Source organism: Nocardia sp. NPDC004718 (assembly GCF_053601535.1).
Genome location: NZ_JBSGCA010000007.1, coordinates 152,064 through 198,991, shown reverse-complemented (window position 1 = coordinate 198,991; position 46,928 = coordinate 152,064). Strand labels below are relative to the sequence as shown.

38 protein-coding genes and 1 riboswitch are annotated in these 46,928 nt (G+C 68.4%); of the genes, 18 read left to right on the top strand and 20 right to left on the bottom strand.

Annotated elements, in window-relative coordinates:
- The first annotated feature begins 157 nt into the window (after window positions 1-157).
- The 5 genes from ACWEH3_RS08280 to ACWEH3_RS08260 all read left to right on the top strand — a co-directional run bounded on the left by ACWEH3_RS08280 (window position 158) and on the right by ACWEH3_RS08260 (window position 5,595).
- Window positions 158-2,947 (top strand): FAD-binding and (Fe-S)-binding domain-containing protein, encoded by a 2,790-nt coding sequence (locus ACWEH3_RS08280; RefSeq protein WP_450019141.1) that lies wholly within the window; start codon window positions 158-160, stop codon window positions 2,945-2,947.
- Between the two features lie 344 nt (window positions 2,948-3,291).
- A complete protein-coding gene (locus ACWEH3_RS08275; RefSeq protein ID WP_450019139.1) occupies window positions 3,292-4,233 on the top strand; it encodes a DNA-3-methyladenine glycosylase family protein in 942 nt (313 codons plus the stop codon).
- A gap of 206 nt (window positions 4,234-4,439) precedes the next feature.
- On the top strand, window positions 4,440-4,910 hold the full coding sequence (locus ACWEH3_RS08270; RefSeq protein ID WP_450019135.1) for a DNA-directed RNA polymerase subunit beta: 471 nt from the start codon (window positions 4,440-4,442) through the stop codon (window positions 4,908-4,910).
- A gap of 173 nt (window positions 4,911-5,083) precedes the next feature.
- Window positions 5,084-5,308 carry a DUF397 domain-containing protein gene (locus tag ACWEH3_RS08265; protein ID WP_355071076.1) on the top strand — a complete coding sequence of 75 codons (225 nt, stop codon included), beginning with the start codon at window positions 5,084-5,086 and terminating at the stop codon, window positions 5,306-5,308.
- Window positions 5,309-5,397: 89 nt separating this feature from the next.
- A complete protein-coding gene (locus ACWEH3_RS08260; protein WP_450019134.1) occupies window positions 5,398-5,595 on the top strand; it encodes a hypothetical protein in 198 nt (65 codons plus the stop codon).
- A gap of 47 nt (window positions 5,596-5,642) precedes the next feature.
- Here the strand turns inward: ACWEH3_RS08260 and ACWEH3_RS08255 are convergent, their stop codons facing one another.
- The 7 genes from ACWEH3_RS08255 to ACWEH3_RS08225 form a co-directional block, all read right to left on the bottom strand.
- On the bottom strand, window positions 5,643-6,389 hold the full coding sequence (locus ACWEH3_RS08255) for a succinate dehydrogenase/fumarate reductase iron-sulfur subunit (protein WP_357888224.1): 747 nt from the start codon (window positions 6,387-6,389) through the stop codon (window positions 5,643-5,645).
- A gap of 2 nt (window positions 6,390-6,391) precedes the next feature.
- The gene (locus tag ACWEH3_RS08250) at window positions 6,392-8,332 is read right to left on the bottom strand and encodes a fumarate reductase/succinate dehydrogenase flavoprotein subunit (protein WP_450019133.1); all 1,941 of its coding nucleotides are present in this window, start codon (window positions 8,330-8,332) and stop codon (window positions 6,392-6,394) included.
- A gap of 25 nt (window positions 8,333-8,357) precedes the next feature.
- On the bottom strand, window positions 8,358-9,188 hold the full coding sequence (locus ACWEH3_RS08245) for a hypothetical protein (protein WP_450019132.1): 831 nt from the start codon (window positions 9,186-9,188) through the stop codon (window positions 8,358-8,360).
- A gap of 770 nt (window positions 9,189-9,958) precedes the next feature.
- On the bottom strand, window positions 9,959-10,246 hold the full coding sequence (locus tag ACWEH3_RS08240; RefSeq protein WP_450019130.1) for a hypothetical protein: 288 nt from the start codon (window positions 10,244-10,246) through the stop codon (window positions 9,959-9,961).
- Between the two features lie 191 nt (window positions 10,247-10,437).
- Window positions 10,438-11,400 (bottom strand): alpha/beta fold hydrolase, encoded by a 963-nt coding sequence (locus ACWEH3_RS08235; RefSeq protein ID WP_450019128.1) that lies wholly within the window; start codon window positions 11,398-11,400, stop codon window positions 10,438-10,440.
- A gap of 331 nt (window positions 11,401-11,731) precedes the next feature.
- Window positions 11,732-13,687, bottom strand: a complete 1,956-nt coding sequence (locus tag ACWEH3_RS08230) for an acyl-CoA dehydrogenase family protein (protein ID WP_450019126.1) — start codon at window positions 13,685-13,687, stop codon at window positions 11,732-11,734.
- Between the two features lie 159 nt (window positions 13,688-13,846).
- On the bottom strand, window positions 13,847-15,028 hold the full coding sequence (locus tag ACWEH3_RS08225; RefSeq protein ID WP_355071089.1) for an ATP-binding protein: 1,182 nt from the start codon (window positions 15,026-15,028) through the stop codon (window positions 13,847-13,849).
- A gap of 168 nt (window positions 15,029-15,196) precedes the next feature.
- Between ACWEH3_RS08225 and ACWEH3_RS08220 the strand changes: the two genes are divergently transcribed.
- The 3 genes from ACWEH3_RS08220 to ACWEH3_RS08210 all read left to right on the top strand — a co-directional run bounded on the left by ACWEH3_RS08220 (window position 15,197) and on the right by ACWEH3_RS08210 (window position 16,926).
- A complete protein-coding gene (locus ACWEH3_RS08220; RefSeq protein WP_355071090.1) occupies window positions 15,197-15,454 on the top strand; it encodes a hypothetical protein in 258 nt (85 codons plus the stop codon).
- A 220-nt stretch (window positions 15,455-15,674) separates the two neighbouring features.
- Window positions 15,675-15,839: riboswitch (cyclic di-AMP (ydaO/yuaA leader) on the top strand.
- Window positions 15,840-15,921: 82 nt separating this feature from the next.
- On the top strand, window positions 15,922-16,518 hold the full coding sequence (locus tag ACWEH3_RS08215; RefSeq protein WP_450019124.1) for a C40 family peptidase: 597 nt from the start codon (window positions 15,922-15,924) through the stop codon (window positions 16,516-16,518).
- 3 nt (window positions 16,519-16,521) lie between these two features.
- Entirely contained in the window at window positions 16,522-16,926 is a 405-nt protein-coding gene (locus ACWEH3_RS08210; RefSeq protein ID WP_450019122.1) for an RNA-binding S4 domain-containing protein, read from the top strand.
- A 21-nt stretch (window positions 16,927-16,947) separates the two neighbouring features.
- On the opposite strand, the gene ACWEH3_RS08205 is transcribed toward ACWEH3_RS08210, so the two are convergent.
- The 3 genes from ACWEH3_RS08205 to ACWEH3_RS08195 are packed head-to-tail and all read right to left on the bottom strand — an operon-like array spanning window position 16,948 to window position 24,169.
- Window positions 16,948-18,810: a fatty acyl-AMP ligase gene (locus ACWEH3_RS08205; RefSeq protein WP_450019120.1), complete on the bottom strand. Its 1,863-nt coding sequence runs from the start codon at window positions 18,808-18,810 to the stop codon at window positions 16,948-16,950.
- Complete coding sequence (locus ACWEH3_RS08200; protein WP_450019118.1) at window positions 18,807-23,876, bottom strand: SDR family NAD(P)-dependent oxidoreductase; 5,070 nt, start codon at window positions 23,874-23,876, stop codon at window positions 18,807-18,809. The genes ACWEH3_RS08205 and ACWEH3_RS08200 overlap by 4 nt, the downstream gene beginning before the upstream one ends.
- Window positions 23,873-24,169, bottom strand: a complete 297-nt coding sequence (locus ACWEH3_RS08195; RefSeq protein ID WP_051021465.1) for an acyl carrier protein — start codon at window positions 24,167-24,169, stop codon at window positions 23,873-23,875. The genes ACWEH3_RS08200 and ACWEH3_RS08195 overlap by 4 nt, the downstream gene beginning before the upstream one ends.
- 150 nt (window positions 24,170-24,319) lie before the next feature.
- Here ACWEH3_RS08195 and ACWEH3_RS08190 point away from each other — a divergent pair, with 150 nt between their 5' ends.
- Window positions 24,320-25,291, top strand: coding sequence for an MBL fold metallo-hydrolase (locus ACWEH3_RS08190; RefSeq protein ID WP_450019115.1), 972 nt, complete (start codon window positions 24,320-24,322; stop codon window positions 25,289-25,291).
- Between the two features lie 6 nt (window positions 25,292-25,297).
- Here ACWEH3_RS08190 and ACWEH3_RS08185 read toward each other — a convergent pair whose 3' ends face one another.
- A complete protein-coding gene (locus tag ACWEH3_RS08185) occupies window positions 25,298-26,275 on the bottom strand; it encodes an NAD(P)H-dependent flavin oxidoreductase (RefSeq protein WP_450019113.1) in 978 nt (325 codons plus the stop codon).
- 342 nt (window positions 26,276-26,617) lie between these two features.
- On the opposite strand from ACWEH3_RS08185, the gene fadD5 reads away from it, so the two are divergent.
- Together fadD5 and ACWEH3_RS08175 are read left to right on the top strand one after the other, a co-directional pair.
- Complete coding sequence (fadD5, locus tag ACWEH3_RS08180) at window positions 26,618-28,189, top strand: fatty-acid--CoA ligase FadD5 (RefSeq protein ID WP_450019111.1); 1,572 nt, start codon at window positions 26,618-26,620, stop codon at window positions 28,187-28,189.
- Between the two features lie 69 nt (window positions 28,190-28,258).
- A complete protein-coding gene (locus tag ACWEH3_RS08175; protein ID WP_450019109.1) occupies window positions 28,259-28,861 on the top strand; it encodes a cysteine hydrolase in 603 nt (200 codons plus the stop codon).
- A 70-nt stretch (window positions 28,862-28,931) separates the two neighbouring features.
- On the opposite strand, the gene ACWEH3_RS08170 is transcribed toward ACWEH3_RS08175, so the two are convergent.
- Window positions 28,932-29,504: a TetR/AcrR family transcriptional regulator gene (locus tag ACWEH3_RS08170; protein ID WP_450019107.1), complete on the bottom strand. Its 573-nt coding sequence runs from the start codon at window positions 29,502-29,504 to the stop codon at window positions 28,932-28,934.
- A 98-nt stretch (window positions 29,505-29,602) separates the two neighbouring features.
- On the opposite strand from ACWEH3_RS08170, the gene ACWEH3_RS08165 reads away from it, so the two are divergent.
- Window positions 29,603-30,301 carry a class I SAM-dependent methyltransferase gene (locus ACWEH3_RS08165; protein WP_450019105.1) on the top strand — a complete coding sequence of 233 codons (699 nt, stop codon included), beginning with the start codon at window positions 29,603-29,605 and terminating at the stop codon, window positions 30,299-30,301.
- Here ACWEH3_RS08165 and ACWEH3_RS08160 read toward each other — a convergent pair.
- Entirely contained in the window at window positions 30,298-32,670 is a 2,373-nt protein-coding gene (locus ACWEH3_RS08160) for a lysylphosphatidylglycerol synthase domain-containing protein (RefSeq protein ID WP_450019103.1), read from the bottom strand. The genes ACWEH3_RS08165 and ACWEH3_RS08160 overlap by 4 nt on opposite strands.
- Window positions 32,671-33,014: 344 nt before the next feature.
- Between ACWEH3_RS08160 and ACWEH3_RS08155 the strand changes: the two genes are divergently transcribed.
- Window positions 33,015-33,914 carry a polysaccharide deacetylase family protein gene (locus tag ACWEH3_RS08155; RefSeq protein WP_450019101.1) on the top strand — a complete coding sequence of 300 codons (900 nt, stop codon included), beginning with the start codon at window positions 33,015-33,017 and terminating at the stop codon, window positions 33,912-33,914.
- 21 nt (window positions 33,915-33,935) lie between these two features.
- Window positions 33,936-34,805 (top strand): SDR family NAD(P)-dependent oxidoreductase, encoded by an 870-nt coding sequence (locus ACWEH3_RS08150; RefSeq protein WP_450019099.1) that lies wholly within the window; start codon window positions 33,936-33,938, stop codon window positions 34,803-34,805.
- An 8-nt stretch (window positions 34,806-34,813) separates the two neighbouring features.
- Here ACWEH3_RS08150 and ACWEH3_RS08145 read toward each other — a convergent pair whose 3' ends face one another.
- Together ACWEH3_RS08145 and ACWEH3_RS08140 are read right to left on the bottom strand one after the other, a co-directional pair.
- Window positions 34,814-35,578, bottom strand: a complete 765-nt coding sequence (locus ACWEH3_RS08145) for an SDR family NAD(P)-dependent oxidoreductase (RefSeq protein ID WP_450019097.1) — start codon at window positions 35,576-35,578, stop codon at window positions 34,814-34,816.
- Entirely contained in the window at window positions 35,565-36,359 is a 795-nt protein-coding gene (locus tag ACWEH3_RS08140) for a 2OG-Fe(II) oxygenase family protein (RefSeq protein ID WP_450019095.1), read from the bottom strand. Before ACWEH3_RS08140 ends, ACWEH3_RS08145 begins: the two co-directional genes overlap by 14 nt.
- Window positions 36,360-36,443: 84 nt before the next feature.
- On the opposite strand from ACWEH3_RS08140, the gene ACWEH3_RS08135 reads away from it, so the two are divergent.
- A complete protein-coding gene (locus ACWEH3_RS08135) occupies window positions 36,444-37,043 on the top strand; it encodes a DUF459 domain-containing protein (RefSeq protein ID WP_450019093.1) in 600 nt (199 codons plus the stop codon).
- 121 nt (window positions 37,044-37,164) lie between these two features.
- On the opposite strand, the gene ACWEH3_RS08130 is transcribed toward ACWEH3_RS08135, so the two are convergent.
- Window positions 37,165-38,655: an ABC1 kinase family protein gene (locus ACWEH3_RS08130; RefSeq protein WP_450019091.1), complete on the bottom strand. Its 1,491-nt coding sequence runs from the start codon at window positions 38,653-38,655 to the stop codon at window positions 37,165-37,167.
- 105 nt (window positions 38,656-38,760) lie between these two features.
- Between ACWEH3_RS08130 and ACWEH3_RS08125 the strand changes: the two genes are divergently transcribed.
- A complete protein-coding gene (locus ACWEH3_RS08125) occupies window positions 38,761-39,537 on the top strand; it encodes a GntR family transcriptional regulator (protein ID WP_450019089.1) in 777 nt (258 codons plus the stop codon).
- A gap of 390 nt (window positions 39,538-39,927) precedes the next feature.
- On the opposite strand, the gene ACWEH3_RS08120 is transcribed toward ACWEH3_RS08125, so the two are convergent.
- From ACWEH3_RS08120 to ACWEH3_RS08105, 4 genes are all read right to left on the bottom strand, one after another.
- A complete protein-coding gene (locus ACWEH3_RS08120; RefSeq protein WP_450019087.1) occupies window positions 39,928-41,052 on the bottom strand; it encodes an NAD(P)H-dependent flavin oxidoreductase in 1,125 nt (374 codons plus the stop codon).
- Window positions 41,053-41,270: 218 nt separating this feature from the next.
- Window positions 41,271-42,614, bottom strand: coding sequence for a WS/DGAT/MGAT family O-acyltransferase (locus ACWEH3_RS08115; protein WP_450019085.1), 1,344 nt, complete (start codon window positions 42,612-42,614; stop codon window positions 41,271-41,273).
- Window positions 42,615-42,748: 134 nt separating this feature from the next.
- Window positions 42,749-43,414, bottom strand: a complete 666-nt coding sequence (locus ACWEH3_RS08110) for a class I SAM-dependent DNA methyltransferase (RefSeq protein ID WP_450019083.1) — start codon at window positions 43,412-43,414, stop codon at window positions 42,749-42,751.
- 108 nt (window positions 43,415-43,522) lie between these two features.
- Window positions 43,523-44,434, bottom strand: coding sequence for a DMT family transporter (locus ACWEH3_RS08105; RefSeq protein ID WP_450019081.1), 912 nt, complete (start codon window positions 44,432-44,434; stop codon window positions 43,523-43,525).
- A gap of 248 nt (window positions 44,435-44,682) precedes the next feature.
- On the opposite strand from ACWEH3_RS08105, the gene ACWEH3_RS08100 reads away from it, so the two are divergent.
- Window positions 44,683-45,903: a phthiocerol/phthiodiolone dimycocerosyl transferase family protein gene (locus tag ACWEH3_RS08100; RefSeq protein ID WP_450019079.1), complete on the top strand. Its 1,221-nt coding sequence runs from the start codon at window positions 44,683-44,685 to the stop codon at window positions 45,901-45,903.
- Window positions 45,904-46,097: 194 nt separating this feature from the next.
- Window positions 46,098-46,841: an SDR family oxidoreductase gene (locus ACWEH3_RS08095; protein WP_450019077.1), complete on the top strand. Its 744-nt coding sequence runs from the start codon at window positions 46,098-46,100 to the stop codon at window positions 46,839-46,841.
- The last annotated feature ends 87 nt before the right edge of the window (window positions 46,842-46,928 follow it).

The window sequence follows — 46,928 nt, the reverse complement described above, 5'->3', positions numbered from 1 at the left end:
CGCGGCCGCCGCGTAGGCGACGAAGGAGCAAGCGGCGGTCGCGCAAACGCGAGCCACAAGAGGGCCGCGAACACGCCGCGCCGAAGGCGTGGCCAAACAACACAGCCCGCGAACCCCCAGCGCCGCAGGCGCTGGAAAAATCAACACCGTGAACCGTATGGCGGCGCTGCGCGGCAGGATCGCGGGTGAGGTCGACGCCTCCGAGCGGCGGCGGGCGGAGTATTCCTCGGACGCGTCGAACTATCGGGTTCTCCCGGCGGCGGTCGTCTTTCCGCGGACCGACGAGGACGTCGCGGTCACCTTGGAGTTCGCCCGAGCCGAGGGCCTGCCGGTGACCGCGCGTGGCGCGGGGACGTCGGTGGCGGGCAATGCGATCGGTCCTGGGCTGGTGCTCGACTTCAGCAGGTATATGAACCGGATCGTGGCGATCGATGCGGCCGCGCGCGTGGCCACCGTGCAGCCGGGCGTGGTGCTGTCGGAGTTGCAGCGCGCGGCGCGTCCGCACGGCCTGCGCTTCGGACCGGATCCTTCGACACAGAATCGCTGCACGCTCGGCGGCATGATCGGCAACAACGCGTGCGGACCGCGTGCCGTCGCGTGGGGCCGCACCTCCGATACGGTGCGCGAACTGCGCATCCTGGACGGCACCTGCACCGAACGCACACTGGCCGCCGACCTGTCCGCGGTGCCGGGTCTCGCGGAATTCAGCCGGGCAAACCTCGCGGTGCTGCGTACCGATCTCGGGCGCTTCGACCGCCAGGCGTCCGGATACGGTTTGGAGCATCTGCTGCCCGAGCGCGGCGCGTCGGCGGCGAAGGCGTTCGTCGGCAGCGAGGGCACCTGCGGTCTGCTGCTGGACGCGACCGTCGAGCTGGTCGAGCTGCCCGCGGCCACCGTGCTCACGGTGCTCGGCTACCCGGACATCGCCACCGCGGCCGACGATGTGGCCGCCGTGCTGGCCTGCGCGCCGATCGCGGTCGAGGGCATCGACGCGCGGCTGGTCGACGTGGTCCGGGCGCATCGGGGAAGGGTGCCCGACCTGCCGCGCGGTGGCGGTTGGCTGTTCGTGGAGACCGCGGGCGCGACGCAGGCCGACGCGCTGGCCGTCGCACAGCGGCTGTGCCGGACGGCGGGCGCGATGGACAGCAGGATCGTCACCGATCCCGGTACCGCCGCGCAGCTGTGGCGGATCAGGGCCGACGGCGCGGGGCTGGCCGGTCGCACGCCGGACGGGCAGCCGGCCTGGCCGGGCTGGGAGGACGCGGCCGTCCCACCGGAACGGCTCGGCGCCTACCTCCGCGATTTCGCCGCGCTGACGCGCGAGCACGGTGTCGACGGGCTGCTGTACGGGCACATCGGCGACGGCTGCATCCACGTCCGCCTCGATCTTCCGATCGCCGACGCGCCGCACCGCTTCCGTGCCTTTCTCTTCGACGCGGCGGAGCTGGTCGTCCGGCACGGCGGTTCGCTGTCCGGCGAGCACGGCGACGGCCGGGCTCGCTCCGAGTTGCTCTCGGCGATGTACTCCCCCGCGGTGCTCGATGTCTTCGCCGGATACAAGGCCTTGTTCGACCCCGGCGACATCTTGAATCCGGGCGTGCTCGTCGCGCCGCGTCCGATCGATGCCGACCTGCGGCTGGCCGGACTCGGTGACGTCGGCACGTCGAACGGTTACCCGTTCGGAGAAGACGACGGCGATATGAGCGTCGCGGTGCACCGCTGCGTCGGCGTCGGCAAATGCCGGGCCGACGGCGGTTTCATGTGCCCGTCCTACCAGGCCACCCGGGACGAGAAGGACAGCACACGCGGGCGGGCGAGGGTGCTGCAAGAGGTGGTGCGCGGCGCGCTGCCCTGGTCGTCGGCGGCCGTCGCCGAGTCGCTCGATCTGTGCCTGTCCTGCCGGGCGTGCCGGTCGGACTGCCCGGCGGGCGTGGACATGGCCACCTACAAGTCGGAGACGCTGCATCGCCGCTACCGCCACCGGCTCCGGCCGATCGATCACTATTCGCTGGGCTGGTTGCCTCGATGGCTGTCCGTTGCGAGCCGGATGCCGCGTGTCGTCAACGCGCTGGCGGGCCGTACCGCGCTGCGTCGAGCCGGCCTGCGGGCGGCGGGCATCGACCCGCGTCGTGAGGTGCCGCGCCTGGCCGCGCGTACCTTCCGCCGCATCTGGCGCGATCTGGACGAAGGCGCGCGCCTGGCCGAGTCCGCCTACGCGCCCGAGGTGCGGGCCGAAAGCGGTGTCTCCGGCGAGGTGATGCTGTGGATCGATACCTTCACCGACGTGTTCGACCCGGAGATCGCCTTGGCCGCGGCGCGGCTGCTGGCCGCTTTGGGCTACCGCGTCCGGATCCCCGAGCACCGCGTCTGCTGCGGACTCACCTGGATCAGCACCGGTCAGCTCGACGGTGCCCGCGCTCGGTTGCGGGCCACCTTGACCGCGTTGCAGGAGCACGTGGAGGCGGGTGGCGTGGTCGTGGGACTGGAACCGTCCTGCACCGCGGTTCTGCGCGCGGACCTCACGGAATTGTTGCCGGACGATCCCAGATCCGCCCCGACCGCCGCCGCGGTGCGCACCTTGGCCGAATTCCTCGCCGATCAGCCCACCTGGCGCCCGCCGCAGCGCACCGGCCGATCGGTGGTGGTTCAACCGCATTGTCACCAGCACGCGATTCTCGGATTCGATGCCGATCGCCATTTATTGGCCAGTATGGGCGTGACGGTGACGGAAATCACCGGGTGCTGCGGTCTGGCGGGAAATTTCGGAATGCAGTCGGGCCATTACGACATTTCGGTCGCGGTGGCCGAGAACGGCATGCTTCCCGCGCTGCGCGCCGCGGGAGACGACGCGATCCTCCTCGCCGATGGCTTTTCCTGCCGCACTCAGGCCGCGTCCCTCGCTGGGCGCCAGGCGCGGCATATCGCGCAATTCCTTCTGGGCGAGTGATTTTCGGGCGCCCGCGGGACAGGCCGGGCGGGCGCCGCGCGGTTCAGCTGCCGAACGGCAGGGTGCCCGGCGGAATCTGGTAGCCCGAGCTGCCCGCGGAAACTCCACCCCAGGCGTTGAGCAGCCAGTTGAGCAGATTGGTGATCATCGAAGAACCTCCGTCATTGCTACTGCCAGACATTTGCCGAACGAAAACAATATCGCCGTGAATCTCATGCCGTTACATCTGATTGCGAAACCATAATCATGCGCGATAGGTATGAAAGGCTTTAGGTGTGGCTCAGATAATAATCCGAGTGTCCCGGTGGAGGGGGACGCGGGCGCCGCGCGCCGCACCGGGCAGAATGTCTCGGGTGCGCAGCCTGACGGTCGAGCCGGGAGCCAGCCGGACCGTGACCACGGATCGGCCTATCGATCTGGCGTGCACGCTCGCTCCCCTCGGTCGCGGCACCGGCGATCCGTGCCACCGGGTGACCGGCGACGGCGCGCACTGGCACGCCTCCCGTCTGCCGACCGGGCCGGTCACCTACCGCATGGCCCAGTCCGATCCGCGCACTGTGCAGGCCCGCGCCTGGGGGCCGGGCGCGGCGGAATTCCTCGTGGGTCTCGAGCACATGCTCTGCCTGGACGAGGATGTCTCGGCGTTTCTCCCGGATCATCCGAAACTCGTCGACGCCCATCGCCGTTTTCCCGGGCTGCGCATGCTGCGCACGGGCTTGGTCTTCGAGGCCCTGGTGCCGTCGGTGCTGGAGCAGAAGGTGCATACCGTCTCCGCGTGGGCGTCGTGGCGGAAATTGGTGCGGCAGTACGGCGAACCGGCGCCCGGTCCCGCACCGGAGGGAATGCGGCTGCCGCCGGACGCGGACACGTGGCGGCGGCTTCCCTCCTGGGTCTACCACCGGGCCAATGTCGGACCGCAACGCGCGCAGACCATCGTGCGCGCGGCTCGGATCGCCGAATCGCTGGAGCGGGCGGCCCTGGTCGATCCGGTCGAGGCGGCACGAATGTTGTGCAGTGTCCCCGGTATCGGGGTATGGACGGCCGCGGAGATCGCGCAGCGGGCTTTCGGCGACGCGGACGCGCTGTCGGTCGGCGATTATCACCTGTCCGCCGCGGTCGGCTGGACTCTGCTCGGCCGTCCCATGGATGACGATGCGATGGTCGAATACCTGGAGCCGCTGCGCCCGCACCGTTATCGAGCGATCCGCCTGCTGGAAATCAGCGGCCACTTCTACAAGCCGAAGTTCGGCCCCCGCACCCCGCTGACCGATCACACCTGGCACTGAGTTCACAGCAGCCCCTCGGCGCGTTCACTTTTCCGCAGTTTTGCCCATTCTTTATCAGTCGGTTCCGGCCGGAGAAAAGCGAAACTAGAGGTAGTCGCGCCACACTCGGCCATCGCCGCATTCTCATCGGTACGCGAGCGGCAGCCGGAGGCGTTCCGTATGGCGCGCACCTCATCGTCGAACCACACAACTGCAGGGGGTTGTCAGTGGAGCAGAAGCCACTTGGGGATACACCACGAGCCAGATGCCTGTTCTACCGGCGGGAATGCGATCTGCCCGCCGTTGTGGATCCGCCCGAACTCGGCCGGATCGTGATGCGCGCCGGGTCGGTGTGGGCGTTGACCATGCCGAGCAGTCTGGGCCAGGCGGTCAAGGCGCACATGCAGAGCAAGCGCGTGCGGCTGGGCCCGATCCTGGCGCACCCGCGCTCGAATCGATGGACCTTCCTGATCGCGCCGGACCTGCCGGAAAACGATACGCGCCTGTTCGCGGAGTTGTTCCGGCTCAACGTCTCGGTCTGCCGCACGGGGTCGACGATCGCGTTGCCGTCCCCGACGGCGTCGGTCGGCGCGATTCGGTCTTGGATTGTGCCGCCACGGAACAGGTTTCGCCCGTCCGGCCGGGTGGTCGTCGCGGCCATTCATGCGTGGGCGGAGCCCGCACCACGCCGCCGCTGAGCGCCGGCGGCGAATCACATGGCCGACCGGAGTACCGGCCCGTTTTTCGTGGGTTGTTCGCCCGACAGCGCCGATCGGCGGCGGTACTATCGGGCGCGCGTGAGTGCGCCAGCGGTGGTGCTGGGTTCTCGGTCCGTACACACGTCTCCCACGGCAGATAGCGAAGGAGTCTCGTGAGCATTCAAGGCAACACGAACATCGACCTGTCCGGCGCCACGTGGCGGAGGGCCGGGGAAGGGGCGGGCAACGACAGCGTCGAAGTGGCGCTGCTCGCCGACGGACACGTGGGGATGCGCAACGGGAACGATCCCGAGGGGCCGGTGCTGATCTTCACGCCCGCGGAGTGGGCCGCCTTCACCGCCGGTGTGCAGGACGGAGAGTTCGACCGGCCGCGATAAGGCACGGCCGCCTTTGTAGATCACGGAATGACACATTTTCGGCAACGAAAAGACGTTTGTCGAGACGGAACACGGGTAATCCATCATCCGTGGACCGAGGGCTCAAGAGTTCCCATCCCCGGTACCGGAAATTGCGGCCGGACGATTGGGTGGAATGGCTGATCGTCGCGCTGTTGTTCGCGGTGTCGGCGGTCGGAGTCTTCGTCCTAACCAGCTCGCTGCTGTCGGCGCTGTTCGTCGGCCTGCTGGTGTGGGTCGTGGCCCTCGGCGTCGTGACCATGTTGTAAGGGTGCGCCGACCGGCCGGGGATCGCCCCGGCCGGTTGTCCGGCGTCCTATCGGCGGAACAGCTTGTTGCCCAGCCAGACCAACGGGTCGTACTTGCGGTCGGCTACCCGTTCCTTCATCGGGATCAACGCGTTGTCGGTGATCTTGATGTGCTCGGGGCAGACCTCGGTACAGCATTTGGTGATGTTGCACAGACCGAGCCCTTGCTCGTCCTGGGCGAGTTCGGTGCGGTCGCCCACATCCAGCGGATGCATCTCCAATTCACTGATCCGCATCAAATAGCGCGGCCCGGCGAACGCTTTCTTGTTCTCTTCGTGGTCACGCACCACGTGACAGGTGTTCTGGCACAGGAAGCACTCGATGCACTTGCGGAATTCCTGCGAACGTTCGACGTCGACCTGCTTCATCCGGTACTCGCCCGGTTTGAGATCGGCGGGGGGCGTGAAAGACGGTATCTCCCGCGCCTTTTCGTAATTGAACGACACGTCCGTCACGAGGTCCTTGATCACGGGGAAGGTGCGCATCGGCGTCACCGTGATCACTTCGTCCTGGGTGAAGGTGGACATCCGGGTCATGCACAGCAGGCGCGGCCGCCCGTTCACTTCGGCCGAACAGGAACCGCACTTGCCCGCCTTGCAGTTCCAGCGCACGGCCAAATCGGGCGCCTGGGTGGCCTGTAGCCGGTGGATGATGTCGAGTACGACCTCGCCCTCGTTCACCAGCACGGTGAAATCCTGCAGTTCTCCGCCGTCGAGATCGCCGCGCCATACGCGGAATTTGGCGTCGTAACCCATCGTTACGCCTCTCGCTCCGTCGATTGCCCGGCCGCGGCCGGGTGCCCGGCGAGTTCATCCGGGGTGTAGTACTTCTCGAGCTCGCCGAGATCGAAGAGGGCGAGCAGGTCCGATCGCATCGGGATCTGATCCTTGCGCGTCACGGTGACGCCGGGGATCGGGTCGCCGGCCGTGCCCGGATCCACCGCGCAGACCAGCAGTTTGTTCCGCCAGTCGGGGTCCATCGACGGGTGGTCGTCCCGGGTGTGCCCGCCGCGGCTCTCGGTCCGCAGCAGCGCCGCGTGCGCCACGCATTCGCTGACCAGCAGCATGTTCTGCAGGTCGAGCGCGAGATGCCAGCCGGGGTTGAACTGGCGGTGGCCCTCGACGGTCACCTGGCGGAACCGGGCACGCAACTCGCCGAGTTTGTCGATCGCCTCGCGCACCTCGTGTTCCTTGCGGATGATGCCGACCAGGTCGTTCATCGTCTGCTGCAAATCGGTGTGCAAGGTGTAGGGGTTCTCGCCTTTGCCGTCGGCGGGCGGATCGAACGGCGCCACGGCGGCCTTCGCGGCGTTCGTGACATCGTCGTCCGCGACCGAGGGCCGCTCGCCGAGCTGTTCCACATAGGCCGCGGCCCCGAGCCCGGCCCGGCGGCCGAACACCAGCAGGTCGGACAGCGAGTTGCCACCGAGGCGGTTGGACCCGTGCATGCCGCCGGAACACTCACCCGCGGCGAACAGACCGGGCACCGTGGCCGCACCGGTGTCCGGATCGACCTCGACTCCGCCCATCACGTAGTGACAGGTCGGCCCGACCTCCATCGGCTCCTTCGTGATGTCGACATCCGCCAGCTCTTTGAACTGATGGTGCATCGAAGGCAGTCGTCGCACGATCTCCTCGGCGGGCATCCGGGAAGCGATATCGAGATAGACGCCGCCGTGCTCGGTGCCGCGCCCGGCCTTGACCTCCTCGTTGATGGCGCGCGCGACCTCGTCACGCGGCAGCAGGTCCGGTGTGCGGCGAGCGGAGTCGTTGTCGCGCAGCCACTGGTCGGCCTCTTCCTCGGTCTCGGCGTACTGCCCCTTGAAGACCGGCGGAATGTAGTCGAACATGAACCGCTTGCCCTCGGTGTTCTTCAGCACCCCGCCGTCGCCGCGCACGCCCTCGGTGACCAGGATGCCCTTCACGCTGGGCGGCCAGACCATGCCGGTGGGGTGGAACTGCAGGAACTCCATGTTGATCAGCGTCGCGCCCGCGCGCAGCGCCAGCGCGTGCCCGTCGCCGGTGTACTCCCAGGAGTTCGAGGTCACCTTGTACGACTTGCCGATGCCGCCGGTCGCCAGGACCACAGCGGGGGTCTCGAACAGGATGAAGCGGCCGGATTCGCGCCAGTAACCGAACGCGCCGGAGATGCGGTCGCCGTCCTTGAGCAATTCGGTGATGGTGCATTCGGCGAAGACTTTGATGCGCTTCTCGTAGTCACCGGTCTCCGCGAAATCCTCCTGTTGCAGCGACACGATTTTCTGCTGCATGGTGCGGATGATCTCGAGGCCGGTCCGGTCGCCGACATGCGCGAGCCGCGGGTAGGTGTGGCCGCCGAAATTGCGCTGGCTGATGCGGCCGTCCGCCGTCCGGTCGAACAGCGCCCCGTAGGTCTCCAGTTCCCACACTCGATCGGGCGCTTCCTGAGCGTGCAATTCGGCCATGCGCCAGTTGTTCAGGAACTTGCCGCCGCGCATCGTGTCCCGGAAATGGACCTGCCAATTGTCCTTCTCGTTCGCGTTGCCCATCGACGCCGCGCAGCCGCCTTCGGCCATCACGGTGTGCGCTTTGCCGAACAGCGACTTGCACACCACCGCGACGGACAGGCCGTGCTCCCTGGCTTCGATGACCGCCCGCAATCCGGCGCCGCCCGCTCCGATCACGACGACGTCGTACTTGTGCCGTTCCACTTCTGCCATGCAGAGAAACTCCTCGATGAGGCGGTCAGTCGATGAACCGCAGGTCCGAAATCGTTTGGCTGGCAACCAACATGACGTAGAAGTCGGTCAGCACGAGCGTGCCGAGAGTGGTCCAGGCCAGCGCCATGTGCCGGGTGTTCAGCTTGGAGACCTGAGTCCAGAACCAGTAGCGCACCGGATGCGCGGAGAAGTTCTTGAGCCGTCCACCCGCGATGTGCCTGCACGAGTGGCACGACAGCGTGTAGGCCCACAGCAGGATCACGTTGACCAGCAGCACGATATTGCCGAGGCCGAAACCGAAGCCGCCGGTCTTGCCGTGGAAGGCGACGATGGCGTCGTAGGTGTTGATCACCGAAACCACCAGGGCCACATAGAAGAAGTAGCGATGCGCGTTCTGGATGATCAGCGGCAGCCTGGTCTCACCGGTGTACTTGGCGTGCGGCTCGGCCACAGCGCAGGCGGGCGGGGAGAACCACACCGCCCGGTAGTAGGCCTTGCGGTAGTAGTAGCAGGTCAGGCGGAAACCGAGCAGGAAGGGCAGCACCACGAAGCCCAGCGGCAGGATCGCGGGCAGATCCCCGAAAGGGGTGCCGAAATGGCTGGAGCCCTCGACGCAGGAAGTGCTCAGGCACGGTGAATAGAACGGGGTCAGATAGTGATAGTCCGGGACCCAATATGCCGTGCGCACATACGATCTGATCGTCGCGTAGATGACGAACGCGGCTAGCCCGAGCACCGTGACGAGTGGGGGGATCCACCATCGGTCGGTGCGCAACGTGCGATCCGAGATTCGGGCCCTTGTTCTGCTGAATACGCCGGTGCCCGCTTCGGGGGCGGCGGTCGGTGCGGCACTCACAGGCGGATGCCTCGCTGATCTTGTGTGCGGGTGGTCATCGTTACCTCCGCAATCGAATGTGATGCTGAGCACCATACGACACGTGCGCTATTGATCGAACGGGGTCTCGACAAACATGCCCCGCCGTCAACCATATGATTTGCGCCACATCAGGCACGCCTCATGCTCGTCTACGCGGGTTCCGGGCCAACCGGACTTTTCGAAGTCACCTTCCGCGAAACAAGATTCGAGCAGGCAAAAACCGGATGCCGGAATTGCCTCTTCAACCGTCGTGTGAAGACATTGATCGTCGGCCATATCCGATCGGAATCAACCAGTTGACCTGCTCGGATGCACGCGGCAACGCCAGGGTGCGACCGGGTCGCCGTGCAGGCAGCTCCACGCGCCGCGCGGCCGCGCCGGGTGTCGGCCTCGGTGGTGTGCCCGCCGTGGTGAGCGAACGCCCGGTGCGGGAACCGACACGAGTGGAAGTCTGGGCGCCGGTGCGCGGGAGAACGACTCGATCGTCGCGCGGGGCAAGGTGAGCACCTTCATCGCGCTCGGTATCCGGGCGGGGTGAGCAGCTTGCGCACCATGGCGGGTCGCTGCACGAACTGGGTCGTGCGGGGGACCGACACGGCTCAGACGGCCATCGCGCGCGGTGCGATCACGGTGTCGCCGTGCGCCAGGTTGCCGGGACCGCGCGCAGACCGGTCGCACGGGTGCGGCCGCCACGGCGGGTATCGGGCAGGGAGTGCCGCGATGGGCGGCTCGCGCCGCCCACCCCGGAACTACTTCGTCCGCGGACGGGAGTGGAAGCCGAGCCCCTCGTCCTGTGCGCCCATCCAAGCGGCCTCGTCGGACTTGCTGTCCGGCACATAGATGACGTCCTGGGCGGTCCGCCGCACCTCGGGCGGCGGTGACTGCTCGAGTTCGTCGGCGTCGATGGCGAGGCGCTCGAGGTCGTTCTCCAACCGCAGCACCGTGCTGGCGTCGCCGTACTGGGTGCGGAGTACGCCGATGGATTGCCGGAGTTGGCCGACCGCGTAGCGTAGTTCCGCGAATTCGCTGCGAGTCATCGATACCTCCTGAATTCCCTGGCGGACATGCGAACTCGGTGCCGTGATGCGCGGTTGCCCGTTTGCCTTGCGCCGCGCTGTACCGAGCCGTGTGACCCACCACACAACGTGATCTACAACACAGTACCGAAAGAATCCGATCCTGGCTCGCGCGAGGTCGAAATCCGATGGTTGCCTCTCGATTGCCGAGCTCAGCCCGCTGCGGCGTACCCGGCACCCGATGGTGCCGCGGCGAACGCGCGCTCGGCGAGTCCGGCGATGGACAGCGCGACTTCTTCGGCCCGCTCGAGCAGCACGCTGTGCCCGGCGCCTTCGAGCCGGACCAGTTCTGAACCGCCGAGCTGGGAGGCCAGTGCCACCGAGTGCGCGAACGGGAAGATGAGGTCCGCCGAGCCCGCCAGCACCAGCGTGGGGATCGCGCCGAGCCGGTGCAGAGTCGCCGTCTCGTCGAAGGTGATCAGCGAGTGCAGGAATCCGGCCATGGTCAGTAGCGGCGTGTCGTTCAGCATGGCCGTGGCCAGCGCGGCGATCCGCGGGTTCACCTTCCGCGTGCCGAATTCGGCCTCGCGCAGGATCGGCGTGAACAGGCGGCGGGTCAGGCGCCTCGACGCCTGCATCACCCTCGGGGCGTGCGTGACGGCGGCTTGCAGCGAGTTCACTGCCCGCCGGTTCAACAGGCGCGCCAGCCCCACCTCAGTGATCCCGGCGGCAGCGGCCGCGAGCAACCCGACACCTGCGATCCGCGTGCCGATGGCTTGCGGGTAGAGCCGGGCGTAGGCGAGCACGACCATCGCGCCCATCGAGTGGCCGACCAGGATCACCGGACCCGTCGGCGCGACCGTCCGCAACACGGTGTCCAGGTCCTGCCCGAGCTGTTCGATGGTGTAGGTCGACGGATGCGCCACCCCGGATTCGCCATGGCCGCGATGGTCGTAGAACACCATCCTGGTGTCGTCTCCCCACTGCCGCAGGAGGTGCTCGCGCAGGTAGGTCCAGGATTCGGTGCGCAGGCAGTGGCCGTGCACGAAGACTACGGTCGCGAGGGCGTCGTCGGCGCCGAAGACGCGGACCGCGAGAGGAACGCCGTCTTCGGCCGGCACTGTGACGTGGTGGCCGTCGTGATCGGCGGTGCGGCGGGCGATGGTCGTGGACATGGCACCCTCCTGTGGGCGCGGCGCATGTTCGGCGCCTCTTGCCCAGATGTCGCACTGGATTTCCGCCCCGTTAACCCCCTACACCTGCCGTTACGCACACGTTGTCCAACCGAGGCTGCCGGTCGATCGAGCAGCTGGGCTCCGCCCGCACAGAAAAATCTACGAAATAGTAGTGAGAAAACTAGATAGCTTTAGATTGCCCTGATCGCTATGTGCGGCACGCTCGCGAGCAAAATCTGCCGTTCTCTAGGGGAATTCCGATAATGGCGAATAGTTCGCGAGCGACCGCCCGCCGCACGCTCGGGTGGGCGTGCGGCGGGTCCGCTACCGCTCAGGCTTCGGCGCGGGGACGCGTGGACGGCAGGAATGGATGCAGGAGGTTCTCCTCGGTGGACGGACCCATCTGCCACTCCGCGATCCACGGGCCGGTTCCCTCGCTCGGGTCGAGCACGCCGCCCTCCAGCCATTCGTAGCGGCCGTCGAGCACGCCGCGGGTGAGGGTGCGGTCGTCGTCGTCGGTGTTGTCCCACAGCGCGTCGAACAACTCGCGCACGCGCAGCCGCGACTGCCTGCAGAAGGTGTCCGCCAGTTCTTCGGCCGCCTTGCCCTCCGGCGCGTCGGCGGCGCGCAACGCGTGGGCTCGCACGCAGGCCGCCGACATCGCGAACAGCTCGGCGCCGATGTCGACGATCCGGCCGAGGAAGTTCTGCCGGTACTCCAGGCCCGCCTGCCACCGGCCCATCGCGTACATCAGGGACCTGGCCTGCTTGCGCGCACTGCGCTCGACGAATCGCAGATGCCGGGCCAGCACGCCGAACTCGGTATACGCCGCGGGTACCGTCCCCGCGCCGACCGCGAGCTGCGGGAACCACTTGGCGTAGAAACCAGTCGCGCCGACCGCGGCCTTCGCCTTGTCCTTGAACTCGGCCTTGCGGTCGACCAGAGCGCCGGCGGCCGCCATGTGCGCGTCGGCCATCTCCCTGGCGATCAGCAACCGCATGATCTCGCTGGAGCCTTCGAAGATGCGGTTGATCCGCAGATCGCGCACCAGCTGCTCGGCGGGGACGGCCCGCTCGCCCCGCGCGGCGAGCGAGGCGGCCGTCTCGTAGCCGCGGCCGCCGCGGATCTGCACGAGTTCGTCGGCGATCCGGCAGCTCATCTCACTGGCCCACAGCTTGGCCAGCGCCGCTTCGATCCGGATGTCGTTGCGGCCCTCGTCGGACATGGTGGCCGACAGATCGAGCGCCGCTTCCAGCGCGAACGTCGTCGCCGCGATGAACGCGATCTTCTGACCGACGGCCGCGTGCTCGCCGACCGGCCTGCCCCACTGCACCCGCTGAGTGCTCCACTCCCGCGCGATCTTCAGCGACCACTTGGCGGCGGCGGTGCACAACGCGGGGATGGCGAGCCTGCCCGCGTTCAGGGTGGTGAGCGCGATCTTGAGGCCGTCGCCCTCCCGGCCGATCAGGTTGCGCTTTGGCACCCGGACGTCGTGCATCCGGGTCAAGCCGTTCTCGATGCCGCGCAAGCCCATGAACGAGTTGCGCCGCTCGACGGTGATGCCCGGTGAGTCGGCTTCGACCACGAACGCCGAGATGCCACCGCGGTGCCCCTCGCTCTTGGGCACGCGTGCCATCACCACCAGCAACTCGGCGACCACGCCGTTGGTCGTCCACAGCTTCACGCCGTTGAGCAGGTAGGCCTCGCCGTCCTCGGTCGGCGTCGCGGTACTGGCCATCCTGGCCGGATCGGAGCCGACGTCGGGCTCGGTGAGCAGGAACGCGCTGACCGCCCCGGCCGCGCAGCGGGGCAGGAACTCGGCCTTCTGCTCGTCGGTGCCCGCCAGCTTCAGCGGTTCGGGCACCCCGATCGACTGATGTGCGGACAGCAGCACGCCGAGGCTCGGGTGCGCCGAACCGACCAGCATCAACGCTCGGTTGTAGCCGAACTGGGAAAGTCCCTGGCCGCCGAACGATTGTGGGATCTTCAAGCCGAAGCATCCGAGTTCGGCCAGGCCCTTGACGTACTCGTCCGGGATCCGGCTCTCCGCTTCGATCACCGATCCGTCGATGGACTCGCACAGCGTCCGCAGCCGGGACAGGAACGCCTCGGTCCGCTCGGCGTCCTCGGGGCTGGGCTCCGGATACGGGTGGATCAGGTCGAGCCGGAACCGCCCCAGGAACATTTCCTTGGCGAAGGACGGCTTGGCCCAGCTCGTTTCGCGGGATTCCTCGACCAGTGCGCGGGCCTGTTCTTCGGTGGCGTCGACTTTCGCGGCTGTCGCCATGGTGTCCTCCCTCGGACGTGATCAGGATCACATTCGAGTGTAGGAGGGTTTGTTACCCATCGGTAGGCCTGCTGGTCGAGATAAATCTACGAATATCTATTGATCTTGAAAGACAGGCGAATAGTTGGCAATCAATCGCTGCGCGGGGCAGGCGGCCGCTCAGACCGAGCGCAGATAGCGGCCGAAGTGCGGCACCGTGAATCCGATCGTGCCGCGCTCGGCGGAATAGATGAGACCTTTCTTGATCAGGCCGTCCCGGGCGGGCGAGAGGGAAGCCGGTTTGCGGCCGAGTTCGTTGGCCACCGCCGCGGTCGCCACCGGGCCGTCGTCGCCGGACAGGTCGGCCATGGCGCGCATGTATTCCCGCTCCGCAGGGGTAGCCCGCTCGTAACGGGAACCGAAGAATCCGACCGCCAACTCTTCCTCGGCGGCGGGCGATGCCACCTCCACATCTTCGGCCGTGATCGGGCTCTCCGGCGCCTGATCCCATGCGGCCTTGCCGTACGCCTGCACGAAATACGGGTAGCCATCGGCCTTACTGTACAACGAGTCCAATGCCTCGTCGGTGAATTTCACATCCTCGCGCTGGGCGGGCGCGATCAGCGCTTGGTCGGCGGATTCCCGGTCCAGGCGGTCGATACGGTGATAGCTGAATAGTCGCTCCGAGTAGCTCTTCGAGGCGGACAGCACCGCGGGCAGGTGCGGCAGGCCCGCACCGACCACGATCAGCGGTGCGGCGTCCTGGCTCAGTTCGTGGCACGCGCCGCAGATCGCGGAGATGTCGGCGGGTCCCAGATCCTGCATCTCGTCGATGAAGATCGCGATGCCGACGCCGATGTCACCGGCCAGCGCAGCCGCCTCGACCAGCAGCTCCACCAGATCGATCTCGATGTCGCCGGAGTCGGCCCGGCCGCTCACCGCGGGCACGTCGATGCCGGGCTGCCAGCGCTCCCGCATGCCCTTGTCCGCGGTGGACCGCAGCGCGAAAGCCTTGAGGATGCCGAGGAAGTCGTCCACCCGTTCCGGATTGCGGTGCGCCGTCGCGATCGCCCGCGCCGCCATGTGCAGCGCCGAGGACAGCGGGCGGCGCAATTCCTGGTCCGGGCGCGCCTCGATCTTGCCGGTGCCCCAGCCGCGCGAGATGGCGGCCGAGCGAAGCTGGTTGAGCAACACCGTCTTTCCGACGCCGCGCAAGCCGGTGAGCATGACGCTGCGTTCCGGCCTGCCGCGCGCGACACGTTCGAGCACGATGTCGAAAGCTGTGAGTTGCTTGTCGCGCCCGGCCAATTCGGGCGGGCGCTGTCCCGCCCCAGGGGCATACGGATTCCGCACGGGGTCCATGCCCCGACACCGTAGCGCGTTTCGTCCGGATAATCTGGGCACATCTATGGCGTGTTCTAGAAAGCCTTAGCGTTTCGTATTGCACTATTGCTCTCGCCGCCGGCTCTCTAGGCTGGTTGCGGTTCGCCAGAACGGTCGCGCGGCACGGCAGCGCGGGAAGGGAGGGGCATGTCCGACGAACCACCTCTCGCCGGCCTCGCCGAGGTAGTCGGGTCCTGGAACGTACCGGCGGGCGCCACGGTGGCCCAGCGCATCCGGTCCAACATCCTCGTCGCGATCGAGCGGGGCTACGACGATCCTCAGCTGGTCGCCGATCTCGCGGTCGGCCCGCTGGTCATGGCGCTCGGCAAGCTCGAGGTCGAGCTGGCCGAGGCGCGCCGCAGGATCGACGAGCTCGAGCGCGCGGTGCACGGAACGCGCCCCTGAACCCGAGTGGTCGGATGGATCGGCGTTGTCCTTCGGTGACCTCGCGCCGCTCGGCGAGATCAGTCCGTGACCTTCGCTTGGGCGGCCATTTTCCGCCGATCCAGGTGGGCTCCTGTCGTGATTGAAAAGGAGCAGCTCTGTGGGGTGGACAACATCGCGTCGGCACCGTAATCTCTTCGTGACTTAGTGGAACCAGTCGCTTCGTAAGAGAAACGGCGCCACTAGTTACCGCCTTAACGGCTGACGGGGCCAACCGGTCTCGGCTGTCGTACCGGGGACCCACAGGTTCGTCTGGGGTGAATCCTCGAGGCCGATTCAGGTCGCGAGGTAGGGCCGCTCTCCCGGCCCGAGCCCGTCAGCTAACCCGGTCGGCGGGAGAGCAGCAAGATCGGAGACGTAGCTCGGTGGGTAAACACAGCTTGCAACGGGATTCTCGGGTTCCGAATTCCGTCAAGGGTGCGATTGTCATGGGTGCGGTGGCCGCGACCGGCGCCATGCCCGCGATTCCGGCCATGGCCGCGACCATCAATGTTCCCGGTGTCGGCAATTTCGATGTTCCGCAGGAATGGGAACAGCCGGTCCAGCAGCTCAATCAGCAGATCCAGCAGGCGCTCGCGACCGTTCCCTCCGCCCCTGCCCAGGCGCCGCAAGAAGTCGCCCCTCAGGCTCCCAATTTCGCGCCCATGCTGCCGGGCCTGTTCGGCCAGCAGCAGAGCAACTCCCCGGGTGACATCGCCCTCGACGCCGCCAGGACCAAGGTCGGCGCCCAGTACTCCTGGGGCGCGGCGGGTCCCCGCTCCTTCGACTGCTCCGGTCTCGTCCAGTGGGCGTACCGTCAGGCGGGCATCGAACTTCCCCGCACCAGCTTCGAGCAGTCGCACGTCGGCGCTCCGGTCGCTTACAACGAGCTGAAGCCGGGTGACATCGTCATCACCAACGGCGGCGGTCACGCTGGCATCTACGCGGGCGACAACAAGCTCCTGAACGCTGTGCAGACGGGTACGCCGGTGTCCTACACGCCGCTGCGCCCCGACATGGTGGTCACCGCACGCCGTATCGTCTGACGAGTGGCCCGCGCCGAATCCGGCATCCAGAACACCGCCACCCAGGCCCGCGTTGATTCGTGGACCTGGGCGGTGCGTCTGTTCAAGACCAGATCCGCCGCTGCGGAGGCATGTCGTGGCGGGCACGTCCGGGTGAACGGCGCGACAGTCAAGCCCGCACAGCCCGTGCGTCCCGGTGACGAGGTCCGCGTCCGCGCGGGCGGTATCGAACGCATTGTCATCGTGGAGCGGATCGTCACCAAGCGCGTCGGCGCTCCGATCGCCGCGCAGTGCTTGATCGATCGCAGTCCGCCTCCTCCCCCGCGCGAAATCCTGGCGAGCATGCCCCGCCGTGACCGCGGTGCCGGGCGGCCCACCAAGCGTGAGCGTCGCGAGACCGACCGTCTCATGGGCCGAGAAGAGCACTGAACGAAAGCCGGCGACCGCTGATCAGATCATGGCCACCGGGCTGAGGTGACCCGCCAGATAGCGTGCCCTGCACTCGCCGCGGCGGAGCTTTCCGCTGCTGGTCTTGGGGATTCGTCCCGGCTCGAGGAGCAGTACCGCACCGGGCATCACCTCGTGGGTGGACGCGACCGCGGTGCGGATGCGCCGGGCCAGGGCGAAGAGTTCGATCGGCTCGCGTCCCTCGACCGTGCCGAGTTCGGCGGCAACGACCAGGTCTTCGCGCAGCCCGTCGTCGTGCCCGAACGCCGTCACGTGACCCGGCCTGACCTCGGGTGCGCATGCCTGCACCGTCGCCTCGATGTCGGCGGGATAGTGATTGCGTCCGTCGACCACGATGACGTCCTTGCGGCGGCCCGCGATGTAGAGCTGGCCCTCGTACTGGAAGCCGAGGTCGCCGGTGCGCAGCCAGCCCGCAGTGCTTCCCGGCACCGCGGCGCCGAATATCTCCGCCGTGGCATCCGGTCTCCCGAAATATCCGTCGCACACATTGTCTCCGGCCACCCAGATCTCGCCGACGCGTCCAGTGGGCAGCACGGTTCCGAGCACCGGATCGACGATCCGCAGCTGTTGTCCAGCGGGTGCGCCGCACCCGACCAGCGGCACACCGTCCACGGATCCCGCCGCATCCTCGGACAGCGCGACCGCGCGGCCTTCGGACAGTGCGGCGCGGTCGAAACGGTGCCATACCGGGTTCTCGCGCTGGTCGCAGACGGTGACCGTCAGGGTGGCCTCGGCCAAGCCGAAGCCGGGAGTGTGCGCGTGATGGCGAAAACCGTAAGGGGCGAAGGTTTCGGTGAACTCCTGCAAGGCGTCGGCGCGGACCGGCTCCGAGCCGTTGAGCACGATCTCGAGTCCGGACAGGTCCAGCCCGGCGCGCTCGGCGAGGGTGGTGCCCGACACCGCGAGTTTCAAGCCGAAATTGGGACACCCCGTGGTACCGGCGCGGTAGTCGGCGATCGCGCGCAGCCAGCGGACGGGGCGCTTCACGAACTCGGCAGGCGCCAGCGTGATGCCGTGCACGCCCAGGAAGAGTGGCAGCGAAAGGCCGAGGATCAGACCCATGTCGTGGAAGAACGGCAGCCAGGTCACGACGGGCCGATCGTCCGCGACCGACACGGCGTGCCCGAGTTGCGTCAACGCCGTGGCGAGATTGTCGTGCGTGACCCGGACGCCCGCGGGAGACTTCGTCGATCCGGAGGTGTACTGCAAATAGGCCAGCTCGTCGCACACCGGATCGATCACCGGTGCGGCCGACGGCGTGGCGGGACGAACGCCGGGTGCGACGAAGCGTGTCTCGAATGATCCCGCGCGGCGTGCCGTCGGGTCGGCCACGCTCGCCGACGCCATCGCGGTAGGCGCGCCGGACCTGATTCCCTCGGCTGAACCCCATTCCGGCACAGCCGGATTCGCGGGCAAGGTGAGTACTCGGCCCAATGCGGTGCCCAAGATCGGCGCGGTGATCTCGTCGTGAGCGGAGAGCAGGCTGAGCGAGGGCCTGGCATCGGCCAGGACGGCGTGCAGGCGTTCGCGGTTGCGTGCGCCCGCGGCCGGGAACAGCGGCACCGCGACCCGATTGCTGTACAGGCAGGCGAGAAACGCCACCGCGTAGTCGATGCCGTGGGCGCAGAGGATGCCCACGCGATTGCCGGGGGCGCTTTCCTGCCGCAGTCGTGCGGCCAGCGCGCCCGCCGCGGCATGCAGGCGCGCGTAGGTCAGCGTGACGGGCTTGCGTTCCTGGACGCGGAACCGCAGCTCGGTGAAGGCGGGCTCGTCCGGGCGGGTGGCGGCCCACGCGGCCACCGAAGTCGCGAGACCATTCCCCGCCGCGTGGTCGACGCGGCTCACGAGGTCTCTCCGGTGTTCGCGGCGACCCGATCCAGCAGGGCGGCGCCGAGGGCGGTGATAGTGGGGTGCTTGAACAACTCCGCGGTCGCGATTCGGACGCGCAGCCGGGCTTCCAGGTTTCGGCGCATCTCGATCGCGAGCAACGAACTGAGTCCGAGTTCGTTGAAGTCGGCCCCGGCGTCGATGTGCTCGGCGGGCAGATCGAGCGTGCTCGCCAGGACGCGGCGGATGGTCGTGGTCAGCGGTTCGGCGGGCTCGGGCGTGCGCTCACTCGCCTCGGCGCGGGCGGGCGCGGGGCCGGGACGGCCGTCGGGCACGAGCAGATTCGTCAAACGGATCGCGATCGGGGAGGTGTCGGTCGTCGGCGTGTGCTCCAGCGCCAGGAGGTATGGGCCGTCGTAGCGCAGGACCCGGGACAGTACGGCGCTTCCGCCCGGCAAGTCGAACGCGCCGATGCCCGCCCGACGCAAATGGCTCGCGCCGCCTGCCGCCGCGGTGAGGCCGGAATCCCACAGCCCCCAGCCGATGCTCAGGATCCGTCTGCCCGGATCACGCTGCGCGAGTGCGTCCATCGCGGCGTTGGCGGCAGCGTACGCGGCCTGCCCCGGTGCACCGAGGGCGCCGGTAGCCGAGGAGAACAGCAATACGAAGTCGGTGGCGTCGGTGGCGGTGAGCTCGATCAGATTGCCCGCCGCGGTGGATTTGGGGAGGAACGTCCTGGTCAGCTGGCCCGCGGTGATCGCGTCGAACCCGGCGTCCTCAAGCACGCCCGCCGCGTGCACGACACCGCGGATCATCGAGTCGGAGGCCCGGATGTCGCTGAGCGCGTTGGCCAGGTCATCCCGGTCGGCGGCGTCGCAGCGCACCACGACGATGCGGTCCTCCAAGCCGTCGAGCAGCGCGGGCACCGGGCGAGGCGCCCTGGTCAGCACCACCACGTCGCGCGCGCCCGCGTCGAGCAACCAGCGCACGGCGACCGAGCCGAGCGTGCCCAGTCCGCCGGTGACGACGTATGTTCCGTTCGCGTCGACGCCGACGGCAGGCACGGCGCGTGGTCGCGCGGGCGTGAAGCGACGCACCGTGGTCTCGCCCGCCGACAGGCGCAGCTCGTCGGGAACGGCGCTGTCGGTGGTCGCCACCAGGCGGGTGAGCAGCGGGAGGTTCCTGGGATCGGGGTCGGCCCAGACCAGGCGCACCGTACGACCCGTCTCCAGTTGCAGCGAGCGCACCAGTCCGGCGATCGCCGCGGGGACGACCGAGGCCGCCACGGCGGGCTCATCGGGCCGCGGGCGTGGGCGGCCCGAATCCTCGTGCGGCAGTATCACCGTCACGGACGCGGTGGCGTCGTGAGCGGAGATCAGTTGCAGCAGTTCGAGGACACGACCGGCCGCCGCGGCGCTCTTGCCCGCGCTCACGCCGAAACCGGTGGGCCAGACGGCCACTACGGCGTGGTCACCGCTGCGCCCGGCCAGTACCGCGCTGACGAGTGAGCTCGCGTCGTCCGGTTCTCGCGCGATCCGTTCGGTGGGCAGCTCGGCGTCCAGCGCGCGAGCGAGTCGGACAGCGAGGTCGGAGGCGCCGACCACCACCGCGCGCCGCACGAGGGTCGCGGGTGCGTCATCGAGCCCGAGTGAACCGGGATCGCGCGACTCCCAGGTCTCCTGACGGAAGGGCGCGTTTCGCGTTTCGTGTTCGGCGGGCGCCGTGCGAAGGGTGCCGAGCCCCTCCTCGTCGGTGGAGTCGGCATAGCGAATGTGCACACCGGAGAAGGCGAGACAGGGCACCCCGTGCTGGTCGGTCGCGATGACGTCGCCGACCAATCCGGTGTCGGCGCGCTCGCGGACCAGCGCGTGCACCTCGAGCACGTGGCGATTCGGTTCATTTGACAGCCAGGCCGAGTCGATGCCGATGGGCAGTGGAATCGACGTACCGGGCAATTCGTCGAACACCGCCGCGGCGAGCACGTGCAGGCAGCCGTCCAGCGTCGCGGTGCGATGCAATTCGGCGGCGTCGAACAGGCCCAGCGCCCGTCCGGTGCCCGCGGCGATGCCGCGCAGCGTGCGGAATCGCGGACCGTACTCCAGCCGTCTGCGGCGCAATTCCTGGTAGAAGACGCCGGTGGTGATGACGCGCATGTGATGTCTTGCGGCCCGGTTTGCGTCGACCACCCGCATCCATGCGACGATATCCGCGGGTGTGGGGTCACCGGCGGGCCGGGCCGAAGCCAGCGTTCCGGTGCCCGTGACCTCCGCCCGTACGCTTTCCTCCGCTCCCGGCCCGCGATAGACGACCGCGGGCAGGGCGCTGGGATCGGTCCTCTCGTGTACGGCGAAGTCGGCCAGCGCGGCCGCCCCCGTCGTGTCCTCGGCGAGCCGCAGCAGCCGCCGCAGCCAGAAGACGGCGGGCACGATGTTGTCGCCCTGTACCACGTGATGGGTCAGATCCTCGGCGGCGAAGGCGGATTCGGGGACGTGCGCGCTCGCGGGTCCGGCCAGCAGGAGCGGGAATTTCCGCTTGCGCCACTGCCGCGGTACGGGAGTGCCGAAGGGGCCGAGCGCGGACCAGTCGACCGGCCGCCCCTCCAGGTACAGCCCGGCCACGCCGGTGAGGAAGCCGCTCGCCTCGTCATCACGCAGCGCCACCGCATGCGTGCCGTCGCGGAAGTCCGGGTACTCCCGCACCGCCGCGAGCAGCACCGGCTGCGGGCCGATCTCCACCACGGTGGCGATGCCGTCTTCGGCCGCGCGCTCGAGCGCGGCCGCCAATTCCACCGTGCCCGCGGCATTCTCCGTCCAGTAGTCGCGGTCCATGGCGGCGGTGGTGATTTTCGCGCCGCGCCGCGCCGTCGAATACACCGGCAGGCGCGGCGTCAGGGGCGTGATCTCGGTCAACGCCGCGACGAAAGGCGCGAGCACGGTGGTGACCTGCGGGCTGTGCGCGGCGAAGTCGACCGCGAGCCTGCGCGCGAACATATTGCGGCGCGTGGCCCGCCGCACCAGCGTGTCGATATAGCGCGGGGTGCCGGACACGACTACCGACCTCGGGCCGTTGATCGCGGCGACGGCCACTTCCGATCGCATCGGCTCCACGAGTTTGGCCGCCTCCCCCGGGGCCGCCTCCAGCACTGCCATCGCGCCGCGCCCGTCCAGATGCGCCAGCGTCGCGCTGCGCAGCACCACCACGCGCGCCGCGTCCGCGAGGGTCAGCGCGCCGCTCACCGCCGCCGCCGCGATCTCGCCGAGACTGTGGCCGGCCACCGCATCAGGGCGGATTCCCCATGCCGCCAGCAATTTCACCAGCGCCACCTGGAAGGCGAACAACGCGGGCTGCACCAGATCGGTGGCCTGCGCCGCACCCGCGGAGGTGAAACCGTGACGCGGCGTCCAGACCCGCGGCCCGCCCGCCGTCACGATCGCGTCGGTCGCCTCGGCGAGTGCGGCGGCGAAGACCGGATATCGCGCCGCCAGCGCACGGCCCATCTTCGGATGCTGGCCGCCTTGCCCGGAGAACAGGAACAACAGCCCGCCACGGCGGCGGTTCGCCACGGGGCCCAGCGCCGCGTCGGTGTCGCCGTGGCCGAGCGTGCGCAACCGGTGCACCGCGTCGGCGTGATCGTGCGCGAGGATCGCGGCCCGGGTCGGCTCCGGCACCGCTCGCGCCGCCGCTGCGACCGATTCGGGCAAGGAGGGCCCTGTTCGGTCGAATTCATCGGCCAGCCGCAGCGCGCGGTCGCGCAGTTCCTCCTCGTCACGTGCGGTGAGCGGCAGCAGTATCGGGAAGTGCGCATCGTGTTCGGGTCGCGCTCGCGTGGCGCCGCGGAGCACGAGATGCGCGATCGTGCCGCCGAATCCGAACGAGCTGATGCCCGCCACGCGTTCCGTCGCGTCCACCCGGCTCCAGTCCACCGGCTCGGTGGGCACGCGCAGGCCGCGTTCGGCCAAGTGCAGCAGCGGATGCTCGGTGTGCACGTTGATCGTCGGGGCGATCACCCCGTGGTGGATGGACAGCGCGGTCTTCACCATCCCGGTGATTCCGGCGGCGGCCTCCAGATGCCCGATGTTGGACTTCACCGAACCGATCCAGATCGGGTCGTCCGTGCCGTCACCGAGCGCGGCGGCGAGCGCGCCGACCTCCACCGCGTCACCCAAAGGCGTTCCGGTGCCGTGGCATTCGATGTACCCCGCGCTGCTGGGCGGGCGCCCGGCTCGCGACCACGCGGCCCGCAACGTCTCCTGCTGTGCGCGGCCGTTCGGCGCGTACAGGCCGTTGGAGCGCCCGTCCGATCCGACGGCGGTTCCGACGATCTCCGCGTACACCCGGTTGCCCTCGCGTACCGCGTCCGCGCTGCGCTGCAGAATCACCACGGCGCAGCCGTCGCCGCGGGTGTAACCGTCCGCGGCGACGTCGAACGGCGTCGAGCGTCCGCCGGGCGACAGGAAGCCGCCCTCGGCCAGGTAGTTCGAGGTGTGTTCCAGCAAGACGAGATTGACGCCGCCCACGATGGCGAACGGGACGGCGCCGTCGGCGAGCAGCCGGACCGCGAGGTCGACCGCGGCGAGCGAGGACGAGCATGCGCTGTCGAGTACCAGACTCGGCCCGTGCAGGTCGAGCACGTACGACAACCGGTTGGCGATGATGCTGAGCGCCGACCCGGTCACCGCGTAGGGCGCGTCGTGACCCGCCCGGCCGAGCACCGCGATGCCGTGGTCATACCCCGACGCGCCGAAGACGACGGCCGCGCCGGAACCCCGCGTGCGATAGCCGATCCCGGCGTCGTCGAGCGCCTCGACCGCGACTTCCAGCGCGAGCCGCTGCTGCGGATCCATCAGCGCGGCCTCGCGGTCGGAGATGGTGAACCAGTCGTTGTCGAAGGACTCGACATCCGCGAGGTACCCGCCGCGCCGCGAGCCCAGCCGCCCGGCGGGCGGGGCGGACGTGGCGTCCCGGCCCTCGAGCAACAGCTGCCAGAACTCGGCGACGCTCGCCGCCCCGGGCAGTCGGCAGCCGATGCCGATGATGGAGACGGGTGGATGCGAGCCGACGGAATCAGTAGCCGCGCTGCTCATCGCATCGCGAGATACTCGACAAGCTGTTCGATGTCCGGATGGTCGTAGATCGCGGTGAGCGGAACTTCGACTCCCATGGCGTCCTCGAGGTGGGCGGTCAGCCTCGCGAGCTGAGTGGAACCGAGGCCGAGATCGGTAAAGGGTGAGTTGGTCGACACCGAGGCGGCGTCGACGCCTAGTAGATCCGCTACGGCAAGGACGGCGGCGCAAGTGAGCGCGGTGCGTCGGCTATTGCCGAGCGAACCGTCGTGTTCCGGTGCACCACTGTGCCCGTCCGGAAGACCGGGCCGCATCGCGTCCTCCCTCCCCGTCTCCCCGGCTGCTGTTACCGCTCGAGAACGGTACCCCCGCGATTATGCCGCAGAAACCGCCCGGAGCAACGTCGCATATCCGCTGCCTGCCCGGCTCTTTCGCGAACCGGCGTGATCACATACGGTGGCACCGTGACCGAACCGGACAGCGGTGCCGCCACCCGTGCCGAGCGCACGCCGACTCTGCCCACCCTGCTGCGCTGCTGCGCCGCGCTGGCGGCCACGCCGGGCCGGTTGTTGCGGCCGCGCCGCCCCGACACCGCCCTGCTGGCGAACCTCGAAGCGCTGCCGCCGCCCGCCGCGAGCGCCACGGTCCGGCTGACCGTACTCATCCAGGCCACCATGTCGGCGCCGACCACGATCGTGGCCGAGGGCGTGCGCAGCCTGCGGGAGATGCGGCTGTCGATGGCGGCGTTCCTGGTCGAGCATCCGAAGGCGCGGTTCCTGGTCGACCCGGCCCTGTGTGCGGGCGTGCACGAACGCGTGCTGCCCGAATTGCCGTTCCCGGTGCCGCTGCTCGTCGCGCCGGACAAACCGGTGCTCGGGTTGTCCGACGCGCTCGCCGCGCACGATGTCGCGGGCGAGGACATCGATTTCGTGGTGCCGACCCATCTGCACTGGGATCACGTCTCGGGCCTGCTGGAGCTGCCCGCCTCGGTCGAGATCCGATTGCCGGGAGTCGAGTACGACTGGGCGATGGGTGGCGCGCACGCACCGGCCGGTGTGGCGCGCGGACCGCTGCGTGGGCGCAGTTTCGACCGCTTCGAGCTGGACGGACCGCCCGTGCTGACCTTCCCGCGCAGCAAGGACCTGTTCGGTGACGGCTCGGTGCTGCTGGTCGATCTCGCGGGCCACACGCCGGGCAGCATTGGCGTGCTGCTCGCGGTGGACGACGGCAGCCGCGTGCTGTTCGCCGGCGACGCCGTCTGGAGCAAGTTGCAGGTGGAGCTGCTGCGGGAGAAGGCGCCGATGCCCGGCAAGCTGTTCGACGCCGACCGGGACGCCGCCTTCACCACGATCCATCGCCTGCACGCGCTGCCCGACGGCATCGAACTCGTCGCGAGCCACGACTACGCGGCCGTCACCGCCCGCGCGGCCGAGTAACCGCCGTCAGCCGACCACCACGGTTTCGGCCAGACGGGCCGTGATCAGCTCCTCGGCCTCGGTGACCATCCGCCCGATCAGCTCGGCGCAGGTCGGGATGTCGTGGATCAGGCCCTGGCACAGGCCGACCGACCAGATGCCCGCGTCCAGATCGCCTTCCTCGAACACCCGGCGGCCGCGCGCGCCCGCCACCAGGTCTCGCACGTCGTCGAAGGTGCCGCCGGACTTCTCGATCTCGACGACCTTGCGGCTGATCTCGTTGTCCGCCACCCGCGCAGTGTTGCGCATGGTGCGGAAGATGAGCTGGGTGTCGCGCTCGGAGTTCGCGACGATCTTCTCCTTGACCTTCTGATCGATCGAGGACTCCTGCGTGCACAAGAACCGGGTGCCCATGTTGACGCCGTCCGCGCCGAGGGCGAGCGCGGCGACCAGGCCGCGGGCGTCGGCGATGCCGCCGGAGGCGATCATCGGGATGCTCAGCTCCCGTGCGGCGGCCGGGATGAGCACCAGGCCGGGGACGTCGTCCTCACCGGGGTGGCCCGCGCATTCGAAGCCATCGATGCTCACTCCGTCCACGCCGATCCGCTCGGCCTTCAGCGCGTGCCGCACGCTGGTGCACTTGTGCAGCACCTTGATGCCCGCGTCCTTGTAGTAGGGCAGGAACGGTTCGGGGTTGCTGCCTGCCGTTTCGACGATCTCGACGCCGCTGTCGATGATCGCCCGCATGTATTCCGCGTACGGCGGCGGATTGATCGACGGCAGGATGGTGACGTTCACGCCGAACGGCTTGTCGGTGAGTTCCCTGGTGCGCGCGATCTCGCGGCGCAGGTCGTCCGGGGTCGGCTGGGTCAGCGCCGTGATGAAGCCGAGCCCGCCCGCGTTGGCGACGGCCGCGACGAGTTCGGCCCGCCCGACCCACATCATGCCGCCCTGCACGATCGGGTGTTGCACCCCGAACTTCTCGGTGAACCTGGTTCGCAGCATTGCGCTTCTCCTATGTCTCGCGCGGGCGTGCCGGTTCGCCCGTTCGGGTCGATGGTGACACGAGAATCGGCCCGTCTTCAACTCACAAGTGAGCCGTGGTTCGCATATTTGGTGATCTTCACCGCTGCCGTTTCCACTTCGCAACCGCTCGGCAGGAGGTCAAATATACTGCTAGAAGACTTCAAGCCGGACCGGGCCCCACATCCGGGCCGATTAACCCGGATTCATTCCGCAATCTCTTGCCGGGCGTTTAAGTTAGTTGCTATTCTGCACGCGATTCAGCCCGTCGCCGCCGTCGGACAACCCGGCGGGCCGATGACGGTCCGAGAGGAGTTCGTGGCAATGACCACCGGGGCAGCAGCGCTCGACGAGCCGATCAGGTCGCGGCGTAATCACTGGAACAACCAGATCGCCGTGCACGCGCAGATGCGCCCGGACGCGGTCGCGATCCGGTTCCGTGGCGTGGACACGACCTGGCGGCAGTTGCACGAGCGGTCGCTGAAGTTCGCCGACGGACTGGCGCGCCGTGGCGTCGGGTTCGGCGACCGGGTGCTGATCCTGGCGCTGAATTACCCGGAATACCTCGAGGCCGTGTTCGGCATCAACGCGCTGGGCGCGATCGCGGTCCCGGTCAACTTCCGGCTCACGCCGCCGGAGGTCGCCTATATCGTCGGCGACAGCGGGGCCAAGGCGGTCGTCACCGATACCGTGCTGCGGCCGCTGGCCGCCGCCGTGCGAGCGCAGGCGCCCGCCCTGGAGACCCTGGTGGTGATCGGCGGCGCGTCCGAGGACGGCGTCATCGGCTACGACGACCTGATCGCCGAATCGGGTGAGCCGCACACCCCGCCGGACATCCCCGAGGACACCCCCAGCCTGATCATGTACACCTCGGGCACCACCGGCAGCCCGAAGGGCGCGGTGCTGACCCACGCGAATATGAACGCGCAGGCGCTGACCTGCATCCGAGCGCTGGCGCTGGAACCGGACTCGATCGGGCTGTGCACCTCGCCGCTGTTCCACATCGCCGGTCTCGGTAGCCTCGCGCCCGCCTTCCTGCTCGGCTCGAAGACGGTGCTGCATCCGCTCGGCGCCTTCGACGCCGGTGAGTTCCTGGACGCGCTGGAGCGCGAGCAGGCCACCTCCGCGTTCTGCGTGCCCGCGCAGTGGCAGCTGGTCTGCGACCATCCGACGGTGAAGGATCGCAAGCTCGCGCTCGAGGTCCTCAGCTGGGGCGCCGCGCCCGCCTCCGACACCGTGCTGCGCGCGATGGCCGAGTGCTTCCCGAACTCGTTCAACGTCGCGGTGTTCGGCCAGACGGAGATGTCGCCGATCACCTGCGTGCTGGAGGGCAAGGACGCCATCCGCAAGCTCGGCTCGGTCGGCAAGGTGATCCCCACCATCCAGGCGCGCATCGTCGACGACGAGATGAACGACGTCGCGCCCGGCGAAGTGGGCGAGATCGTCTATCGCGGCCTCACGCTCATGCAGGGCTACTGGAACAAGCCGGAAGCCACCGCCGAGGCCTTCGCGGGCGGCTGGTTCCACTCCGGCGACCTGGTCCGCCAGGACGAAGAGGGCTTCGTCTACGTCGTGGACCGCAAGAAGGACATGATCATCTCCGGTGGCGAGAACATCTACTGCGCCGAGGTGGAGAACGTCCTGTTCGCGCACCCGAAGATCCGGGAGGCCGCGGTGGTGGGCCGCACGCACGAGAAGTGGGGTGAGGTGCCGGTCGCGGTGGTCGCCCTGCACAACCCGGACGACGAGCTGACCTTGACCGAGTTGGAGCCGTTCCTCAACGAGAACCTCGCGCGCTACAAGCACCCCAAGGAGCTGGTGCTGCTTGCCGAGCTGCCGCGCAATGCGAGCGGCAAAGTGGTCAAAGTCCAGTTGCGCAAGGACTATTCGTCCTGAGCGTGCGGTGCGTTTCGGTTTCACGTGAATCGGACAATGCGCGCGGGCGCGAATGCGTAAGGTCGTCGCATGGCGATCCGACGCATCCGCGCCGCCGTGCTGGCGCTGCACTGGCAGGTGAATGTCATTCGGCCGGAGGGGTTCTTCGGTCCCATGCTGGCCGCGCCCGTGGCGGCTTCGGGCGTCGTGGCACGGGCGACGGACTTTCACGCCGCGGCGCTCGCGGCGCGGCTGCCGGTCGTCTTCACCCGGTTCACCATTCCGATCGGCGAGGGTGAACTGGTGCGCAACACCGGATTCATGCGCTCGGTCGGCGCGGCGCAGACCGAGTTCCGGCCGGAATCACCGGGCGCCGCGATCATTCCGGAGATGGCGGCGCAGCCGACGGAAGTCTTCGACAATCAGAAACTCTCCGGCCTGGCGGGGAGCAAACTGCCGGAATGGTTGGCCGATCAAGGGATCGAGACGCTCTTCGTCACTGGCGTCGCCACCAACCTGACCGTCGAGCAGACCGCACGGCACGGCACCGATCTCGGCTTCACCGTGTACCCGGTAGCCGACTGCGTGACCGCCGCCACCCCCGAAGCGCACGGCGCCGCCCTGGCCAACCTCGAACTCGTCACCGCGGGCAGTGTGCGCGCCGCGGATGCGCTGGAACTGATCAGCGGCTGAGCCGTTTTCACGATCGCCACCGGTGGCCGCCCCGGCGCACACCGACAAGGTGGTCGGCAGGGAGGGGCGGTCACGCACTCCGTCCGGCCAACCCTGCACCGATGAGGCGGACCACCTGCTGGTATGCCTCATCGGCCGAGAGCGGTGGGTGTCCTTCCGCGATCGCGCCGAGCAGGCCGACGACACCCCAGGACAGGAACGTCACGGTGGTCGCGAACTCGTCTTCCGGCATCGCCAGCCGGTCGCGCAGTCGCTCGGCGAGGATCTGCGCGACCATCACCCGCGTGGTGCGCAGTAGCACGGTGCCGCTCTTGCGGCCGAGCAGCGCCCGGTAGATCTCCGGGTGACGGGCGGCCAGCTCGAACAGCGTGCGCACCGGCGCGAGCGGTTCGGGAGCGTCCGCGTCGGTCTCCGCCGCGGTCATGGCCGCGCGCAGGTAGTCGGTGCTGCTGCGCAGCAGCAGATCGTCTTTGTCCCGGTAGTGGGTGTAGAACGTCGACCGCCCGACGTCCGCGCGCTCGAGGATGTCGCGGACGGTGATCCGGTCGTAGGCGCCTTCGACCATGAGCTCGATCAGCGCCCGATGCAGCGAGGCCCTGGTGCGCCGGACCCGGCGATCGGCGCTGTCCTGTTCTTCCGGCACGGTGCCTCCCGGACAAATGTCTCGTACGCGTCCGGTTACGGACGGTTTCCGTGGCATTGATCCTGGTCGGCGCGGCCATATCGGCAGATCCTGAACTCATGTCCGGAAACGAACGCCAGTCTGCCACGAATGGCCGCCCCGACGTCGGCGTGCTGCTCACCCAACCGCGCCGCTACCGAGCCCTCAAAGCCGCGCTTCTGCTCGGCCGGGCGAACCGCCTGAACGCCCGGCTCGCCGAGCTGGCTCGTCCCGCCGCCGGCGCCGAGGTCGTCGATGTCGGTTGTGGTCCGGGCGATCTCGCTCGCCTGCTCGCTCGCCGCGTCGGCCGGGTCACCGGCGTCGATCCGTCGCCGCAGATGATCGACTACGCGACCGCGCGCTCACATGACCTGGCCAATTGCCGGTTCGAAATCGGTACGGCACAGAATCTTCCGCTGCCCGACGCGTCCGCCGATCTCGTGACCTCGACCTTCGCGATGCATCACATCCCCGCGTCGCACCGTGCCGACGCCATCGCGCAGATGTTCCGGGTATTGCGCCCGGGCGGTCGGCTGCTGCTCGCCGACACGCTGCCGAGCGATCCGTTGCTCTCCACCGTGGTGCGCGTCATGGCGAGGTTCGCGGCGCACCGCACCCACGATGCCGATCACGACCACGGTGATCCACTGGCGGGCATCGATATCCGTCGGTATCGAGACGATCTGCGCGCGAACGGTTTCGAAAAAGTCGAATTCGTCGTAGTCCGCCCCGCGACCGCCGTGTTGCTGGCGAACAAGCCAGGCGAGACCGCCGCTTAGATCAGGTCCTTCTCAGCCAGCCAGCGCATGGCGCCCCATCCGCAGAACACCGGAAGCCAGCAGGTGAGTACGCGGTAGAGCAGCACCGAGGGCACCGCGATGTTCGCGGGCAGGCCGAAGGCGGCCAGACCACCGATCAGCGCCGCCTCGACCGCGCCGACACCGCCCGGGGTCGGCGCGGCCGCGGCCAGCGTGCCGCCGATCATGGTGACGATCGTGACGGTGATGAAGGTGGTGCCGCCGCCGAACGCCTGCACGCTGGCCCACAGCGCGCCCGCCATACCGACGGTGAGCGCCGCGCATCCGCCGATGATCACCGCGGAACGTTTGGGATCGCGGGCCAGGTCGGCGAGTTCGCTGATCACCTCCTGCAACTGCGGCCGCACCGCGTCGTTCAGCCAGCGGCGCAGTTTCGGCACGAACATGAACGCGCCGACGATGCCGACGCCGACGCCCGCGAGCAGATACAGCACCGTGGCGTGCGGGACGAAATGCGACAGGTCCGTCGAGGTGCCCGCCAGGATGCTGAACGCGAGCAGCAGGCCGACATGCGTGATCACCTGCACCGCCTGTTGCAGCGCGACCGCGGCGGTGGCGCGCACCGTGCCGATACCGGACTTCTGCAGAAACCGTACGCTCAACGCGAGTCCGCCGACGCCCGCCGGCGTGGTGGTCGCGGCGAAAGTATTGGCGACCTGCATGATGAGCAGATTCCGGATGTTCACCGCGCCGAACGCACAGGCCCACAGCGCCGCCGCCGCGCCGACGTAGGTCAGGGCGGAGACGAGCAGCCCGAGCAGCGCCCACCACCAGTTCGCCGTGCGCAGCTGGGTGAAAAAGGTCGGCACCGCGCTGATGAACGGGTAGGCCACGTACACCAGCCCGATCAGCAGGACCAACTGGATGATCTGGTTGCGGGAGAACCGGGTGATCTGCTCGGCTTCGATCCGGTCCTGACCGGTCTGTTTGCGCACCTCGTCGCGGGCGTCGGACAGCGCGGTCTTCCATTCCGGGACCGCTTTGCGGATACCGGTCGGTATGGCCGACTTGGTCAACCGGCTCGCCGCGGCGAGCACCCGCGCCTCGCCCAGGGTTTCGATCGCCGCACGCACGGCGGGCTCTTTGCCGAACGTCGCGGTGGTCGTCACCAGCAACTGGGCGATGTCGGATTGCAGTTGCGCGTCCGACGCTCCGTATTCGGCGTTGCCGAAGCCGCCGAACAGCGTGACGCCGTCGGCCACACGGATGTCGACCGGCCGCAGGTCGCCGTGTGAGATCTGTTTCCGTTGCAGAGTGTCCAGCGCCCGCCACACCCCGGGCAGCACTTCGGCGGACTGTTCGGTGATCGCCGTGCCGCACGGCTGGGTGCGCGCGTACAGTATCCAGCCGCGCGACAGCGCGGCGACCGCGACGGGGGTGCAGCTGCCGAGCCCCAGGTCGGCGACGGCGATCGCCATGAGCGCGCGATGCTCGACCGCGCGGTGCATGGAACCGTGGATGGCCGCGGTTTCGCTGGAGCGGAAGGTCAGCCAGCGCCACAGCTGGCGCAGCGCGCCGAAGCTGCGCTGGTTCTTGCCGAACATCTCGACGAGCAGCTCGCGTTCCGGCCCTTCGATGGCGGCGGCGAGCACCAACGGACCGCGGCCCGCCGGATGCACCACGGTGAACCCGGTGACCGTGTGGCCGCGTTCGGCGAGCACCCGCACGGCCGCGTCGAGCGGGACCTCCAGCGCGGGCGTGCCCACCACGAGCACGATCACCGCGCCGACCAGCCAGCCGACCGCGAGCCCGAACATCGCCCGGGCGGGTACCACGGTGCTGACCACGAGGTGGATCGGCGCGAACGCCAGCAGCAGGAACCACAACCAGCGCCGCGGGCGGGTTGGCAGCCACGGGCTGGCCACGGTGAGCATCGCGGCGATCATCGCGATCCAGCGCGGATCGTCGAGGAACTGGGACAGGAAGGTGTCCAACCGGTCGGGTACCTGCAGATGCCATTTCGGCGCGGAGAGGCCGGTGCCGGTGATGGACAACAGCAATCCCGCTACCGCCCCGGCCGCGGCGTAGCCCGCGAGCAGCTTCCACTGCCTGCCGATGATCAGCTCGATCAGGATCGCGAACGGCAGTGCGAGAATCGCCATGCCGTAGACCAGATACACCAGGTTCGACTGGTCCGGATTGAGGAAACCGACGATGGTGGAGACCGAGCGTTCCAGGGCCAGCCATTCCGGGCGGGTGATCAGTGAGGCCGCGATCACGACCGCCACCCACAGCGTTGCGAGGACGACCCGGACGATGTCGCTCGTGCGTCGGATCAGCGGCTGTAGCAGGCTCCCCGTGACCGGGATCTCCCGCCCGTCCACTCGCATGCTCGCCCGCCTCTCCGGGTATTCAGGCCGTACTGGTCGGAGCCCGCGAGACCCCGTTCAGGTCCTGCTCGCCCGCCTCTCCGGGTATTCGGGCCGTACTGGTTGGGAGCCGCGAGACCCGCGTTCAGGTCCTGCGTCGAGCGCCGCTCCCCTTCTGGGCGTACCCGGTGAGTTACCCATGGGCGTACGAAATCTGTTGTTACGTTCGCTGCACGATACCGGCTGGTGCGCACGATCCGGCTCGCGGAACCCCGCCGCTGTCCCCGCTGGGCTGTGCACTGTGCCGGACATCACTCACGGTCGAGGTTGATCCTCACATTAGTGTCAAGTTTCAGCATGAGGGCATGGACAACGAACTCTTCGAGTACAGCCCGATCGTCGATCGTCCGCCGTTGCGGTGGCCCGGCGGTGCCAGGGTCGCGTTCTATGTCGGGCTCAATGTCGAGCACTATCGGGTGGACCGGCCGTCCACGAGCATCTTTCCCGGTACTGCCGGGCTCGCGCCGGATCCGCTGAACTACGGCTGGCGTGATTACGGACCTCGGGTGGGCATCTGGCGGCTGATCGATGTGCTCGACCGGCACGGTGTCCGGGCCAGCGCGCTGCTCAATTCCGATGTCGCCGAGCGGTATCCGCAGATCATCGCGGCGGGTGTACGGCGGGACTGGGCGTGGCTCGCGCACGGGAAGAACAACTCGATCTTTCAGCCGGACGTTCCGGCTGAGGAGGAGGGCGCCTACCTCGCCGATGTGGTCGCGACCATCGAGCGCGCGACCGGACGCAGGCCGCGCGGCTGGATGGGGCCCGCGCTCACCGAGTCCTTCCGCACCCCGTCGCTGCTGGCCGAACTCGGCCTCGGCTACGTCCTCGACTGGACCAACGACGACCAGCCCTATCCCCTGTCGGTACCCGGCGTGCTCAGTGTCCCTTACTCGGTGGAACTCAACGACAACACACTGTTCCTCGGCAAAGCCACCAGCGGACCGGACTTCGTGCGTATCGTCCGCGATCAGTTCGACCAGCTCTACGCCGAGTCGGCCGACAGCGGGCGGGTCATGGCGCTGGCCCTGCACCCGTTCGTGATCGGGCAGGCGTTCCGGATCAAATACCTGGACGAAGCGCTCGAATACGTGGCGGGCCACCCGGGAGTGTGGCTGACCACCAGCGACGAGATCGCCGAGCACTACTCCAGCGCGTCGGTGCTTGCCGAACCCGCGCGAGCCGATGACGATCGGGTCAGGTAAACCGATCCGCGAGAGGCAGCGATGGCAGCGCAGGAACAGACACAGGACCAAGACCTCACCGGAAAGACGGTGGTGGTGACCGGCGCGAGCTCGGGCATCGGCGCCGCGGCGGCGCAGCGGCTCGCGGCTCGCGGCGCCACCGTCGCCGTCGTCGGCCGATCCCCGGAGCGCACCGCCGAGGTGGCGGCGAAGGCGGGCGCGCAGCCGTTCGTCGCCGACTTCGCCCGGCTCGACGACGTGCGCAAGCTGGCCGACCAACTGCTCGACCGGTACCCGACGATCGACGTGCTGGCCAACAACGCGGGCGGCGCGTGGCCCAAGCGGACGGTCACCGACGACGGCAACGAACTCACCTTCCAGGTCAATCACCTGTCGCCGTTCCTGCTGACCAACCTGCTGCTGGAGCGTTTGACCCGATCGCGGGCCCGGGTGGTGAACACCGCGAGCACGACCTACCGGATGGCGAAGCTGGACTTGGCCACGGCCAACGCGTCGACCGGCTCGTTCAACCCGCTCGGCGCGTACGGCGCGTCCAAACTGGCGAACATCTTGTTCACCAGGGAACTGGCCCGCCGCACCGAGGGCACCGGCATCACCACCGCGGCCTTTCATCCCGGTGTGGTCGCGACCCATGTCTACGACAACGCGCCGCTCGGCTTCGGCTGGTTCGTCCGGTCTCCGCTGGCGCGCCCGTTCTTCATCCAGCCGGAGAAGGGCGCCGAGCCGCTGGTGCATTTGGCCACGACCACCGACGGCGCGGCGATCAACGGCCAGTACTTCCATCGTTTCCGACTGGAGCCGCCGCGCAACAAGCAGGCGCTCGATGCCGATCTCGCGCGACGGCTCTGGACGCTGTCCGAGCGGGCCACCGGGCTCACCTCGACCGAATAGTCAGGCGGTCACGGTTCTGCGAGCCGGAGCGAGGAGCCCGCTGCCCGTTCCGGCTCGACACCGACCCCGTACACCCCACCGGACACCGCGCTCGCGTCCAGCTCGACGATCGCCCGCGCGACCTGCTCGGTGGGGACCAGGGCCGGAAAAGTGGTCGGGGCGATCGCGTTCGCGCGCACCCCGAACTCGGCGAACTCGGCGGCGATATTGCGGGTCAGCTGGTTGAGCGCGGCTTTCGACGCGGAGTACAGCGTCTGTGCCGGGTAGACCTCCGAGCCGGAGATGCTCGAGACATTGACGATGTTGCGGTTGCGCGCGCGATTCTCGGGGCCCGCGTGCAACCAGCATCGTTGCGCCAGCCGCGCCGAAAGACGCAGGGGTACCGCTACGTTCAGCGCGAAGTGCGGATCGAAGTCGTCCAGCGCTGCGTCGCCGTCGACGATGCCGCCCGGATGCAGCCGGACGTGCGCCGCGTTGTTCACCAGCAGGTCGACTCCGCCGAACCGGGCCAGCGCCAGGTCGATCACCCGTTCCACTTCACCCGGCTCGGTCAGATCCGACCGCACCACGAACACACGGGAATCGTTCTCGGGCACGGTCGCGTCCGGCGCCAGCGGATCGATGTACCACTCCAGTTGCGACGGCACCGCGGGCGTGCGCGTGCGGCACACGGCGACGATGTCGTAGTCGCGGTAGTAGGCCTGGCAGAACGCGTCGCCCAGTGTGCCGCTCGCACCGGTGAGCAGGCAGACGCGGCGTTCACCAGTGGACAATCTTGTCTCCTCCCCAGCGCCGTTCGGCGTCCGCCTTGGTGCGGTGCACCCACATCAGCACGCTGTTGCGGTCGTTGATGTTGTTGCCCGCGAACGTATGCCAGGTGCGCGGGGTGACCTCGAACAGCAGCAGCGAATTGTCCAGCGGCGGGACGAGGGATACCGACTGCGGCGCGGCTCCCTGGGCGACGTGGTCGTACAGCGCGGTCTCGCCGCCGTCGCCCGGCTGCCATCCCGGATTGCCCAGATAGAACTGCACCGCGACGCCGCGCACGGTCTCGCGCGCGACGACGCCGGTCGCGCGTGCCCCGGTCTTGGTGTGCACGGTGGCGTCGGGCAGGCGTACTTCGCCGGGACCGGGCGGCGGGCCGGGGAACCAGGCCGGGTTGAGATCGTTGTGCGGGCGGCCGAACGGGCTGCCCGATCCGTGGTGGTGCACCGATCCTTCGACATCGCCGGTCGGTTCGACACCCCCGAGCCGGGCGACCAGGTCGTGCCACTCACGTGAGGTGAACACCGCGAGCGGGCCGTCGCGTAGGTCCTCCAGCCGAATTCCGCCGGCGCTGTAGCCGTCGGCGACCGGGGCGACCAGGTCGGGGCGCTTGCCGCGAACCTGCTCCAGTTGCTCGGTCAACCGCTGATAGAACTCGGGAACGAAGACGTCGCGGGCGTACACGTGCGGAAAGGGCCTGCTGCGCCGGATCCAGCGTCGGTGGGCGAAAATCTCTGCGAACCACTGCGGAACCGGCGGTGTCGCGAGCTCCGGCTCGGTTGTCACCATTACTCCCTCCCGGTCGAACCGCCGTGATCATATTGCCCGTACCCGGACACGCGGGCCGGTCTCGGCCCTGCAAGGATCACGGGGGTGAGCCGGGATCTGCGTGTGTGTTTCGTCGGCGATTCGTTCGTCGCCGGTGTCGGCGACCCGGATTTTCGGGGGTGGGCGGGCAGGCTCGCGTCCGCGGCACATGCGCAAGGGATTCCGCTGACGGCCTACAACCTCGGGGTGCGCGGACAGACCTCGGCCGAGATCGTGCGGCGCTTCCGCGCCGAATGCGCGCCCCGCCTGCCGGAGGGCGTGGACGCGCGGGTCGTGCTCTCCTTCGGCGTGAACGATGCCATGCACGAGAACGGCGGTCCGCGGGTCGCGCCCGACGAGTCGGCGGCCAACCTCGGCGAGTTGCTCGCGCAGGCGGGCGAGCGAGGTTGGCCGGTGCTGATGGTCGCTCCGCCGCCGATCGCCGACGAAGAGCACAATGCCCGCACCGCCGCGCTGGACGAGCGATTCGCGCAGGTCTGCGCCGCGTCGGAGGTGCCGTACGTGCGCGTGCACCAGTCACTGCGCGACAGCGCGGTGTGGGCCGCCGAGGTGCGCGCGGGCGACGGGGCGCACCCAGGGGCCGCGGGTTACGAGGAGCTCGCAGCGCTCATCGCTCCGCAGTGGCTCGCGTGGCTGTCGCGGTGACACCTCGATTCCGGAGCGTACAGATCTGATCTGTCCCAGACAGAATAAGCCACTATTTCGAATTCGGGTACACCGACCCGGCATGGCACCGAAATCATTTGCGCCCCCACCGTGACCGAAATTACTCGATCGGCATTCCCCGCTTGCCCGCCTCTGCCAGCCGTCTCCGTGCGGAGTCCAGCTCCAGTGCCGGCGAACCGGCTCTCGGCACCTCGTCCGAGACGAACGCTTCGCTCAATTCCGGTACCCAACGGACGATCTCGTCGCGATAAGGACCTTCGGTCTCCAGCTGACCGAGCACGCCCACGAGCGTGAGGAACGAGCGGGCGAACGGCGTGAAGTAGGCGGGCATGGTCAGCTGCCGGACCACATTGGTCAATCGAGGATTGGTGGTGCGCAACACTTGTCGCCGCAACCAGCGGGTGGTCAGACGGTAGGTCTCGTGCCGGAAGGGTTCACCGCAGGGAGTGATGGCGGCGTAGAGCGCATCACTGTCGAGAGCGAGTCCGTTCGCCACGAAGCCGTGTCTGCGCGTGGCGTCCGCCAGATCAACTGGCCCGCCTCGGAATATCGCTTTACAGCAGTCGAGCGTCAGTTCGCCGAAACCCGCGGGAGGCCAAGGGCTGCACGCGCCGAAATCCATGACGCCGAGCCGGCCGTCCGGCAGCACGCGGAAGTTGCCCGGATGAGGATCGGCGTACAGCAGGCCGTGGCGAGCCCAGCCGGAGGTCACGAAGCGGACCATGAGCATGCCCACCCGGTCACGCTCGGCCTGCGTGCCCGCGGCGACGACGCGCGGTACGGGTGTGCCATCGATCCATTCGCTGATCAGCACGTCACCATGCTGCGCAACCACATTCGGCACATAGAAGTCGGGATCATCCGCATAGGCCGCGGCGAAGGCGCGCTGATGCTCGGCTTCCGCCGCATAGTCGAGTTCCCCGGCGACCGACGCGCAGATCGCTTCGGTCACCGACTTCACGTCCGCTCCCGGCAGGAAAACCGTGGCGAGATAGGAGATCCGGCGCAGGTGGTCCAAATCGCGGGCCACCGCCTGCCTGCCGCCGGGATACATCACCTTGACCGCGACCGGTCTGCCGTCGTGCCAGATCGCGCGGTGCACCTGCCCGAGCGAGGCCGCGGCGGCGCGTCGATCATCGAATTCGCGGAAGTGCGAATGCCATTCCGGCCCCATGCTTTCGGCTATGGCAGCGCGGACGGTGTGCGGCAGCATCGCGGGCGCGGCGTCCTGCAACCTGCTGAGCGCGATCCGGTACGGCTCGGCCACCTCCCGCGGCAGCGCCAACTCGTAGATGGCCAGCAGTTGCCCCAGCTTCGCGGCGCAGCCTTTCAGCTCGCCGAGCACCTCGAAGATGTGCTGCGCGGTGCGGAGCTGAATGTCCCGATTGACTTCTTCGGCCGATCTGCCGAGCGCCCGCCTGCCGATGCCCGCGGCCTGGCGCCCCGCGAAGGCCATCGGCAGCGCGGCCAGTTTCGCGCCGCGAACAGCGCCGTGAACAGGCGGTTTATCATGGGAACGCGACGCGAAGAGCCGGGATCGTTTGCCTGTGGCCCCCGGCTCGGGGCGCTCTCCGATGGGCCGGATGGTCATGACTCACCTCACAGTCGCGGGCACAAGTGTGACACAGGTGCAGTACCCGACAGTAGGGCTTAGACTGTCTGGGACGTGTTCGAACGTAGTCGAAAGGTGACTTCGATGGGATCCCAGACGGTGGTCGCCGACGTTGCCGACGAGCTGGCGCGCCGGGTTGCCGCGGGGGAATATCAGCCGGGGGATCTCATGCCGTCGGTGCGTCAGGTCGCCGAGGAATTCGATATGAACCGCGCGACGGCGCAGCTGACGCTGGGCAGGCTGGAGTCGTACGGTTTCGTCGAAGCCCGGCGCGGCAAGGGATTCACGATCCGTGACGTGCGGGAGGCGGGCGGGGTGGACGTGTACCGCCAGCTGTTCCGATTCTCGATTCCCATGCCGGACATCGCGATGGAGATGTTCCGCGACATCGTGGACGTCGAGCGCGATCTCGTGCTCGAGACGCTGCTCGCCTACACCGGTGGTGAACAGCGGATCGATTCGGCCGAACTGAAATCCGCCATCGACGAGCTGGAATCCCTGGCGCGTCAGCAGGTTCCGGATCTGCGGCAGATGCTGGCGCTCGAGGTCGCACTGGTGCGCAGACTGCTGACCACGCTCGGTCTCCCCATGCAGCGGGCGATCTTGAACTCGATCGGTGAGACGGTGCTCGAGGTGCCGGAGGCGGTCGAGGCGTATTTCGCGGGCGCGCCGGATCTGCACGTGTTGGTCTGGCGGGCGCTGGCCGCGGTATGGGATTCCGGCTCGGGGCCGAGCGAGGCTCAGCTGGCGCTGTTCGAGGATCTGTTCGGCATGTACCACGAGAAGGTCATCGCCCGCTTCGAGGAATTGGTGGTCGGCGTCGAGGAGAGCGCTGACGTGAACCAGGCCGCCACCGCCTAGTCTTTTCGTACACTGCACAGTGCGTCTGGGACGATTTTCGCCGACCATCCGCTCGCTGCGCATAAATCAGCTGGGACGTCGCGTTCCCTGAGGGCATCTGTCCCAGACGCTAATGGGTCAAATGGGATGAATCGGCCGCGGCTCGCGTGGGTGTTTCGTGCCGCTGTGCACCGCGCCGACCACCACGAAATCGTCTACGGGACAGGGTTTCAGCGGCGTGACCGAGTGCTTCTGGGTCGCGGGGTCGAGTTCGGCCCGAAGCCGTGAACCGGGGATCGCACCGGCGTAGGGGTGGCCGCCGCTACACCGGTGCGATCGTCCCGGACTCGACCGGACGGATCCCGCGCGGCCCTACCGCACGGCATCGCCGTCCGGAATCGATGCCCGGACTCAGGCCCCGCCGTTGAGCTTGTTGAGGCGCTCGCACGCCTCGACGTACTCCTGGATCAGGCGGTTGACCACATCCGCGGAGCGCTCCACCCGGTTCATCATGCCGACGATCTGGCCGACCGGATTGAAGTTGACGTCCTTGGCGGCCTCCGGATAACGGTGCCCGCGCTTCACGCCTTCCAACGCGACCATCATCTGCAGCGGCATCGGCAGCGGGTCGGGGGTATCGGCCCGCTCCCACGCCTCGGTCCAGTCATTGCGCAGCATGCGGGCGGGCTTGCCGGTCCATGCGCGCGAACGCACGGTGTCGTGGCTGGTGGCGTCGATGTAGGTCTGCATCTGGGCGGGCGGCACGTTGGCTTCCTCGACGGTGAGCCACACCGAGCCGGTCCACGCGCCCGCTGCGCCCATCGCCATCGCGGCGGCCACCTGGCGGCCGTTGCCGATGCCGCCCGCGGCCAGCACGGGCAGGTCGCCGACGGCATCGATGACCTGCGGCCACAGCACCATCGAGGAGACCTCGCCGCAGTGGCCGCCGCCCTCGGTGCCCTGGCAGACCACGAAGTCGAGGCCGGCACGCTTGTGGTTGAGCGCGTGCTTGACCGAACCGCACAGCGCGCCGATCAACCGGCCGGAATCCTGCACCTGCTCGATCACGTCCTCGGGCGGGGTGCCGAGGGCGTTGGCGACCAGCTTCGCCTTCGGGTGCCGCAGAATCACCTCCACCTGCGGGCCTGCGGTGGTGGCGGTCCAGCCGAGCAGCTGGTTGTGGTGCTCGCCTTCGGGCAGCTTGGGCACGCCGTGGTCGGCGAGGATCTTCTCGGCGAAGTCGCGGTGCCCCTGCGGGACCAGTTCGGCCAGCTTGGCCTCGAGTTCTTCCGGGCTCAGTCCATCGATGCCCTTGCCCTCGTACTTGGAGGGGATCACCAGATCGACGCCGTACACGCCCTGTACGTGCTCATCCAGCCAAGCCAACTCGACCTCGAGCTGCTCGGCGGTGAAGCCGACGGCGCCGAGCACGCCGAGTCCGCCCGCGTTGCTGACCGCGGCCGCCACGTCGCGGCAGTGGGTGAAGGCGAAGATGGGGAATTCGATCCCGAGCCGTTCGCAGATTTCGGTACGCATGGCGTGCTGGTCTCCCTAACTGCTCCGCCGCGAACGGCGCGGCGCAGGTGTACTAGAACGAGTTGCATAAGTGGCGCTCGGTCCGGCCTGGTCGCCGCACGTCGAGTCCACCGCGAGCCGCTGATATCGCCATGAAGCGGCTGCGGCATCCTCGACTGGCCTGTGCACCATGCCTCGACAGTAACACGTTCTAGTTTTCTGCGGAATGCGATGCCGGGTCAGGCGATGGCGCGCTCCAGTTCGGCGAGCGACTCCTCCAGGTGGTCGAGCAGACGGGGCAGTTGCGGCACACTGCGACGGCAGCCGACCAGGCCGAAGTCGAGATTGCCCGCGTTGGAGGTGAGCGTGATGTTCACCGCCTGACCGTCGAACGGGATCGACAGCGGGTAGCTCGCATCGAGACGCGCGCCGTTCCAGTACATCGGCTCCCGCGGGCCAGGCACATTCGAGATGACGATGTTGAAGGTCGGATTGGTCCACGGGATCAGCGCGGGCACTAGATTGAGAGCGAGCGGGCTGAGCATCAGTGCCGACAGCGCCATCGTCTGATTGCACGACAGCGTGCGGTAGACGTCCTTGCCGTCGCGCATCGACGCCGCGACCACCTGCAGGCGCTCCAGCGAATCGGCGATGTCGGTGCCGAGGTTGCACAGCACCGCGCCGACCTTCACTCCGTTGGTCTCCTCGTCGTCCTCGGCGCGCAGCGACATCGGCACCATCGCGACCAACGGCTTGTCCGGCAGGGCGTCTCGTTCGAGCAGGTAGCGCCGCAGCGCGCCCGCCGACATGGTGAGCACCACGTCGTTGAGCGTCGAGCCGGTCGCCTTCTTCACTTGCTGCAACCGCTCCAACGGCCAGGACCGCACCACCGCACGGCGCGCGCCGCCGATCGGGACGTTGAACATGGTGCGCGGCGCCGCGAACGGCAGGGTCAGCTGCTGCCGCGACAGCGCGGTGCGCGCGGCACGCAGCACCGACGCGCCGGATGTGGCTGCGGAGAACAGGTTTCGCGCCGCACCACTCGTACCGGACGGCGTCCTGCGCCTGCCCCGAGGCAGGTGCCACGGCACGTGCGTGACACTCGAGGACGGATCGCTGGTCAGCGTGCGCCGGAGCAGACGCTGGGCGGAAACACCGTCGATCAACGCGTGGTGCATCTTCGAATACAGTGCGAACCTGCCGTCGGCGAGGCCCTCGATCAGGTGGAACTCCCATAGCGGGCGGTGCCGGTCGAGCAGACTGCCGTGCAGCCCGGAGACCAGCTCCACGAGCTGGTCCATGCGCCCCGGTCCGGGCACAGCCAGCCGCCGCACGTGATAGTCGAGTTCCACGTCGTCCGCGCGCGTCCATGCCATCTGCGGGGACCCGAAGATCGTCGCGGGATGCTTGCGAAAGGCCGGATCGATGTCGGTGCTGCGTAATAGCTTGTCGTGCACTTGTGCGGCGAAGTCCGCTCCGGCGTCCTCCGGCGGCTCGAACAGCTGCAACGCTCCCACGTGCATCGGCTGTTCGCGGGATTCGGCGAGCAAGAAGACGGCATCGACCGGCGCGATGAATTCCATGATGAGTCGCCCCCTGACGACATGGTGAAGATGTTCGGAGTTCGAATCGACCACGTTGTCGGCGGGCCCGCGCAGCCATGAAACCGCCGCGACACGACAAACCTACCCGGGCGCGACGGACCGCGTTCGGTGAATCACCGAACCTTCGAGGCCAGCAGGTAGGCCTGCCCGAACCGCTCGTCGGGACCCGGCTCGCGCACCATGCGAGCGATCATGGCGAACCCGGCGTCACCGAGCAGACGCGCGAGACGCTTCGGCGCCCACCGGTAGGCGCGAGTCACCTTGTGGTCGAAGGCTTCCACCGCGTCGGGCTGGTCGGCTGTCTGGAAAGCCAGCAACACGTGCCCTTTGCTTGTGAGTACCCGATGGAACTCGCTCAACACGTGCGGCACGCGATCCGGTGGGAGGTGAATCAACGAATACCACGCGACTATGCCGCCGAGCGCCTCGTTGCTTATCGGTAGCTGCTCTACGGAACCTTGCGCGAAAAGCAGCTGCGGATGTTCCACGCAGGCCAGCTCCACCATTCGCGGCGAGAGATCGATCCCGAATACCTGCGCCCCCAACGCAGCGAGGTGTCCGGTGATCCGTCCCGGGCCGCAGCCGACATCGGCGATGGGGCCGGAGCCGTTGCCCGCCACCGATTCCACGAAGGCGCCGAGCATCGCCCGGTCGAGCACCGCACCGGCGAGGTGGTGGCGGAAAAGCTCGGTGTAGAGCTCGGCGACGTCGTCGTAGGCGGCTCGGGTGACGGCCACGTCGGGGTGTTCGTCTGCGAAGTCTTCCGTCGAATCCAGCACCCGGAGCAGCGTATTACGTGCTCACTCCCCCGAATCGAATGCCTGGGCGACGGGGAGGCTGTCCTCGTAGCCGTGGTGCCGGGTGATCAGTGTCCACGCGCTGTGGGATCACCTCTCGGGTAATTGGGCGGCAGCCTCCGGCGCCGCGGGCGCGTCCGCTCGTGCCGCTGTGTCGCGACCGCGCGCGGTTCCCAGCACGGAACCTAGGATGACCAGCGGGAAGCCGACCGCCATGCCCGCGGTCAGCGGCTCGCCGAGCGCCGTGACGCCGAGCAGGATCGCCACCGCGGGATTGATGTAGGTGATCACCGTCGCACGGGCCGGGCCGACCTCGGCGATCAGCGCGAAGAAGAACAGGAACGCTACGGCCGTGCAGATCACCGCGAGGCCGAGCACCGACCAGGCCGCGTCGGCGGTGATGCGCGACGGGCGCAGCCACCCCGCGAACGGCGCGTAGATCACGGCCGCCAGCAGCAGCGATGCGGTCACCACACCGAGCGGGGGCAGATCGGCCAGTGCGCGATTGATGACGATCGGACCGACCGCGTAACCGACCGTGGTCAGCCCGATCGCCGCGATCGCCGCCGGATTTCCCGAATCGACATCCAAGCCGACGAGCGCGGCGACGCCCGCGAACCCGACGAGCAGTCCGACCACTCGGTGCGCGTCGAACCGGTCGTGGCCGAGCACGGTGACGATCACCACGGCGATCAGCGGCACCGCCGCGATCAGCAAGCCGACCGTCGAACTGTGCAGCGTGGTCTCGGCGTACCCGATCAGGAACCACGGCCCGGTGATCTCCACCAGGGTGTAGAGCAGCAGAGGCCGCCATCGCCGGAACACCGGCGCCAGCGCGTCGGCGTAGAGCGCGACCGGCAGGAGCAGCAAGCCACCGATCAGCGTGCGGCCGAACGCGACCACGATCGGGTCGAGATCCTCCACCGCGATGCGGATCATCGCGTACGGCACGCCCCAGATCACGCCCATCGCCAGGAAGAGGGCCCACCCGCGGCGGGTCATCGCACGACCACGGCGCGGTGCGGACGGACGGCGACCGATTCGGTGCCGGGGGTTGAGAACATGCTCCGCTCGCTTTCGACCACTGGGAGCTTATCCAGGTGATCCGATCATCCGACAGATCCACTTCCCCGCTCCGGCAAGGCCGGTTCGCTCCGGTCCATGTCCCGTTCGTCCTATTTGAGCGAATGATGCGCGCATGCAACGTTGTTCGAGCTAGTCTTCGCCCTGAGCGAAGGGAAGGCATCATCGTGGTCGACGTGATCCGCCGACTGGCCCCGAGCGAGGAGATGTTCGCCGCGGGCGAGGTCTTCATCGGTTATGCGGCACGGGTATCCGGTCGGTTGGACCTGCCCGCGCTGACAGCCGCCGTCGAGGCAGTCGCCCGGGCGCATCCCATTCTGCGCGCCCGCATCGAGTCGTCCGGCGACGGCGGTCGAGTCTTCACCCTGACGGACGCGGCACCCCAGGTCTTCGTCGCCGACGGCAACACCGAATTCGCTCTCACCGGCGCGAAATTCGACCAGCGCACCGGCGTCTGTGGGCTGTGCGTGGTACGCGACGGCGACACCGCGAGCGTCACCCTCGTGATCCATCACAGCATCGCGGACGCGTTCCACGCGTTCGCCATCGTCACCGAGTTCTGGGCCGGGTATCGAGACGCGGTCGGCGGAAAGACCCCCGAGTCGCCGGTGCACGCGTTCCCCGAATCGGTCGAGCATCTGCTCGCAGCGCGAGGCATCGAGAAGATGGCGCTGCCCGGCGCCGGGGCCGCTGCTACCGCGCCGCAGGCACCGCAGCCGCGCGACGACGACTATCCGACGCTGCACACCACCCGATGCCTGCTCTCCCGAGAGGAGACTGCGGCGCTGGCCGCCCTCGGACATCGCGAGAACGTCACGGTGCACGGTCTGGTGTCGGCGGCGCTGTTGCGGACCGAAGCCGAGATCCGCGAGCTACCGCTCACCGGGCTGCTCTACCTGTACTCCGTCGACCTGCGGACCAGGGTGAGCCCCGAAATCTCCGCCACCGAAGGGACGAACGTCCTCGGTTTCGCCAATTACCTTTCCCCCGAATCCGCCGTCACGCTGGTGGAATCGGCCCGCGGCATCAGCGCGGCGCTGCACGCGGGCCTGGCCGCGGGCATCGTGCAACGCACGCCGTTGAGCATCCCCGACATGGCGGCGGCGCCGCGACCGGCTTTGCCCGGCGTGGTCATCGCGACCAACTGGGGCACTATCCCGCCGCTGCCCGAGCAGGACGAGCTGCGCATCGACGACTTCCACTCCACCATGCTCGCGAAGCCGGACCTGACCGGCCGCCGTCCGCAGCAACCGGGCGGCGGCACCTGTGTCATCAGCACTTTCGCCGGACGGCTGAGTGTGGAGATCCATCATCCTGAGGAATTCACCCAGCTCCATCGCCATCGCGTCGAAGTGCTGGCCCGCAACCTTCGCGCCGTGCACGACTGATTCCGCCCGACGCCGAGCGCACCCGGTTACGCGTCACCACTCGCGCGTTGGCGGGCGAATTCGCGTGGTCACGCTGTTAAGTTGGCCCCTCCTAGGAAACCGACGCCGCCGGGCCACTGCGCCTGTCCACAGTCGTTCGTCCCGGTGACGTCGAGCTACGGAATCACTTCGATGAACGGAAGGAACAGCATCCCGTGGCAAGCACAGCCGGTGGGCGAGTCGCAGTGGTAACCGGCGGTTCTCGTGGCATCGGCCGCGCGTGCGCCGAACGGCTCGCCGGTGACGGGTTCGCCGTCGTCCTGAATTTCGCGTCGAATGCCGCCGAAGCCGACCGCGCCGCCGAGGAGATTCGCGGCGCGGGCGGCGTGGCGCTCACCGCCCAAGGGGACGTCGCGGACGAGTCCGCGATGGCCGCGGTGTTCGACCGGGCCGAAAGCGAATTCGGCGGCGTCGATGTCGTGGTGCACGCCGCGGGCCGGATGCAGCTCGCGCCGGTGGCCGAACTCGATCTGGCCGTTCTCGACAGCCTGCACCGGACCAACATCCGCGGCACTTTCGTCGTCGACCAGCAGGCGGCGCGGCGGCTGCGACCGGGCGGGGCGATCGTCAATTTCTCGACCTCGGTCGTCGGAGCCGCGTTTCCGACGTACGGGGCCTACGCCGCCAGCAAGGGAGCCGTCGAGGCGCTGACCTTGATCCTGGCGCGCGAATTGCGCGGACGTGACGTGACGGTCAACGCGGTGGCACCCGGGCCCACCGCTACGGACCTCTTCCTGGACGGGAAGGACGACGCCACCATTGCGCGGCTCGCCGAGGCCGTGCCGTTGCAACGACTCGGCACACCCGCCGACATCGCCGCCGTGGTGGCGTTTCTGGCCGGCCCGCACGGCCACTGGGTCAACGGCCAGATCATTCGCGCCAACGGCGGCTTGATCTGAGCGAATACGCCGCGGGCCGCGATCACGCCGGGAGGGAGGGGTCGGCGGGCGCCGGGGGGTCCATTGGACGCCAAGCGAGGGGCGGGG

Bases quoted from the DNA above. Each gene is read 5' to 3' on its own strand.
- ACWEH3_RS08280 (WP_450019141.1), top strand. From the start codon at position 158: ATGGCGGCGCTGCGCGGCAGGATCGCGGGTGAGGTCGACGCCTCCGAG.
- ACWEH3_RS08275 (WP_450019139.1), top strand. From the start codon at position 3,292: ATGTCTCGGGTGCGCAGCCTGACGGTCGAGCCGGGAGCCAGCCGGACC.
- ACWEH3_RS08255 (WP_357888224.1), bottom strand. From the start codon at position 6,389: ATGGGTTACGACGCCAAATTCCGCGTATGGCGCGGCGATCTCGACGGC.
- ACWEH3_RS08250 (WP_450019133.1), bottom strand. From the start codon at position 8,332: ATGGCAGAAGTGGAACGGCACAAGTACGACGTCGTCGTGATCGGAGCG.
- ACWEH3_RS08240 (WP_450019130.1), bottom strand. From the start codon at position 10,246: ATGACTCGCAGCGAATTCGCGGAACTACGCTACGCGGTCGGCCAACTC.
- ACWEH3_RS08235 (WP_450019128.1), bottom strand. From the start codon at position 11,400: ATGTCCACGACCATCGCCCGCCGCACCGCCGATCACGACGGCCACCAC.
- ACWEH3_RS08230 (WP_450019126.1), bottom strand. From the start codon at position 13,687: ATGGCGACAGCCGCGAAAGTCGACGCCACCGAAGAACAGGCCCGCGCA.
- ACWEH3_RS08225 (WP_355071089.1), bottom strand. From the start codon at position 15,028: ATGGACCCCGTGCGGAATCCGTATGCCCCTGGGGCGGGACAGCGCCCG.
- ACWEH3_RS08220 (WP_355071090.1), top strand. From the start codon at position 15,197: ATGTCCGACGAACCACCTCTCGCCGGCCTCGCCGAGGTAGTCGGGTCC.
- ACWEH3_RS08215 (WP_450019124.1), top strand. From the start codon at position 15,922: ATGGGTGCGGTGGCCGCGACCGGCGCCATGCCCGCGATTCCGGCCATG.
- ACWEH3_RS08200 (WP_450019118.1), bottom strand. From the start codon at position 23,876: ATGAGCAGCGCGGCTACTGATTCCGTCGGCTCGCATCCACCCGTCTCC.
- ACWEH3_RS08195 (WP_051021465.1), bottom strand. From the start codon at position 24,169: ATGCGGCCCGGTCTTCCGGACGGGCACAGTGGTGCACCGGAACACGAC.
- ACWEH3_RS08185 (WP_450019113.1), bottom strand. From the start codon at position 26,275: ATGCTGCGAACCAGGTTCACCGAGAAGTTCGGGGTGCAACACCCGATC.
- fadD5 (WP_450019111.1), top strand. From the start codon at position 26,618: ATGACCACCGGGGCAGCAGCGCTCGACGAGCCGATCAGGTCGCGGCGT.
- ACWEH3_RS08175 (WP_450019109.1), top strand. From the start codon at position 28,259: ATGGCGATCCGACGCATCCGCGCCGCCGTGCTGGCGCTGCACTGGCAG.
- ACWEH3_RS08165 (WP_450019105.1), top strand. From the start codon at position 29,603: ATGTCCGGAAACGAACGCCAGTCTGCCACGAATGGCCGCCCCGACGTC.
- ACWEH3_RS08160 (WP_450019103.1), bottom strand. From the start codon at position 32,670: ATGCGAGTGGACGGGCGGGAGATCCCGGTCACGGGGAGCCTGCTACAG.
- ACWEH3_RS08155 (WP_450019101.1), top strand. From the start codon at position 33,015: ATGGACAACGAACTCTTCGAGTACAGCCCGATCGTCGATCGTCCGCCG.
- ACWEH3_RS08150 (WP_450019099.1), top strand. From the start codon at position 33,936: ATGGCAGCGCAGGAACAGACACAGGACCAAGACCTCACCGGAAAGACG.
- ACWEH3_RS08140 (WP_450019095.1), bottom strand. From the start codon at position 36,359: ATGGTGACAACCGAGCCGGAGCTCGCGACACCGCCGGTTCCGCAGTGG.
- ACWEH3_RS08130 (WP_450019091.1), bottom strand. From the start codon at position 38,655: ATGACCATCCGGCCCATCGGAGAGCGCCCCGAGCCGGGGGCCACAGGC.
- ACWEH3_RS08125 (WP_450019089.1), top strand. From the start codon at position 38,761: ATGGGATCCCAGACGGTGGTCGCCGACGTTGCCGACGAGCTGGCGCGC.
- ACWEH3_RS08120 (WP_450019087.1), bottom strand. From the start codon at position 41,052: ATGCGTACCGAAATCTGCGAACGGCTCGGGATCGAATTCCCCATCTTC.
- ACWEH3_RS08115 (WP_450019085.1), bottom strand. From the start codon at position 42,614: ATGGAATTCATCGCGCCGGTCGATGCCGTCTTCTTGCTCGCCGAATCC.
- ACWEH3_RS08105 (WP_450019081.1), bottom strand. From the start codon at position 44,434: ATGACCCGCCGCGGGTGGGCCCTCTTCCTGGCGATGGGCGTGATCTGG.